The following is a 56,555-nucleotide window of genomic DNA, read 5'->3' as shown; positions in this document are numbered from 1 at the left end:
CGCGCCCTGGGCGGAGCGGTTCCTGCCGCGGTCGACGGGGTTGCCGCGGTGACGCCGGGTGGCACTGCCGGAGCGGTCCTGGTCGCCTACCTCGACGAGCAGGTGCGGGCGCTGAAGCAGCAGGACCCCCAGGTGCGGCTCGACGCACAGGACGCGATCCACCGAATGAGGGTCGCGCTGCGCCGGACGCGATCGGTGCTCGCGACCTACCGGAGCCTGCTGCACGACGCCGACGCCGTGCGCCTCCTGCGCGGGGAGCTGAAGTGGCTGGCCGGGGTCCTCGGCACGGCGCGCGACGCACAGGTGATGCACGCACGGCTCAGGGAGATGCTCGCCGGTGAACCGGCCGACCTCCTGCTGGGTCCGGTGGAGCGCACCGTCGAGGTGGAACTGGGAGGCGGCTACAGGAAGGCCCACGCCAAGGTCCTCCGGGCGCTCGACGGACAACGTTACTTCCGCCTGCTGGACGCGCTCGATTCCCTCCTGGCCGCTCCGGCACTTGCTCCGCGAGCGGCCGACCCGGCGGACCGGGTGCTCCCTGCCTTGATCAACCGCGACCTGAAGCGGCTCCGGGCGGTCGTCCACGAGGCGAGGAACCACCCCGCGGGGCTCGGTGACCATCCTGCCCTGCACGAGGCGCGCAAGGTCGCCAAACGGGTGCGCTACGCGGCCGAGGCTGCCACACCGATCGGGCGGAAGAAGGTGGTGCGGATCGCCGAGGCGGCCCAGGGGCTCCAGAAGATCCTCGGCGAGCACCAGGACAGCGTGGTGACCCGGGACCTGCTGCGGCGGCTCGGTGCCTCGGCCACCCAGCAGGGTGGGAACGGCTTCAGCTACGGCCGCCTGCACGCCCTCGAACAGGTGGCGGCCCTGGACGCCGAGGCACGTTTCCGCGCTGAATGGGAGTACTTCCCGACGCCGCTGAAGAAGAAGTAGCGACGCACACCGGCGAACGGGACCGGCGCCGGGGAGTCGCGGGCGACCCTCGCACCACGCACGAGGCGCCCGCACCGAGTATCAGCTGATGGAGACCGTGCCGTCGTCCAGGACGTGCCAGCCCGGGTTGTGCGCGATCTCCCAGACGATTTTGTTCGGGTCGCGCACGGCGGCATGGAAGATGCCGCCGAAGGCGCTCTCCTGGGGCTCCTTGAGCAGGACGCCGCCGGCACGCGCCATGGCAGCGACGACGTCGTGCACCTCCTCGCGGCTGCCGACGTTGTGGGACAGGGTGACGCCGGACGGCGCGGGCGCCGTCCCGAGTCCGAGGTCCTCGGCGAACTTGTCGGCGCGGAACAGGCCGAGCAGGAGCCCGGGTGCCACCTGGTAGAAGATCACCTCGTCGGGGACGTCCAGCGCCGGCGACCATCCCAGCCCGTCCTGGTAGAAGGACCGCGCGTCGTCGAGGTCGTGCGTGGCAAGCGTGATGAAGTGCAGTTGCTGCTCCATGGCGAGAGCCTACGCGCTGCCCGGATGCGGGTCGATCAGCCGAGGATGGCCAGCGCCTGGCGGACGCTGTCGATCGTGATGTCCGTCCCGGCGGCGACGTCCTTGACCTCGCCGTCGATCTGGTAGGGGAGGGGCTTCAGCGTCGAGAACCGGTACTGGCTGTAGCTCGGCTGGTCGCCCAGGCCCTTCGTGGAGGCACGCAGGGCGGTCAGGAGGATCTTCCACTTGGCCATGTGCGGGAAGGTGATGACCTCGAACTTCCCGTCGGCGGGGTGGTCGTCGGCTTCGCTGAGGGTCGCGTACTTCGCCATCTGGGAGATGTTCGCGAACACGAGGCTGTCGAACTTCCGGCGCTTGCCGTCGCTCTGCCGGATCTCGAAGGGCTTGAACTTGCGGAAGGTCCTCACCACGGAGAACATCTCCTTCATGGCACCCTTGCTGCCCTTCTCGAGGTCGATCGCCATGATCGGTGTCAGGCCGAATCCGATGTACGAGTGCGCGTACACGGGATCGGCAGCGGGCACGGCGTCCGTTCCGCCGATGCTGATGCGGAGCAGGTCGATCCTGCGCACGTTGCCCTCCACGATCGCCTCGCCCAGGGGCTTGCGTCCCGTGACGCGACTGTGGTCGTTCGCATTGCCGGCCGCCAGGACGGCGCTCACGACGTCGTCCCGCCCGCTGGCCATGACACCGTTGACCACCTCGTTGTATCCGCCGTCGCCACTGACGGACACCACGAGCGCGTTCCCTGCGGACGCAGCCTCCCGCGCGAGATCGATGGCGTGACCCGCATGCTCGGTGGGCGTCAGCCGCACATCGGTCTCGGGCAGCGCGGGCGCCAGCTCGTTCCGGAGCTCCTCTGCAAGCGTCGGGGCGTCCCCGGTGCTGTTGGGGTTGAAGATGATCGTGATCGCGTCGAACCTGCGGGGTGATTCCATGGCCTGTACCTTCGGTGGTTGCTGACTCTCGTATGAAGCGGCAGCTCCCAGCATAAGTAAGCACGCTTATTATAAGTAGCCCCGGCTCGCCCCAATATTTCTGCCCGATTCCGACGGAGTGCACCCGGCAGCCGCAGTGGCAGCCGGAATCGTCGCTGCGTCAAGACCCCCGAGCGCCGGTGGGCCCCATGTCCCGGCGGCGTGAACAGCACTACGGTGGGACCATCCGGGGGAGGGTGCGCACAGCGCACGATCCTCCCGGGCCAGCCGGAGGACCCGGCAACCCCTACAGGAAGATCCATCGTGAACGAATCCGCCGCACGCCCGCCCCATGACGAAACCGCTGACGAAGAGCTCTCGACATCCCTGGCGGGTCACAGCACGTTGCCGGACGCCGACGGCGACGGTCCCGCGCCGGCAGATGCGCCACCGGCGGAGGACACCGATGTGCTGGACGAGGATTCTCCCGTTCTGGAGGAGATCGACGACAGTCCTGTCCGGACCGAGAACAGCTGACGAACGGCGGACCGGCAGCGTTTCCAAGACAGTGGAGGAGGGGCGGAAACCCGCTACCTGACATAATGTAGATTATCGGCGATTCGCTGCGGCTCTGGAAGGGGCATCGCGGCGTCCATACGGGTCCCTCCGACGTGGCACCTGAGGATCGGGAAAAGCGCGTGCTGCGCGATCCCTCTGAGCAGGACCGAGAGCCGACGTCCGCCGGTGGATGTCCCGCCCACCTGCGCCCGCGCCGTGCAGCGCGGGACACCGACAGGCGCGGCGCTACAGGGCCACAGTCATACGCCTGGCGGCGCCCGGATGTACCATTCCGCCGGTCTGCTCGGTCGGTTTCAGGGTGGCTGTGTGCGATGACTACGAACCTCTAAGGGGTTATACAGATTTCGCTATAACCACGTATATTTCCCTACATGCACCTGGAACTGAACCCGTACAACCCCGGATCAGGACTGCCGCCGCGCGTCATGGGAGGCCGCCAGAGGGAGATCGACGCGTTCGACCTCATCGTCGCACGCACTCAGCGCGATCTCCCGAACCGGGGCATGGTGCTGTCCGGCCTCCGCGGTGTCGGCAAGACGGTGCTCCTCAACTACCTCCGGGCCCATGCGGACAACCATGGCTGGTTCACCATCTGGCTCGAGGGCAAGCCCGAGGCCCAGGGTTTCACGGAGGTACGGGAGAAATTCGCGCGGGAACTCACCTCGGCCGCCCGCCGGTACAACGGACCGTCGGGCAAGGACCGCCTCCGGCAGGCCTTCGGGACCATACAGTCGTTCAACGTCGCCCTCGGAGTCCCGGGCATCAAGGCGGAGCTGGACCTGGGCTCCGACCGGGCGAACTCGGGCACCATCGACATCGACCTCGAGGAGCTGGTCGAGGACGTGTCGCTCGCGCTGAAGGCCGACAGGAGCGCGTTCGCGGTCTTCATCGACGAGATGCAGGACCTCGACCACGAACTGCTCACCGCCCTCATCACCGTGCAGCACGCAGCCGGTCAGCGGGGCTGGCCGTTCTACATCATCGGCGCCGGCCTGCCCAATCTCCCCACGACGCTCAGTGAGGCCAGGACCTACGCCGAGAGGTTGTTCACCTACCGCACGATCGGTCCGCTCGACGACGACGATGCCGCCTATGCGCTGACCCGACCGGCCAGGGAGATGGGTGCTGAGTTCTCCGCGAGCGCCCTGGGGACCCTGCTCGATGCCTCCGGGCGGTATCCCTACTTCATCCAGGAGTTCGGGAAGGCGATCTGGGACGCGTCCCCCGGCACGCCGTTCACGGAGGAGGATGCCGAGGTCGCGGTCGCGATCGGTCGCAGCCAGCTCGACGCCGGCTTCTTCTCCTCCCGCTGGGGGCGGGCCACCCGCAGGGAGCGCGGCTACCTGAAGGCGATGGCGCACGACGGGGACGCGGGATCGAGCACCAGCCGGATCGCCGAGCGGCTCGGTGTGAAGATGACGGCACTGGGCCCGGCCAGGGCGCAGCTCATCAGCAAGGGCATCATCTACTCCCCCGAATACGGGCGGGTGGCCTTCACCGTGCCGGGGATGGCCGCCTTCATCCTCCGCCAGCACGACGACTAGACGCGAGCGGCCCACCCGGTCCTACCGCGGGCGGGATCCCGAACCGGGACGAGGCGGAGGTGCGGGTCACGCGCCCACGTACTCGGCGAGGTGCCGGCCGGTCAGCGTGGACCGCGACGCCACGAGATCCGCCGGGGTCCCCTCGAAGACGACCTTGCCGCCGTCGTGTCCCGCGCCCGGCCCGATGTCGATGATCCAGTCCGCATGCGCCATGACGGCCTGGTGGTGCTCGATGACGATCACCGACTTGCCGGCGTCCACGAGCCGGTCCAGCAGGCCGAGCAGGTTCTCGACGTCGGCCAGGTGCAGCCCGGCCGTGGGCTCGTCGAGGACCAGGATGCCGCCCTTCTCCCCCATGTGCGTGGCGAGCTTGAGGCGTTGACGCTCGCCGCCGGACAGGGTGGTCAGGGGCTGCCCGAGGCTGAGATACCCGAGTCCGACGTCGGACAGGCGGCCGAGGATCGCGTGGGCGGCCGGCACCCTCGCCTCGCCGGCCCCGAAGAACCCGGTGGCCTCGGTAACGGGCATCGCAAGGACCTCGCTGATGTCCTTGCCGCCGAGCCTGTACTCCAGCACCTCGGCCATGAAGCGCTTGCCGCCGCACACCTCGCAGGTCGTCGCGACGCCCGCCATCATGGCCAGGTCCGTGAAGATGACGCCGGCGCCGTTGCAGGTGGGGCACGCACCCTCCGAGTTGGCGCTGAACAGGGCGGGCTTGACCCCGTTGGCCTTCGCGAACGCCTTGCGGATGGACTCGAGCATCCCGGTGTAGGTAGCCGGGTTGCTGCGCCGGGAGCCCTTGATGGCCGTCTGGTCCACTGCGACCACGCCCTCCCGGGGCGACACGGAGCCGTGGATCAGCGAGCTCTTGCCGGATCCGGCCACGCCCGTAACCACGCACAGGACGCCGAGCGGGATGTCGACGTCGACGTCGCGCACATTGTGGGAGGTGGCTCCCCTGATCTCCAGCTCCCCCCGGGGCGGGCGCACGGAGGCCTTCAGGGCAGCCCGGTCGTCGAGGTGCCTGCCCGTCAGGGTTCCGCTGCGCCGCAGCCCCTCCACGGTTCCCTCGAAGCACACCGTGCCGCCCGCCGTCCCTGCGCCCGGGCCGAGGTCCACCGCATGGTCGGCGATCGCGATCATCTCGGGCTTGTGCTCCACCACGAGCACCGTGTTGCCCTTGTCCCGCAGGCGCAGCAGCAGGTCGTTCATGCGCTGGATGTCATGCGGGTGCAGCCCGATCGTCGGCTCGTCGAAGACGTAGGTGATGTCCGTCAGGGACGACCCGAGATGACGGATCATCTTGGTCCGCTGGGACTCGCCGCCCGACAGTGTGCCCGACGGGCGGTCGAGGCTGAGATAACCGAGCCCGATCTCCACGAAGGAGTCAAGGGTCTCCCCCAGTGCGGTCAGCAGCGGCGCGACCGACGGCTCACGCAGCCCCCGCACCCAAACCGCGAGGTCGCTGATCTGCAGGGCGCAGGCGTCGGCGATGCTGATCCCGGCGACCTTCGAGGACCGTGCAGCCTCGCTGAGGCGCGTCCCGTCGCAGTCCGGGCAGGTGGTGAAGGTGACGGCCCGGTCCACGAACGCGCGGATGTGCGGCTGCATCGCCTCGCGGTCCTTGGACAGCATGGACTTCTGGATCTTCGGGATGAGGCCCTCGTAGGTGATGTTGATGCCATCCACCTTGATCTTGGTCGGCTCCTTGTAGAGCAGGTCCTGCAGCTCCCGCTTCGTGAAGTCCCGGATGGGCTTGTCGGCGTCGAAGAAGCCCGTGGCGCTGTAGATCCGGCCGTACCAGCCCTCCATGCTGTAGCCGGGGATGGTCAGCGCTCCGGCGTTGAGGGACTTCGTGTCGTCGTAGAGCTGCGTGAGGTCCATGTCCGTCACGGACCCCATGCCCTCGCACCGCGGGCACATGCCACCGGTCACGGTGAAGCTGCGGCGCTCCTTGACGGTGGTGCCGCCGCGTTCGATCGTGACGGCACCGGCCCCGCTGACCGAGGCGACGTTGAAGGAGAAGGCCTGCGGGGGCCCGATCTGCGGCCGGCCCAGGCGCGAGAACACGATCCGCAGCATGGCGTTGACGTCGGTGGCGGTGCCCACGGTGGAGCGCGGGTTGGCGCCCATGCGTTCCTGGTCCACGATGATCGCCGTCGTGAGCCCCTCGAGGACGTCCACCTCGGGCCGGGCGAGTGGCGGCATGAACCCCTGCAGGAAGGCGCTGTACGTCTCGTTGATCATGCGCTGCGACTCGGCGGCGATGGTGTCGAAGACCAGCGAGCTCTTGCCCGACCCCGAGACGCCTGTGAAGACCGACAGTCGGCGCTTCGGGATGTCGATCGTGATGTCCTTGAGGTTGTTCTCCCGTGCGCCCTGGACCCGGATGAGGTCGTGGCTGTCCGCAACGTGCGCCGCTCCCTCTGCCCCCGCCTGTTGCGCGTCCGTCGTGGCCGTGCTCATGGTGCCTCCATCCTTCGGGGGCCGCCTCAGCGCGCCGCCGGTGTCCGTCTCGGGGAGCCGCGCCGCGGGACCGGCCGCGGGCAGCACGTCTGATTCTCCGTCGTCGTGCCGCGACCGGCAATGGGGCGGGCGCCCGTTCCTGTCCGCGATTGTGCTTTGCTGGAGGGATGACGTCAGCTGTTCCGGGCAACCACCTCCGTTCCAACCAGCCCCCCGCGGCCCTCGTGGAGCTGGTGGGTGCCGTGCTGGCGCAGGACCTGCCGGCGATCGTACGCGCGGGCGACCCCGTGCTGCGCCGGCCTGCGCAGGACTTCGAGGGGCAGCTCGACGACGCCGTCCTGGGGCACCTGATCTCCACGATGCGCCGGGTGATGCACGAGGCCCCGGGCGTGGGCCTCGCCGCACCGCAGATTGGCATTCCCCTGAGGATCGCCGTGCTGGAGGATCAGGGCGTCCAGGACCCGGAGGTCGCGGCGGCACGGGCCCGCACTCCCCTGCCCTTCACGGTGATCATCAACCCCCGCTACGAAGCCGCGGACGGGAGCGTGGCCTCGTTCTACGAGGGTTGCCTCTCCGTTCCCGGCTACCAGGCCGTCGTCGAGCGCCCCGCGAGCATCACCGCCACCTACACACGGCCCGACGGCGTCACCGTCACGGAGGGCTTCAAGGGCTGGCCGGCCCGGATCGTCCAGCACGAGACCGACCACCTGAACGGGCAGCTGTACCTGGACAGGGCGGTCCTGCGGTCCCTCAGCGCTGACCAGGAGCATCCCCGGTGGGCGCAGCCTACCGTCGACGACGCGCGGCGGGGCCTCGGTTTCTGAGCCCCGCCACGCCGTGCGCCTACCGGGCGGCGCTGTCAGCCGGGTTGGCGTCGGTGGGCAGGTACCGCGCCCACCAGCGCAGGATGTGCTCGAAGCGCTGCCGGCGGTGCCAGGGAGTGCCCGACCGTGAGAGCTCGTGCGTCTCGCCGGGGAACACGAGCAGCTCGGTCTCGACACCCTGCTTCTTCAGCGCCGTGTAGTACCGCTGTGCCTGCTCGATCGGGCACCGCAGATCCTCCTCGGAGTGGATGACGAACGCCGGGGTCCGCACCTTTCCGATCTGCGCGAACGGGTTCTGCTCCGCCACGTGCGCGGGATCCGTGCCCGTGTACTGCTCCGAGAAGAACCAGCCGATGTCCGAGGATCCCACGAACGACGGCGGATCGAGATACCCCCGCTCGACGATCGCCGCCTCGAACCGGTGGTCGTGGGCGATGGTCCATGCCGTCAGGTAGCCCCCGTAGGAGCCGCCCATGACGCCGAGGCGTCCGGTGTCCATGGCATCGAACTCCGTGAGCGCGCCGTCCAGGAAGCCGAGGACGTCGTCGAGGTCCACCGTGCCCATCGCCTCCTTGATGACCCGCCCGTGCTCCTGCCCGTAGCCGGCGGCGCCGCGGGGGTTGCACAGCAGCACCGCGTAGCCCGCGGCGGCGTACACCTGGGCCTCGTCGAAGTACCCCCACCCGTACTGGGCGAAGGGGCCGCCGTGGATGACGAGCAGCACCGGGTGCGGGCCCTCCCCCTCGGGCAGGACCACCCATCCGTGCACGGGCGTGCCGTCGGGTGCCGGGTAGGAGCGCTCCTGCAGGTCTCCCACGCGCGTCTGCTCGCGCAGCGGGGCGGAGAAGTCCGAGACCGGCCGCAGCGAGGAGCCGTCGACGACGGCGACGTCCCCGGAGGTGGATGGGTCGGTGTAGGACACGACGACGGCGCCGCCCGCCGCAGCGGCCCCGGTCACCACGGTGGGGCCGGTGACGAGCGTGTCGCTCCGCCCCGCCGCCGAGACGCGCAGCAGCTCGCCCGCGCCGCGAGAGCGGTTGACGACGAGGACGGAGTCCGGTCCGTCGGCGACGATCTCCTGAACCTCTCCGAGGTCGACGGTCTCCGGGTCGGTGAGGCGCCGCACGTCCTGCGGGTCCGCCAGCGGCAGGACGTAGAGGGCCGTGTTGCGGGCCACGAAGTCCAGCCCCGACGGGGACAGGTCCGAGGCCAGGAAGAACAGCGACGTGCCGTCGGCGCCGGGCCGGGGTGCGCTGCAGCCGAGCCGGGTGTCCCCGGTCAGGTTCGTCAGCTGCCGGGGGTCGCCGCCATCGAGGTCCACCGAGTGGATGTCGGACACGAGCGTGGAGTCCGCGTCCGCCGCGAGGGCGGCGGTGAAGAGGATGCGCCGTCCGTCGGTGGAGAAGACCGGTTCGAGGTGATCGGCGTCGGCCGTCGTCACCTGCCGGGCGGCGGGCACCGCGCCCTGCTCCTCCAGGGCGCCCGGTCCGTCGTCGTGCTGCTGCCCGCGCCGGCCGACAGCGGCGACGAACGGTTCGGCATCGAGGTCGGGCACAGCCACGGTGAACACCTGCGAGCGCTTGTCCGTCGTGTAGCCCAGGCCGTTCATGCGGTACTTGTACCCGGTGATCAGGCGTGGGTCCTCCTGGCCAGCACCCACGCCGTCCAGGGTGCCGTAGCGTCCGGTCTCCGCCACCCTCGCGGCGAAGACGATCGTCCGCGCGTCGGGTGCGATGTCGAAGTGGGCGACGCCCAGGGGCTGGTCCGTCAGCTGCACGGGCTCGCCGCCGGCGGCGCGCACCGCGAACAGCTGCGGTTTGCCGCCCGGCGCCGCCCGGAGGAACACGAGGAGCTCGCCGTCGCGCGAGTACTGCGGGGCGGTGTCACGGAATCCCCGGGTCAGCCGTCGGCGGCCGCCCTCGAACGTGAGCTCCCACAGCTGGCCCACATAGGAGTCGGCGCGGAGGTCGGGGCGGGTCGCGGCGACCACGAGGCGGGAGCCGTCGGGGTGCAGCGTCGGGGTGCCCGTGGTGGTCAGGAGTTCGATCTGGTGTGGTTTCACCCTTCCGACTAGACCCGAAACGGTGGCCTGAGTCAACGGTAGGGCGGAGAGTCTCTCTAGGATGGGACGGTGCCTCCGCTCCCCCGCGACCTCCTGGTCTGCCCTGTCTGCGCCTCCCCGCTGGAGGAGACGGACCGCACCCTGGCCTGCGCGCAGGGTCACCGGTTCGATGCGGCCCGTCAGGGCTACTTCAACCTGCTGACAGGCAGGGGCTCGCCGTTCGAGGGCGATACCGCCGAGATGGTGGACGCACGGGAGCAGTTCCTGGGCTCGGGCGCCTACGAGCCTCTGCGCCGCGCGGTCGTCGCGGCAGCGCTCGCGCACGCATCGGCACCCGGCGTGGTCCTCGATGCCGGTGCAGGCACGGGGTACTACCTGGACGGGCTCGCGGGCACGGCTCCGGGGGTCTTCCCCGTCGCCCTCGATCTGTCCAAGGCGGCCCTGCGGCGTGCCGCCCGCAGGCTCCCCGGCGGCATCAGCATCGTCTGGGACGTCTGGCGCCCGCTGCCTCTCGCCTCCGGCTCGGTGGACGTCCTCCTGAACGTCTTCGCACCCAGGAACGCCGACGAGTTCGTCCGCGTGCTCGCACCGGGCGGGTGCGTCGTCGTCGTCACGCCGCGGCCGGGCCACCTCGCCGGGCTCGAGGCGGTGGGACCGCTCCTGTCCGTGCCCGCACACAAAGCCGACGACGTCCTCGCCTCCTTCGAGGGCGCGCTGATGGAGGCCGCCCGCGAGGACCTCGACTACGTGATGTCCCTGCCACAGGACCTGGCGCGCTCGGCGCTGGTCATGGGACCCGCGGCGCGCCATGCACGGGCCGGGCAGGCGGGTCCCGTGGTAGGGCCGGCCGCGCCCCTCGAGGTCGCGGCACGCTTCACGGTCCAGGTGCTGGTCGCGACGGGGCCCTCGCCCGACCGGGAAGGGCTCATACGGGATCCCGAAGGCACGGAAGGGTAACGACTGCCCCGCGCCGGGGTCCGGAGCCTAGGTTATGTCGGAGGCGTTTGCCAGAATGGGAGGACCGGCAGCTTCCTGCGGCCGGGATACGAGGGGGATGCTCGATGGAGTGGTTGCTCGACAACGGCTGGATCCTGTGGCTGGTGCTGTTCCTGGGACTGGCTGCCGTGGAGACCCTGACCCTCGACCTGTTCTTCCTCATGCTGTCCGTCGGCGCGCTGGCCGCCCTCGTCGCGACGTTCGCCGGCGCGGGGCTCGTCCTGCAGATCGTCGTCTTCGCGGTCGTGTCCCTGCTCATGATCCTGCTCGTCCGGCCCATCGCCGTCCGCCACCTCCGCAAGGGCCCGGCGGACCAGCTGAACAACATCGACCGTCTCGTCGGCGCCCCGGCCCTCGCCCTGGAACCCGTGACGGCCCACTCGGGGACGGTGAAGATCGGCGGCGACACCTGGACCGCCCGCTCGGCCGACGGCGCCGCCCTTCCCGCCGGGACGCGCCTGTCCGTCGCGAGGATCGACGGCGCCACCGCCGTCGTCGAGCCCGCTGCCTCGCGGGACGACCGCCCCGCGCCTCCCGTCGTCGACGCGTAGGCGCCCAACTCTTCCCGCACCCCCGGGCCACACACCGGCCCTGACGGGTGCACCCACCACAACGCAAGGGGATCCATGAACGGCTCCGCCGGAGGAATCGGACTCACCATCGTCCTGATCGTCCTCGTCATCTTCGTCCTGGTCGTACTCGTGAAGTCGGTCAGGATCATTCCGCAGGCACGCGCCGGCGTCGTCGAGCGGCTCGGAAAGTACCAGAGGACGCTGAACCCGGGCCTGACAATCCTGATCCCGTTCGTCGACCGGCTGCTGCCGTTGCTCGACCTGCGCGAGCAGGTGGTCTCCTTCCCTCCGCAGCCCGTGATCACCGAGGACAACCTCGTGGTGTCCATCGACACGGTGGTGTATTTCCAGGTCACGGACCCGCGTGCGGCGACCTACGAGATCGCCAACTACATCCAGGCCGTGGAGCAGCTGACCACCACCACCCTGCGGAACGTGGTCGGCGGGCTGAACCTCGAGGAGGCCCTCACCTCGCGCGACCAGATCAACGGGCAGCTCCGCGGCGTCCTCGACGAGGCCACGGGTCGGTGGGGCATCCGGGTGGGCCGCGTGGAGCTCAAGGCCATCGACCCGCCCCATTCCATCCAGGACTCGATGGAGAAGCAGATGCGTGCCGAGCGCGACCGCCGCGCCGCGATCCTCACGGCGGAGGGCACCAAGCAGTCCGCGATCCTGACCGCCGAGGGCCAGCGTCAGGCCGCCATCCTGGCCGCAGAGGGTGACGCGAAAGCCGCGATCCTCCGCGCCGACGGCGAGGCGCAGGCCATCCACAAGGTGTTCGACGCGATCCACAAGGGCAACCCGACGCAGAAGCTGCTCGCCTACCAGTACCTGCAGACGCTGCCAAAACTGGCCGACGGTTCGGCGAACAAGCTCTGGATCATCCCGAGCGAGGTCGGTGAGGCCCTGAAGGGCATCGGCAACGTGCTGGGGACCACCACGCCGGACTCCCCCGCCGACGGACCGGAGATGGTCTCCCGCGGCTGATCCGCCGCCCGGGCACGAGGGCCGCCACCGCTCCGGCGGTGGCGGCTCTCGTGGTTCCCGGCAGGTACCGGCAGGTGCTGGCAGGTGCCGGCGGCGTCACGCGGGCTGACCTGTACACTTAGGTGTTTACCCCTTCGCCTGCGGGAACATTCCCGCACGGCATGGTGTTGTACAGACGGCTTCCCTTCCACCTCCCGGTGGCAGCGGTACCGGGTGTGTCGGTGACACGGCCCGGGGATCTTCGGGAAAGAACAGCGGCAACGGCTTCCGGCGAACGGGGGCCACGGTGAGTAGGAGACAATCATGAGCGATCGCAGCCTGCGCGGCATGCGCCTCGGAGCGCAGTCCATGGAGACGGAATCCGGCGTCGAGCCCGCTCCGCGGCAGCGGGTCGAGTACCGGTGCGAGGACGGCGAGCGGGTCTTCGTGACCTTCTCGTCCGAGGCCGAGATCCCGGCCACCTGGGTCTCGAAGACCGGCAAGGAGGCCCTCCTGGTCGACGGCGAGAAGCCTGACACCTCGAACGACAAGCCCGTGCGCACGCACTGGGACATGCTCCTCGAGCGCCGCTCCGTCGAGGAACTCGAGCAGATCCTGCAGGACCGCCTGACCATCCTGCGCGAGCGTCGTGGAGAGCGCCGCTCGGCCTAGCCGATGGACGCGACGCGATCCTGGCGTCGGGCACGCAAAAGGGGCACCCGCGGTAGCGGGTGCCTCTTCTGCGTCCGGGTGGGTGCCGGGGTCAGCCCCGTCCGGTGAGTGTGCGCCAGCGGGCACCGAGTCCCCACCGGGTGACATTGGCGATGGCCTCGAAGACGATGTTGCCGCTCATCTTCGAATCACCGAGCTCACGCTCGACGAAGGTGATCGGGACCTCCACGATCGTCAGGCGCTGCCGGGCGACCCGGAAGGTCATATCGACCTGGAAGCCATACCCCACCGATGCCACCGCGGACAGGTCCAGGGCCTCCAGGGTGGAGCGGCGGAAGGCCCGGAACCCGGCGGTGATATCCCGCACGGGCAGGCCCAGCATCAGGCGCGAGTAGGTGCTGCCCGCGCGCGAGAGCAGCTTGCGGTGCGCGGGCCAGTTCACCACACTGCCCCCGGGCACCCAGCGGCTGCCGATCACCAGGTCCGCCCGGTCCACCGCATCCAGCAGCGAGGGCAGCTGCTCGGGTCTGTGGGAGCCATCGGCGTCCATCTCCACCAGCACGTCGTAATCCCGGGCCAGGGCCCACCGGAAACCGGCGATGTACGCCGCGCCCAGGCCCTCCTTGCCCGTGCGGTGCAGCACGTGGACCTGCCCGTCGGCCGCCGCTGCCCGGTCGGCGAGATCACCGGTACCGTCGGGGCTGTTGTCGTCGACGATCAGGACGTCCGACGCCGGGACCGCCGCACGCAGGCGGGCGAGGGTCAACGGGAGCGACTCGATCTCGTTGTAGGTGGGGATGATCGTGACGACTCGCACGCAGCCGGGACCTTTCCATCAGGGAATGCGCAACGCGCAGGGACCGCTCCGCACACAGCGGAACGAGTCCAAGCATAGGCGACGCGCCCGCCGCATCCGGGTAACCCCCGCCGCCCCCGGACAAGGGCGGGCAGATCCACGCGTCTTCGTACCGGTGCCGGCACGGATGACGCCACCGTTCTCTACCGACCCGTGGACCCGCCCTTGAGTGCCAGCTCCGCCAAGATGGGCAACACGCGCCGTTTCGAAGGCCGATGCATTGCGCTCAGGAGACCAGCCGGGTGCCCTCCGTCAGGAGGTCATCCAACCCGTAACGCAAAAGCTTACGTGCTGTGGAGTGAGAGTCAACAGCGCCCTGACCTGCGGCGATGTGCTTCGTCGCAGGTCAGCAGGGTGCGGGTCCCGGCGACTGATTCCCGCATCGGGACAGCGTCAGGAGGCGGGGAAACCGTCGGCCGCGAACAGGCGCCGTCCCTCGTGCACGGTCTCAAGGCAGAGCGGCGCGTTCTCCGTGTCCAGGGCCGGCAGCAGAGGTGTGCCCGCCCTGGGATCCGTGCTCCAGGACTGCACGCGGTTGTCCGGTGTCTGCACCATGAGTTCGTCGACCTGCCACACCGCGAAGGACGCCGGGGTCCCTGGGGCGAGCTGGCCCATCATCGGACTGCGGCCCGCGAGCCGCCACCCCGCCCTGCTGTGGCCGATGAACGCGGCGCGGGCGGAGATGTTCTCCGAGCCGTTGCTGTGCTGCAGGCATGCGCGGACCGACGCCCAGGGATCGAGCGGTGTGACGGGGCTGTCCGAGCCGAGCGCCAGGAGGACCCCCGCGGACAGGAGGGACGCGAAACGGTTCATCCCGGCGCTGCGCCCCCCGAGCCGCTGCCCGTACAGGCCGCCGTCGATCCCCCACAGGGCGTCGAAGGCCGGTTGTCCGCTGACGGCGACGCCGTGGTGCACCAGGGCGGCGATGGCGGCGTCGTCGGCGAGTTCCACGTGTTCGAGGCGGTGGCGCGCCCGGCGCACGGCCTCCACGCCCAGCTCCCCCGCCGTCACCTCGAGCCCCCGCAGGACGACGTCGAGCCCGGCATCGCCGATGACGTGGAAGCCGGCCTGGACGGTCTCGGCGGTCGTGGCGAGCAGGTGGGCGGCGACGGCGTCCTCGTCGAGGTAGAGCGTCCCGCGGCTGCCGGGATCGTCGCTGTAGGGCTCCCGCAGCGCCGCGGTGCGCGAGCCGATGGAGCCGTCGACGTTCAGGTCCCCCGCCAGGCCCGCGAGCCTGCCGCCGAAGCCCTGCATGAGCTCGCGGACCTCCTCGCGGGACGAGGTGAGCTGCGCCCAGTACGGGATGACCTCCGGCAGGGGGATCTCGCGCTGCGGGCCGTCGAGCGACAGGAGCGTCTCCAGGTCCTCCCGGGGCGCGATGTGCGGGGCGGCCATCTCCGTGACCGCGACGTAGCCCCGGCTCGCGGCATGCAGCAGCGCGGCCCGCTGGTAGGTGCTGCGCTGGTCGGGGGTGAGGCTGCGGGTCGCCCGCCGTGCGGCCTCGTGCGCCGCGCGCACCACGAAGCCGTCGTCCCACCCGTCGAGGCCGGCGAGGCCCAGGCCCGCCGCGAGGGCACCGGACACCACCGCGGAGTGGATGTCGGCCCGTACCAGGTAGACGAGGGCGCCCCCGCCGGCGCGGTCGAGTTCCGCAGCCGTCGGCACGCGCCGCTCCGGCCAGGACGACTCGTCCCAGCCGAAGCCCAGGATCGTCGCGGGTCCGGCCGTGGCCGCGGCGGACACCGCGGCCAGGAGCTCCGCGAGGGAGCGGCAGGCCGTCAGGTCGATCGATCCGAGGGCGATCCCCGTCTCCGTCGTATGGGTGTGGGCATCGACGAACCCGGGCGTGACCAGGGCACCGTCCAGGTCGACGCTGCGCACGCCGGGCCCCTCGAGGTTCGTCGCAGCGTGTTCGGTCCCCACCCAGGCAACGGTCCCGCCGTCGACGAGCATGGCGGTGGCGAAGGGATCGGCGGGGCTGTAGACGGAGCCGTTGCGGTAGAGGACGGGGGTGGGGCGTGGGCTGGGCATGGGGTTGCGGCGAGGCTTTCTGTGGTCGGTGCGTTCCCGGAACGGGACTATTCACTGATGTTCGAGTATGCCACCACGCCGCGGCGGACCAGCCGGATCGCCCTGACGCACGTCTGCTGCAGGCCCCCCGGGAGGTCCGGCACCTTGGCCAGCTGGTCGAGGAGGTCGATGACCTGCTTCGACCAGCGGACGAAGTCCCCGGCAGCGAGTTCGGTCCCGCTCAGGGCGGCCTGCAGGGACCGGCCCTGCGCCCACTTGAACATCGGCCAGACGAGCGAGAGCTCCGGTTCGCTGGTGACGGGCAGCCGGTGCTGCTCCTCGACGTCGTTGAGCTGTGACCATTGCCGGATGATCGTCTCAACGGAACCCTCGAGGGACACGCTCGGCATGACCGGCCGCATGCCGCGCTCCTCGCGCTTCGCCTGGTACACGAGCACCGTGGTGAGGGCGGCGAGCTCCGCGGCGTCGAGGTCGCTGAAGGCACCCTCCTCGACGCAGAGCGCGATCAGGAGGTCCTTGTCGCCGTAGATGCGGCGCAGCTTCTGGCCCGAGGCGCTCACGGTCACGGCGTCGTCGGTGTACTCGAGGTACCCGTAGTGACCGAGGACCTCGGAGACGCGGTCGAACGTCTTGGCGATGGTGTTGGTGCGGCCACGGATCTGCCCCGCGAGGTTGTCCGTCTCCCGGCGCAGCTTCCACCAGCGCTCCGCCCATCGCGCGTGCTGCTCCCGTTCGCTGCAGCCGTGGCAGGGGTGCGCCCTGAGCCGGCGCCGCAGGTCCGTGATGGCGCGCTCCTCGGCGGCCGCCGACGCCGAATGGCTCGCCGACACACGGTCCGCACCGCGCCGGGGCGGCCGGTTCTCGGCAAGCGCGTTGCGCAGAGAGGAGGTCAGGTCACGGCGGTCCTTGGGGCTGCGCACGCTGAAGTGTTTGGGGATGCGGATACGGGAGAGAACCTCGACGGGACCGTCCAGGTCCTGCACGCCCACCCGGCGGATCTGCGTCTCCAGGGTGAGCACGGTGGGACGGGGCTCGCGGGACGTGTCCCCGTCGAGGACGACGGCGTAGCCCTGGCTCCTGCCCCCGGGGACGTCGATCACGTCACCCGGACGGAGGGCCTCGAGTGAGGTCTCGGCCGCCGAGCGCAGGTTCCGGGACCTGTCCCGCGACGCCCTCGACTCGAGGTCGGACAGCTCGCGCCGGAGGTTCGCGTACTCGCGGAAGTCGCCGAGGTGGCACGTCATGGACTTCTCGTAGCCCTTGAGCGATTCCTCGCGGCTGCGCACCTGCTTGGCGAGGCCGACGACGGACCGGTCCGCCTGGAACTGGGCGAAGGACGTCTCGAGGATCTCGCGGGAGCGCTCCTGCCCGAACTGCGCCATGAGGTTGATGCTCATGTTGTACGTCGGCCGGAAGCTCGAGTTCAGCGGATAGGTGCGGCGCGAGGCGAGGCCGGCCACCGCGCCGGGATCGGTGCCCGGCTGCCACAGGACCACGGCGTGGCCCTCGACATCGATCCCGCGCCGTCCAGCCCGCCCGGTGAGCTGGGTGTATTCCCCCGCCGTCACGTCCACGTGGGCTTCGCCGTTGAACTTGTCCAGCTTCTCGAGCACCACGGTCCGGGCCGGCATGTTCACCCCGAGGGCGAGGGTCTCCGTCGCGAACACGGCCTTGACCAGTCCCGCGGCGAACAGCCGCTCCACGATCTCCTTGAAGGTCGGCAGCATCCCGGCATGGTGCGCGGTGAAGCCGCGGATGAGGCCCTCCCGCCACGTCCAGAAGCCGAGGATCTCGAGGTCGTCGCGCGGGATGTCCTGTGTGGCCTCGTCGATGGTTTCGCTGATCTCGTCGCGCTCGTCCTCCGTGGTGAGCCACAGCCCGGCGTGCAGGCACTGCGTCACCGCAGCCTCGCACCCCGCCCGGGAGAAGATGAACGTGATGGCGGGCAGGAGATCGGAGCGGTCCAGGGCGCTGATCACCTGCGGACGCGTGGCCCGCCGAACCACCGACATCTGCTGGGGGCCGCCTCGCCCGCTGCGCGACTTCCCGCGGCGGCCTCCCGCACCCCAGTTGGCCCGCTGGTTGAGCCGGATCTCGTTGCTCGCCAGGTCCAGCAGTTCGGGATTGACGTCGTACTGGTCGCGTGCGCCGGTCTCGGCCCCGGCGGGTGCGGCCTCGTCGAAGGCGATGTCCCCGGCGAACAGGTCGATCAGGTTCTGCCCCACCATCACGTGTTGCCACAGCGGGACGGGGCGGTGCTCGGACACGACGACGTCCGTGTCGCCGCGGACGGTGTCCAGCCACGCGCCGAACTCCTCGGCGTTGGACACCGTGGCGCTCAGCGACACGAGCTTGACCTCGGTGGGCAGGTGGATGATGACCTCCTCCCATACCGCTCCCCGGAAGCGGTCGGCGAGGTAGTGCACCTCGTCCATGACCACGTAGCCGAGGTTGTCGAGGGCGTCGGAGTTCGCGTACAGCATGTTCCGCAGCACCTCGGTGGTCATCACGATCACGTCGGCGTCGGCGTTGATGCTCGTGTCCCCCGTCAGCAGTCCCACGCGGTCGCTGCCGTGCACAGCCGCCAGCTCCGAGTACTTCTGATTGCTGAGGGCCTTGATGGGCGTGGTGTAGAAGGCCTTGAGGCCGTGCTGCAGGGCCATGAAGACCGCGAACTCGCCCACCACGGTCTTGCCGGCGCCCGTGGGCGCAGCCACGAGGACACCCCTGCCCGCCTCGAGGGCCGTGCACGCCTCCCGCTGGAACGGATCGAGCTCGAAGTCCAGGGTCTGCTCGAACCGGAACAGCTGGGTCCGTGAGCGCTCCGTACGGGCCTTGGCAGCGGCATATCTCTCCGCGGGGGTGGTCATCATTCCACCCTAGACGCTCGGCACCGGCCCGGCATCCGGCGTCTGGGCGGACCATCCCGGCGCGGGGCGTGCTTCCGCCGATGCCGCCGCGGCCGGCCCGCCGGGACGGCCGGCAGGACGTCCGCTGCTAGACGGTGTCCAGGGATGAGGCGGTGTCGGCGGTGGCTTCGACGGCGGCTTTGCGGGCGGCGTTGCGGCGGGCGCGGCGTTTGTCGTTGAGCAGGCACAGACCGATGGCGACGAAGAACAGCAGCAGCAGCGGGACGGCGAGGTAGAACATGCTCAGCGCGTCCCCGCCGGGGGCGGCCATCGCGGCGAACAGGCACACGAGGAACACGGTGATCCGCCATGCCTTGAGGATCTGCTTGCCGGAGACCAGGCCCACCATGTTCAGGCCCACCAGGACCACGGGTAGCAGGAACGCGATGCCGAAGGCCAGCATGAGCCGCAGGACGAACGTGAAGTACACCGAGACGCTGATGTAGTTGGAGAAGTCCTCGGGGGTGAATTCGGTCAGGACCCGGACCGCGTTGGGCAGGATCAGCCACGCCAAGGCGATGCCTGCCAGGAACAGGGGGAACGCGACGGCGATGAACGCCAGCGCGATGCGGCGTTCCTTGGTCTTGAGCCCGGGGGTGATGAACGCCCACAGCTGGTACAGCCAGACCGGGCTGGAGATGACCAGGCCCAGGAACACGGAGACCTGGATGAGCAGGTCGAACGGGGAGGCGGCGCTGTCGAAGTTCAGCGATGCCGTCCTGCCGTCCTGGGCGTTGATCGCGATGATGGGCGCCGCCAGCGCCCGCAGGACCGGCTCGTAGATGAAGAACCCGGCGACCGTCGCGAGGAGAACCGCGATCGAGGACTTGAACAGCCGGTTGCGTGCCTCGCGCAGGTGTTCCTTCAGGGCCATGCGCCCCTCGGGGTTGGCCTTGCGCCCGCGCGGGCGGGCCTTTGCTGGTGACACGGGGACGTTCCGGGCCTACTGGCTGGTGGAGGAGGTACTGCCGTGCTGCGGACCGCCCGCGGGGTACTGCCCGTCGGCGCGTCCCTCAGCGTGTCCCTGGTTCCGGGCCTCGCCCGGGTAGGGCGCCTGCCGGCCGGGCTGACCGGGCTGACCGGGCTGACCGGGCTGACCGTACGGTTGGCCCTGGTGCTCGCCCTGGTGCTGGCCGGGCTGGTAGGTGGGGGTGTAGGTCTGCGGTGCCGGGTTGGTGACGACACGGCCCTCGACGGGGTCCGTGCCCGGGTCGTTGTTCTCGTCCTTCATCTGCTTCACCTCGGACTTGAAGATCCGCAGGGACTGGCCCACGCTGCGCGCCAGACCAGGCAGCTTCGGAGCGCCGAACAGAACGATCGCAAGAACGATGATGATGACGATGTGCCAGCCTTCGAGCCTCATGCCCAATTCCTCTCGTTGATCCCCCTCCAGTTTAGGTCACAGGTGGGGCATGTCCTGCAGGAGCTGGGGCTGGCCGCGCCCGGCGCGCTTGACGATCCGGCGGCTGCGCCGGTCGTCGATCCGACGGAGCCGTGCGAGATCGCGGGCGGCCCGGACATCCTCGGGCCTCGAGAACACGGCGGGGACGGGGATCCCGGGGACGCCGCGGGTGGGAGGCGCACCGGCGTCGTCAGACGGGACGTTAACCTCGAGGCGGTCCATCGCTTCCCCGAATTCACCGAGAGTTCGCATTCCGCGGCGGAAGACGCGGAAGCCGACCACCACCAGGAAGATCACGCTGACGGCCACCAGCGCAACCCACAGCACGATCCACATCCACCAGAGCATGGCTTCAGTCTAGGCCAGGGCCTGGTGCGCGCGGGCGGCCTCGAGCCAGCGGAGGGTCTCCTCGCGCAGTTCGTCCGGTGCCACGACGGCCGCGGACCCGCCGAGGCCGGCGACGAGGCCGGGGATCCACGCACTCGAGGCGACCTTCAGTCGGGCAGCGAGCCGGTCCTCGCCGAGTTCCTGCACGGCGTCCGCGTTGTACTGGGCTGCGATCCAACGGGCCCGGGGCTCCAGCAGGAGCGTGACGGCCTGATCGGTGGTGCCGGAACGGTAGGGCAGGGCGGCCTGCCGGTCCCGGGCGAGGGACTCCTCGTCCACGAGCGCGGTGGCGGGCTGGTCCGTGAGCGTGGCGGTCTGGATGCGGTCGAGCCGGAAGTTGCGCAGGCCGTCGGAGTCCACGCTCCATGCCTCCAGGTACCAGGTGTCCTGGTGCAGGAAGATCCGGATGGGCTCGACCAGACGGTGCGTGATCTCGTCGCGCGTCGGCACGAAGTAATCGACTGCCACCCGCACCCGGGAGTGCAGGGCTGCCTGCAGCACCTCGAGCGTCGGGTCGATGTCGTCCTCCGTCAGCTTGGTGGCCACGGCGGTGCCGATGCGGGCGGCGTCCCCCGTGGCGGCCGTCAGCTTCGTCTGGGCGCTGACGATCGCCTCGTTGTTCCTCATGCCGGGCAGCTCCCGCAGGGCCTGCAGCCCGACGATCAGGGAGCATGCCTCGTCCATGCTCAGCTTCACGGGCTCCGCGAGGTCGCGCGCGTTCGTCAGGTAGATCCGGCCGTCCTCGATGTTCACGTCCATCAGGCCGTCGGGGTAGTGCCGCGGGCCGCTCACGAACAGCAGGTCCAGGTCCTTGGTCAGCTGGCTCTCACTGATGTCGAACTTGGCCGCCGTCTCCTCCACCTCGGCCCCGGGGTGCGCGAGGAGGTACGGCACGAGGTCGAGCAGGCGCAGCAGGTGGTCCTGCGCGGAGGACTTCCGCCGCGGCGCCTGCCGCACCCCCTTGGGGAACTCGAGCCCGCGCGGCGCCGCCACCGCGGCGTCGTACGCGCCCTCCAGAAGCCGTCCGACCTCCGCTGCCAGCTCCTGCGGATCCTCGACGCGGGCGTTGACCCCCAGTCCGGCCACGGTCGCCGCCATGGGGCTCGACGCCGCGTACGGCACGCGCAGGATGTCCCACTCCTCCCCCGTCTGGAGGACCTCCGTCTCCTTGCGGACCCTGAGGACCTGGCAGGAGCCGGGCCGGACGGCGACGACGGCGACACGGTCGGGCTCCCTGCGGGACAGGGAGGAGAGCGTCTGGTTCATGTCGAAGGACGCAGGTACCTCGAAGGTGCCCTCCAGCACCACGGGCTCGCCGGTCATCCGGGAGAGCCGGAAGAAGCGCTCGGCCTGGCGGGTGGTGTCGTAGCCCACCACGTACCAGTGGCCGAAGCGGGCCCCCATGCCCCACGGGTGCACGGTCCTCAGCTCCTCGCGGCCCGTGCTGGCGGCCCGGTACGGGAAGCGCAGGGGTGCGCGGGAGGTGAGCGCCTGCCAGACGATGTCCCAATAGGGGGCGTCCGTGGTGATCCGGGGCTGGATGAGGGGCGTGAGCTCGATCCCGCCGTCGGTACTCCGCGAGCTCAGCTTCCTCAGGGCACGGGAGGCCGCGGAGTCGAGGGAGCCCTGGTCCCAGACGCCCGCGGCCAGGTTCAGCACGGCGTATTCCTCGGGCTGGAACGTGACGCCGCCCAGACGGTAGTCCTCGGCGCTGATGCGGTACCGCTGCACCGTGTTGTCGTTGTCGAACAGGGTGTCCTCGCTGAAGGACTCCAGCGGGATGCCCTGCTCGCGCAGCGCCGCCTTGTCCCGGTCGAAGAGCTTCTCGCGGGCCGCTGCGGACGTCGCCTCGCGGTACAGGTCGATCTCCTCGAACAACTCCTCCTTCGTGAATCCGCGGCGGCTCGAGAGGAGCATGATCACGAGGGTGAGGAGGCGTTCGGTACGTTTTGCGGACACGGGGAAACCCTACCTTCACTGGAAGCGGCAGGAGGGACGCAGGCCAACCGGGGTTGACCTGCGTCCCTCCTGGACGGTGCTGCTGGGCGATCCTGCTCGACGGTGCTGCTCGGACCGCCGGGTCGAACGCCCGGGCCGCGGCGGCTAGCGGACCGCGAGCAGGTCCACGACGAAGATGAGCGCCTCGTTCGGTCCGATGGCCGACCCGGCACCGCTCGGCCCGTAGGCCAGGTGCGACGGGATCTCGAGGCGGCGTCGCCCGCCGACCTTCATGCCGAGCAGGCCCTGGTCCCAACCCTGGATGACCTGGCCCACGCCGACGCGGAAATCGAGCGGGGCTCCGCGGTTCCAGGAGGCGTCGAACTCCTCGCCCGTCGAGAATGCGACCCCTACATAGTGCGTGGAGACGGTGTTGCCGGCCTTCGCCTCGTCACCGGTTCCCTCGATGATGTCCTCGATGACGAGGTCGGTGGGTACCGCGTGGTCGGGGAAGTCGATCTCGGGCTTCTGCCGGTCGAAGCTGCGCTGTCCGAAGGACATGGTTTTCCTTTCGTCGGAGGATGGGGATACGGAAGGGAGGGAACGTACGTCTGGGACGGCCCGGACTACTGGGCGGCTTCCCTGCCGGTGATCTCGACGTAGAACACGAGCGTGCCGGAAGGCTGGCCCTGGGTCGCGTTGGGGTAGGCCCACGGCTCGGGGATGACGAGCAGGACCTTGGAGCCGACCTTCTGGCCGGTGAGGCCCTTCGTCCAGCCGGTGATGACGCCGGTCAGAGGGAAGGTCGCGGGCTCGCCGCGGTCGAAGCTCGAGTCGAACTTCTCGCCGTCGTAGGTCCAGCCGGTGTAGTTCGCCGTGATGGTGTCGGCCTCGGCGAGCACCTCGCCGTCGCCCTCCTCGAGCACCTTCACGACGAGGTCGTCGGAGGGCTCGTTCTCGGGGATGGTGACTTCGGGGGCTCCGTTCTCACCGAAGGTGAAGGTGGGCAGCCGGCCCTCGTCGTCGAGCTTCTTGACGTCCTCGGGAGAGAGGACCGCGGGCTCGGGCGGGGGCTGCTCGGAGGAGATGACCTTGAGCACGAGGATCTGCTTCGGGTTCTCGGGTGCACCCTCGGGCGCACCCTCCGGGGCCTCGGGGGCGGGGGCGGCGAAGGCGACCTGCGAGCCGACCTTCGTGCCGATGAGGACCTCGTAGAGTTCGGGGAACTGGCCCTTGAAGCTCTCGTCCATGGGGAGCACCTGGGGCTCACCCTGGCTGTACGTGTCCCCGAGGACGGCGCCGTCCTCGGCGTTGAGCGCCACGAGCTGCACGCGGATCTGCTCGCCCTCGTTGATCTCGGCTCCTTCGCCCTCGGCCACCGTCTTGGCGGCTGCGGCGCTGGTGTCCAGCGGCGACTCGAACTCGACCGTCGGTGCTTCCTCGTCGGACCCGCCGCTCACCTTGACCGTGTCGAAGATCTCGGCGGCGCCCGCCGATTTCCCCGTCGAGGTACCGCCGCATGCTGTCAGCAACAGCAGCAGGGGAAGGAGGATCGCTAGTACTTTTCGCACAGAACCACTTTCAGATCGATGTTCAGGTCACGCCGCCCGCGGACCAAAGGCCCCGACCAGCCTAACGGCTCGGGCTGGGCGCTTTCTCCTCCGGACCCGCTGTTGACGGCCGATCACCCGTCGCGGTGCTGCGTGCGCGGCATCACAGTTGCTGCAGGAGTGCCTCGACGCGCTCGTCGACGGAGGTGAACGGGTCCTTGCAGAGGATGGTCTGCTGTGCGCGGTCGTTGAGCTTCAGGTGCACCCAGTCCACCGTGTAGTCGCGGTTGGCCTCCTTCGCCCGGCGGACGAATTCGCCGCGGAGCCTGGCACGCGTGGTCTGCGGCGGCACGTCCACCGCCTCCTTGACGGCGGTGTCGTCCACCACCCGGGCGGTCTCCCCGTGGGACTGGAGCAGGAAGAACAGGCCGCGGGACCGCGAGATGTCGTGATATGTGAGATCGAGCTGGGCCGCCCTGGCGGAGTCGAGGTCCTCCCCCGAGCGCTCCAGGTAGCGGTCTATCAGCTTCTTCTTGATCGCCCAGTCCACCTCCCTGTCGATGCGGCCGGTGTCACCCGTCTCCACGGCGTCGAGCACCCGCTCCCACAGGTCCAGGATGGCCGGCACGTGCTGATTGTGCGCGCCGTGCCGGTCCACGAACCCCGTCAGGCGGTCCAGGTACTCCCGCTGCATCTCCAGCGCGGTCATGTGCCGGCCGTTCGCGAGCTTCAGCAGGTGCCGGCCCGTAAGGTCGTGGGAGATCTCGCGGATGCTCCGGATGGGGTTCTCCAGCCGGAAGTCGCGCATCATCTCCCCTGCCTCGACCATGCGCAGCAGCAGGTCGACGGAGCCGACCTTGAGCAGCATCGTGGTCTCGGACATGTTCGAGTCGCCGGCGATCACGTGGAGGCGGCGGTAGTGCTCGGCGTCGGCATGCGGTTCGTCGCGCGTGTTGATGATCGGGCGGGAGCGGGTCGTGGCCGAGGAGATACCCTCCCACAGGTGGTCCGCGCGCTGCGAGAACGCGTAGAGGGAACCGGTCTGCGTCTTCAGGACCTTGCCGGCACCGACGAGCAGCTGCCGCGTCACGAGGAACGGGATGAGGATGTCCGCGAGCCGTGCGAACTCCAGCTTGCGCGGGATGAGGTAGTTCTCGTGGCTGCCGTAGGAGTTGCCCGCGGAATCGGTGTTGTTCTTGAAGAGGTATATCTTGCCGTCGTAACCCTCCTGCGCCAGCTTGCGCTGCGCCTCGGAGACGAGGTCCTCCAGGATCAGTTCGCCGGCGCGGTCGTGGGCGACGAGCTGGGCGAGGTCGTCGCACTCCGCGGTGGCGTACTCGGGGTGGGAGCCGACGTCGAGGTAGAGGCGTGACCCGTTGGTGAGGAAGACGTTGGAGGACCGGCCCCAGCTGACGACCTTGCGGAAGAGGTACCGGGCCACCTCCTCGGGAGACAGCGGACGCGAGTTGGGGCCCGAGTAGGAGATCCCGAACTCGGTCTCGACCCCGAAGATCCGCCGGTCCATCAGGTGTCCTGTCCGTCCTGCGCCAGGAGGGCCTCGAGATCGGGGCCCCCGATGCGGCGGAAGGCGCGGCGGGTCCCCCGCAGCGTGTCGGGGTCGCGTTCGAGGAAGGCGACCTCGAGGACGGTCGGATCGAGGGGCTGGACTGTGTCCGCCGGTGTGCCGGGCGACGCGGCGTCGTTCCGCAGGGCACGCGCGGCGGCGCGGACGGCGTCGGTGAGGCCGAGATCGGTGGACCAGGCACCGCGCAGGGCCTCGATGACGACGTCGGCGGCACCGCCCATGACCACGAAGCCCGACTCGTCGGCGATGGAGCCGTCGAACGTCAGCCGGTAGAGGTGGTCGGCCTCCTGGGTGCGGCCCACCTCGGCCACCACGAGTTCCACCTCGAAGGGCTTGCTCTCGGCGGTGAACACGGCGCCCAGGCTCTGTGCGTAGACGCTGGCGAGCCCCCGGGCCGTGACGTCCTCCCGGGCGTAGGAGTAGCCGCGCACGTCCGCGTAGCGCACCCCCGCCTGCCGGAGGCTCTCGAACTCGTTGTACTTGCCGACGGCTGCGAAGGCGATGCGATCGTAGATCTCGCCCAGCTTGTGCAGCGAGGGTGAGGGATTCTCGGCTACGAGGGCGATGCCGTCGTAGCAGCTCATCACCACCACCGACCTGCCCCGCCCGATGCCCTTCCGCGCAAAATCCGCGCGGTCCTTCATCAGCTGCTCGGGGGACACGTAGAACTGCTGGGTCACCGCTAGGCCTCCCTGCCGGCCGCGGAGCGGGCATCGATGACCGAGCGCGAGGCGGCCTCGAGGTCGCGCTCCGGGATGCGACGGGCACCTGCCGCGTCGACGACGTAGATCACGGGCCACAGCGAGCGCACGGCGTCAGGTCCGCCCGTCGCGGAGTCGTCGTCCGCGGCGTCGTAGAGGGCCTCCACGGCGACGCGCACCGCCGACGCCTCGTCCAGGCGCGGGTTCCACAGCTTCTTGAGCGCTCCCCGGGCGAAGACCGACCCGGAGCCGATCGAGTGGTGCTCGTGCTCCTCGTACCGTCCGCCCGTCACGTCGAAGGAGAACAGCCGTCCGGTGTGGCGGTCGGCGTCGAACCCGGCGAAGAGCGGGACGACGGCGAGTCCCTGCATGGCCATCGGGAGGTTCTGCCGGACCATCGCGGCGAGCCGGTTGGCCTTGCCGTCGAGGCTCATCATGGTCGCCTCGATCTTCTCGTAGTGCTCGAGCTCCACCTGGAACAGGCGGGCGAGGTCCACCCCGATCCCGGCGCTGCCGGCGATGCCGAGGACGGAGTAGTGGTCGGCGCGGAAGACCTTCTCGATGTGGCGGCTCGCGATGACGTTGCCCATCGTGGCGCGCCGGTCACCGGCCATGAGGACCCCGCCGGGGAAGCTCAGGGAGACGATCGTGGTGGCGTGAGGGGCCAGGTGGGCGGCGTCCGCCGCCGGGCTCACCGGACCGAGCGTCCGGTTGGACGGCAGCAGTGCGGGGTGGTGCACACCGAGATAGTCGGCGAACGAGGTCGAGGCGGCGCGGGGAACCGTTGCTGCTGCTTCGTCCGGGAGCATCCGCTACTGGCCGCCCTTCTGCACGAATCCACGCACGAACTCCTCCGCGTTGGACTCGAGGACGCCGTCGATCTCGTCGAGGAGGTCGTCCACGCCCTGGGTCTGCGTGGAGTCCTGGGCCGCGGGGGCGGCGGGGCCGGGCTCGGGGATCTCCTCCTCCACCTCGGAGGCCGATCCGCTGGTGTTCCTGCGGTCCTGCGTAGCCATTGGGCTCCCCTTCCGTGCATGCGTGATCCGTTGTGGGATCAGGTTCCTATGGTGCCACGCGGCGATCGGGGCCGCTCAACAATCGTGCGAGGAAATCCTCTGCGTCGGCTGCTACGTCGAACAATTCGGCCGTCAGCGCCGCCGTTCCCCGCAACGGCTCGCGGGTCTGGACACGCTGCAGCCTGCGCTCCCCCGCGAGTTCGAAGATCAGCGAGTCCCAGCTCGCGCCCACCACTGCCGCCGGGAACTCGGCGATGCAGCGGCCCCGGAAGTAGGCCCGCGTGTCCCGCGGCGGCTCGACGGCAGCGCGGGCCACGTCGCCGGGTGACACCAGCAGGTCGACGTCGTTGCGGCGTGCGAGGCGCTGGTAGATCCCCTTCTCCGGGCGCAGGTCCGCGTACTGCAGGTCGATCAGGGCCAGGCGGGGATCGGTCCAGGCGAGGCCGTCCCGCGCCCGGTACGCCTCCAGCACCTTCAGCTTGGCGATCCAGTCCACCTGGCGCGCGGCGTCCATCGGATCGCGGCGCAGCGTCGCCAGGAGTGACTGCCAGCGGTCGACGACGTCGCGCGTCTGCTCGTCGGCATCCGCGGGCAGGGCGGCGAGGACCGCCTCGCAGTACAGCTCCTGCAGGTCGAGACCGGTCAGGTCCCGGCCGTCGGTCAGGCGCACCGTGGCCCGCAGCGTCGGGTCATGGCTGATGGTGCGCAGCGCCTCCACCGGGTCCGCGAGGACCGGGACCGGTGCGAGGCCCTGCTCGATCAGCGAGAGCACCAGGGAGGTCGTCCCCACCTTCAGGTAGTTCGACACCTCGTTGAGGTTCGCGTCGCCGATGATGACGTGGAGCCGCCGGTACTTCTCGGCGACGGCATGCGGCTCGTCCCGCGTGTTGATGATGGGACGCCGCACCGTGGTCTCGAGGCCGATCTCGTTCTCGAAGAAGTCCGCCCGCTGGCTCACCTGGAATCCGGGCGCCTGGTTGAGCGGACCGAGGCCCACGCGCCCGGCCCCGCAGATGATCTGGCGGGAGACGAAGAAGGGGATGAGCGCTTCGGCGAGCTTCGTGAAGGGGACGCTGCGGGGTACGAGGTAGTTCTCGTGGGCCCCGTAGGACACGCTCTTGCTGTCGGTGTTGTTCTTGTACAGGATGACGGGCGAGAAGCCGGGCATGGTCCCGATGCGCTGCATGGCGGTGACTGCGACGTGGTCGCCCGCCCGGTCCCACAGGACCGCGTCGAGGGGGTTGGACACCTCCGGCGAGGAGTACTCGGGGTGGGCATGGTCGACATAGAGCCTCGCCCCGTTGTTGAGCACCAGGTTCATGAGCACGGCGGCGTCGACGGGCTCTCCGCGTTCGAGCGCGATCTGCTCGGCGGTCAGCTCGGCGGACTCGTCGGTCAGCTGGCTCGGGTGCGCGGCGGCGCGATCCATCCGGAAGCCGCGCGCGTCCGTCAGCGGGGTCTCGTCCGTGTAGTCCCACCGCGTCCCGGCGAGATTGCCGAGCCCCTCGCGCAGGGTCGCCGCGTACGCGTTGACCACCTGCGAGGACAGCAGCGTCGGATTCGCGGACGGTAGGGCGGGGGCGATGATCCCGTACTCGGTCTCGGTCCCCATGACCCGGTGGACGGAGATCCCCTCACCCACCCGGGGCAGCGTGTCCTCGGGCCCGGTCCCTCGTCCCCCGGTTCCGATCACAGATACTGGCCCGTATTCGCCGTCGTCTCGATGGACTTGCCGGGTTCCTGGCCGGCCTTGCCCTGCACGATGGTCCTGATGTAGGTGATGCGCTCGCCCTTCTTGCCGGAGATGCGCGCCCAGTCGTCGGGGTTCGTGGTGTTCGGCATGTCCTCGTGCTCCCGGAACTCGTCCACCACGGCCCGCATGAGGTGCTCGATGCGCAGGCCCTTGCTGCCGTCGAGGAGGAGGTCCTTGATGGCGTACTTCTTGGCGCGGTCCACCACGTTCTGGATCACGGCGCCGGAGTTGAAGTCCTTGAAGTACAGCATCTCGGTGTCCCCGTTGGCGTAGGTCACCTCGAGGTACTCGTTGGACTTGTCCGTCGAGTACATCTTCTCCACAGTGCGGCGGATCATCTCGGAGATGGTGGTCTGCGGATCATGCCCGTTCTCCGCGAGGTCGTCGGCATGCAGCGGCAGGTCGGCGGTGATGTACTTGGCGAAGATCTCGGCGGCGCCCTCGGCGTCGGGCCGCTGGATCTTGATCTTCACGTCCAGGCGGCCCGGCCGCAGGATCGCCGGATCGATCATGTCCTCGCGGTTCGAGGCGCCGATGACGATCACGTTCTCGAGCTTCTCCACGCCGTCGATCTCGCTCAGGAGCTGGGGCACGATGGTGGTCTCGACGTCGGAGGACACTCCTGTGCCTCGGGTGCGGAACAGCGAGTCCATCTCGTCGAAGAACACCACCACGGGGCTGCCGTCCGAGGCCTTCTCGCGGGCCCTGGCGAAGATGAGCCGGATGTGGCGCTCGGTCTCGCCCACGTACTTGTCCAGCAGTTCCGGGCCCTTGATGTTCAGGAAGTAGCTCCGGATCTGCTCCACGCCGGCCCGCTCCGCGGCGCGCGCGGCGAGGGAGTTGGCGACGGCTTTCGCGATGAGGGTCTTGCCGCACCCGGGAGGCCCGTAGAGCAGGATCCCCTTGGGCGGCTTGAGGCCGTGCTCCCGGTAGAGGTCCGGGTGCAGGAAGGGCAGCTCGACCGCGTCGCGGATCTGCTCGATCTGGGGGCCGAGCCCGCCGATGTCGCCGTAGGCGATGTCCGGGACCTCCTCGAGCACGAGGTTCTCCACCTCGCTGCGCGGCACCTTCTCGAGACCGTAGCCGGACTTCGTGTCGACGGCGAGCGCGTCTCCCACCCGGATCCGCTCGGCCCGCAACGGCCCGCTGAGCCTGATGACGCGTTCGTCGTCGGTGCGGCCCACCACGAGGGCACGATCGGCGCCCAGGAGCTCCTTGACCGTGACGATCTCTCCGGCCCGCTCGTAGCCGAGCGCCGCGACGACGGTGAGGGACTCGTTGAGCAGCACCTCCTGGCCCGGGGCGAGCTGGCGGACGTTGATCAGGGGGCTGACGGTGACGCGGAGCTTCCGCCCCGACTGCAGGATGTCCGCCGTGTCCTGCACGGTCGCCTCGGTGGTGGTCCCCGGTTCCGAGGGCCGCTTCGGGTTCACCTGCATCACGGTGGCGAAGCTGAAGGGTGCCGCGCCCTCCTTCTCGAGGGCGGCCTTGAGCCGTACGATCTCCGTGCGGGCGGACTCGAGGGCCGAGACGAGCCTGCCGTTGTTCTGCGTGGCCGCGGCCAGCTGGCGGTCGATCGACCGCAGCTTGTCCCGCACCACGTTCAGCTGGCGCTGGGCGACGGAGTGCTCGGCGGAGGGGCCGGCCGCAGGCGGGAGGGGCCCCCGCTGGTCAGCGCCGGGAGGGTAGTCGTCGGGTTCCGCCATGTCGGTTCGCCACCTCACGTTCGAACTTTCAGCTGTCTTTCGACCTTAGCGCAGAGCCGCCTCCGCAGTGCGGCCTGTTCTGTCCGGTGTGGACCGCACAGGCTTGATGTGCAGTCGACACCGCTGGGTCAACGTGCGGCCCCGCCCACACGATCCACCGGCGGCGCCACCTACTCGACGGAGCCGCCGTCGGCGATCGCGTCGCGCCGGGCCTGGGCCTCCTCCGGGGGGAGGGAGCCGCGCTGGATGGTCGACGCCGCATCGCGTGCGACCCGTCGGAGGCGCTTGTCGGACACGTCGCGCTCCCCCACGGCCTGGGGGGTCCAGGCGTTGAGGTCCTCCTCGCTGAACCCGGTCTTGGACGGCCGGCGCTTGGGCGTGAAACCCGTGGCGCCGGGGGCCAGCCGACGGGTGGTGATGAGGAACCCGGTGTGGGCGACCATGCGGTGGTCGGGCCGGACGGCGAGGCCCTCGAGGTGCCAGCCGCGCACCATGGACTCCCAGCCCTCCGGCTCGGTGAAGCGCCCGTCGGCCCGGATGGCCTCGGCGGTGCGGGAGAGCTGGGTGACGGTGGCGACGTAGCTGATCCACACACCGCCGGGGGCGAGGACCGTGGCGACGGCGTCCAGGCACTCCCACGGAGCGAGCATGTCGAGCACCACGCGGTCCACCGCGCCGGGTTCCTCCTGCTCCAGCACCTGCTCCTGGAAGTCGCCGAGCGTGATCTGCCATGCAGGGTGGGGGCCGCCGAAGATCGTCTCCACGTTGCCGCGCGCGATGTCGGCGAACTCCTCGCGCCGCTCGAACGAGTGGAGGGAACCGGCGTCGCCGACGGCCCGCAGGAGCGAGATGGACAGGGCGCCCGAGCCGACGCCGGCCTCGACCACGCGCGCCCCGGGGAAGATGTCCGCCATCGTCACGATCTGGCCCGCGTCCTTGGGGTAGACCACGGCGGCACCGCGGGGCATCGAGAGCACGAAGTCCGACAGGAGGGGCCGCAGCGCCTGGTAGAGCTGCCCTGTGGTGTTCTCGAGGATGGTCCCCTCGGTGGCGCCGATCAGGGCGTCGTGCTGCAGGAAGCCCTTGTGGGTGTGGAAGGCGCCGCCGGGTGTCAGGGTGATGGTGTTCATGCGGCCCTTCTCGTCGGTCAGCTGCACCCGCTCCCCGGCTCGGAAGGGCCCGCGCCGCGCGTGCGCGCCATGCGGGGTCGGGGAGGCGTGGGGCTGTGGAGGGGTGCTCATGGGAGTCCTTCGGCGTGGGCCGGCGGAACCGGCGTGGGTGAACGGGTGCTGGCGGTGGACGGGAGATGGAAGGAGCGGACGGGGCGGACCGGTGGGTGGGCGCCGGTCAGGGGCCGGGAGTGCCCTTGCCCGTGATGGCGTGCACGACGGTCCGCTGGTGGAGCACTCCGGTCACCGTGCCCTGACGGTTGATCACGGCGTACTCGCTGCCCTCGAGGCGTGCGAGGAACTGGACCAGTTCCTGCCCCTCCGCCCACTCGGGGACGTAGGCGCCGGCCGCGAGGCGCCGGGCGGCGGCGTCGACCGGCGTCGTTCCCGCCGCCTCGTCGGGGACGGCGAGCAGGGCGGCCTCGTCGACCACCGCTTCCGGGGTCCCGGAGGGAGCTGTGACGACGACGGCGACACCGGGGTTCTCGCGCAGCATGCGGCGCGCGACGGCGATGCTCGTGCCCGCCGGCAGGCCGAGGGCGCGCTGCTGGAGCCTGCCGGCACTGATCTCCGGAAGGCGCTGGCGCATCCGGGCGTTCTCGATGGCGGCGCTCGCGCCCATCCACAGGAAGGCGCCCATCACGACGGTGATGACGATCAGGGTCAGGTCCGCCTGCTGCCCGCGGACCAGTGGAAGGCCCACCACGACGCCGAGGAAGAGGATGACGATGATGCGTCCGGCCCAGCCCGCGGCGACGGTGCCCCTCTCCTGGCTTCCGGTCGCCTTCCACACCGCGCTCTCGACGAGGCGGCCGCCGTCCAGCGGGAGGCCGGGCAGGACGTTGAAGAGGGCCACGAGCAGATTGGCCCAGACGAGGATGGTGGTCAGCAGGTAGGAGACGGACCCGGGCGTCATGGCCCGCAGGAGGGCCCAGCCGAGGCCCGCGAGGACGAAGTTCGCGGCCGGCCCGGCGAGGGCCACGAGGAGCGAGCGCCCGGGTGAGGCGTTGAAGCTCGCGAACTGGGTGTGGCCGCCCCACAGGTTGAGCACGATCCGGGTGGTGGGCCAGCCGAAGGCGCGCGCCGTGAGGGCGTGCGCGAGTTCGTGCAGGAGCACCGAGGCGGCGAGGAGCAGCGCGTAGCCGAGGGCGACGCCGTACGCGCCCGCTCCGAGCCCTGGGAAATTGGCCGCCACGCGCGGGCCGAACACCAGCACGATGAAGGCCGTGATGACGAACCAGGACCAGGCCAGGACCACGGGGATCCCGGCGATGCGGCCCAGGGACAGGCCGGGGCTCGGCTCGGGCCTGGCCGCCTGCTGGCCGCTGCTCATGCGTCCTCACGAATCCCGCGGGCATCACCGTTTCCGGCGTCCCGGGGCAGGAGTGCCGCGAGATCGGCCGGGGTCCGCCCGGCGAGCGTCTCCCAGTCGGTGCGGCGGTCGTCGGCCGGGAGCGGCACGAAGTGCGGGACGGCGAGCGTGACCAGGCCGGCCGCCAGCGCGGAGGTCACACCGGGCAGGGAGTCCTCGACAGCCACGACGCGGTCCTTGCGCAGGCCCGGGTGGTCCGCCGCGAGCAGGTCGAAGCCCAGCTGGTAGGCCTCCGGGTCGGGCTTGCCGGCGCTCACGCGGTCCCCCGTCACCAGGTGGCTGAAGGTGCCCTCCGGCAGCCGGGCCGCCACCGCGCTCGCGAGGAGCGTCTCGGACATGGTGACCATCGCGCAGGGGACCCCCTCCTCGCGCAGCGCGGCGAGCAGCTCCCGCGCCCCGGGCCGCCAGGGGACCGCTGCCCGGACCTCGGCTGCGACCCGCTCCGTCAGGTGCCCGATGATCTCCCGGATCCCGAGCTCCACACCCGCCTGCTGGAGCTGTCCGGCGGAGTACTCGAGCGCCTGGCCCACGAGGGCCGTGGCCTGCTCGGTGGTCCAGGTGCCGCCGAAGGACTCGACCAGTTCCTTCTCGGCCCTGATCCAGTACGGCTCCGTGTCGACGATCGTCCCGTCCATGTCCCAGAGGACCGCCTGCAGGCCGCGGAGGGTCCCGCTGCCTGCCTCGTGGAGGTCGTCGGATCGGGTGCCGGACAGCGTCTGGACGGTGCCTGTGGGGTGGTTGGCCATGCCTCCAAGTCTACGGTGGGGCCCCGGCGGACCCGCACGTCAGCTCTGCGCGTAGTGCCGGAAGCACGCCTGACATGGCTGCGCGCCGGGGTTTAGGGTGAGAGCGTGGACAGCTTCGAAGAGAATCAGCCGAACGGCATACAGGACCTTTTCCAGGATGCCGGCGAGCCCGAGCGACGGACCACGATCCTGCTCGCGGCCTTCGAGGGCTGGAACGACGCCGGGGAGGCGGCGAGCGACGCCCTGAAGTACATGGGGCGGTTCTTCGGCAGCGAACGGATCTCCACCATCGACGCCGACGAGTTCTACGACTTCCAGTTCACGCGCCCGATGATCAAGCGGAACTCCTCGGGGCAGCGCCGCATCAAGTGGCCCAACACCCGCATCAGCAAGACGGTGGTGCCGGACTCGAACGTGGACCTGATCCTCGTCAACGGCGTCGAGCCCTCCTACAAGTGGCGTGCCTACACGGCAGAGCTGGTCGCGCTGGCCAAGGAGCTCAGCGTCGACTGCATCGTCCTGGTCGGGGCGCTGCTGGCGGACGTCCCCCACTCGCGTCCCATCCCCGTGACCGTCACCTCGGACGACGACCTCGTGCGCGAGAGCCTGGACGTGGAGCCGTCCACCTACGAGGGGCCGATCGGGATCGTGGGCGTGCTGGCGGAGATGGGACTGCTCGCGGACATCCCCACCCTGTCGCTGTGGGCCGCCGTACCGCACTATGTGGGCCAGTCACCGTCCCCGAAGGCGCAGCTCGCCCTGCTGAACAAGCTCGAGGAGATCCTGCAGGTCACGGTGGACACGCACATGCTGACGGAGGAGTCGGAGGCCTGGGAGCGCGGCGTGGACGAACTGGCCACGGAGGATCCGGAGGTCGCGGCCTACGTGCGGCAGCTCGAGGAAGCCAAGGACACGGTGGACCTGCCCGAGGCGAGCGGCGAATCGATAGCCCGCGAGTTCGAGCGCTACCTCAAGAAGCGGCGCCGCGAGCAGTAGCCGGGAGGTACCCGCAGTAGGTGCGGGCACCGGGTGGCCTGCGGGCAGACCGGAGGAGCGCCGCACCGACGTGCGGGAACGGGGCCGGGACGGCTAGAGCCGGACGCCGAGCAGGGCGTCGAGGACGTCGGCCAGCGCCTGCCGGCCGGCGGCGTCCCCGGCACCGCCCCTGAGGCCCGCTGCCCACGCGTCCACGGCCGCCACGGCCGACGGCGCGTCGAGGTCGTCCGCCAGGTGTTCACGGATCCGCTCACGCACGACGTCGACATCGGCCCGCGTGGCATCGTCGGCGGCCTCCCGCCACGCGGCGAGGCGGCCCACGGCCTCCTCCAGCACCCGGTCCGTCCAGGACCAGTCCGCTCGGTAGTGGTGGGCCAGGAGGGCCAGACGGATCGCCGCGGGATCGACGCCGTCCCGGCGCAGTCGGGACACCAGGACCAGGTTCCCCCGGGACTTGCTCATCTTCTCGCCCTCGAACCCGACCATGCCGGCGTGGGCGTAGTGGCGGGCGAGGGGCGTGCCGCCGGCGGCCCACGCGTGCGATGCGCTCATCTCGTGGTGCGGGAACACGAGATCCGAGCCGCCGCCCTGCACGGTGAAGGGCGAGGGCAGGAAGCGCCGGGCGATCACGGCGCACTCGATGTGCCAGCCGGGCCTTCCCTCGCCCAGCGACCCGCCGGGCCAGCGCGGCTCGCCCGCCCGCGCGCTGCGCCACAGCAGCGGATCGAGCGCGTTGCGCTTGCCCGGGCGCGCCGGGTCCCCGCCACGCTCCGCGGACAGCGCGAGCATGGTCCCGGCGTCGAGGTGGGAGACCTGCCCCAGGAACCAGCGGGCGTCGTCGTCCTCCCCGAGCGCGGCGCACGCGTCGAGGTCGAAGTAGATGTCGCCGTCGGGCTCGCCCTCCCTCCCGTGGACGGCATAGGCGAGGCCGCGCCCCACCAGGTCCTCGACGACGGGCACGATCCAGTCGATCGACTCGACGGCGCCGATGTACCGGTCGGGCGGCAGCACGTTGAGGGCTTCCATGTCCTCCCGGAACAGGGCGATCTGCCCGGCCGCGAGGTCCTGCCAGTCCACGCCTGTCGCGGTCGCGCGCTCGAGGAGGGGATCGTCGACGTCGGTCACGTTCTGGACATAGGACACCGTGGATCCGGCGTCCCGCCACGTCCGGTTCAGCAGGTCGAAGGCCACGTAGGTGGCCGCGTGCCCGAGGTGGGTGGCGTCGTAGGGGGTGATGCCGCAGACGTAGAGGCTACGCCCGGGCTCGGCCGCGAGCGGTGCCGGCTCCTGGAGGGCGGTGTCGAACAGGGTGATGTCCGACTGGGTGCCGTCGAGTTCTGGGACAGGAGTCGAGTTCCACGCAATCACACGTTCTACCTTACGGCCCGGCGTCAGGCGCTGATGACACCGAGGCCGAGCAGCACGTACAGCGCGAGACCGAGCAGGATCCGGTACCAGACGAAGAGTCCGTAACCGCGCGTCGTGACGAACTTCAGGAACCAGCCGATGATCGCGAAGCCCACGACGAAGGCCACCACGGTGGCCAGCGCCGTCTCCGGGAGGGCGTACGGGCCGGTCTCGTCGTAGCTCTTCACGAGCTGGAACACGCCGCTGCCGAAGACGGCCGGGATCGCGAGCAGGAAAGAGTAGCGGGCCGCGGCCTCGCGTGTGTAGCCCATGAGCAGGCCCGCCGTGATGGTCCCGCCCGAGCGCGACACGCCCGGGACGAGGGCCAGAGCCTGCGCCAGTCCGTACAGGATGCCGTGCCGGTACGTCAGGCTCGAGAGGTCACGCGTCTGCCGTCCCACGTGGTCGGCGACGGCCAGGATCAGCCCGAAGACGATCAGCATGGTGGCCACGATCCACATGCTGCGGAACGTGCTCTCGATCTGGTCCTGGAACAGGAGACCTAGCACCACGATCGGGACGCTGCCGAGGATGACGAGCCAGCCCATGCGCACATCCGGGTCGTTCCGCGGAACCGTGCCCCGCAGGGCGCCGAACCACGCCCTGACGATCCGGACGATGTCCCGCCAGAAGAACACGACGACGGCGGTCTCCGTACCGAGCTGCGTGATCGCTGTGAATGCCGCCCCCGGGTCCTGCGCGTTCGGCAGGAGCTCGCCCACGATGCGCAGGTGTGCGCTCGAGGAGATGGGCAGGAATTCGGTGAGGCCCTGGACGAATCCCAGGATGACTGCTTCTATCCAATGCACCCTTACGACCCTAAGCCATGCGGCGAGGGCCAGGCTTTAGGCTAGGCCTCATGCAACGGCGAAACGTGGGAGCGAGCGGCCTGACCGTCTCTGCGCTGGGACTGGGCACCATGAACTGGGGCCAGGAGGTGACCGAGGAGGCGGCCCGCGAGCAGCTCCGGCTGTTCACCGACGCCGGGGGCACCCTCGTCGAGACCGCGGCCCGCTACGGCGAGGGCCAGGCCGAGGCGATGCTCGGGTCCTTCATCGGCGACACCGTGGCACGCTCGGAGCTCGTCCTCGTGGTGCAGGGCGGTACCACCCGCTCGGGCAGCCGGCGCCTCGACAGTTCCAGGCGCGGCCTGCTCGACTCCCTGGATGCGTCCCTGTCACTGCTCGGCACGGACCACGTGGACGTGTGGCTCGCGCCCTCCCCCGATCCCGCGGTTCCACTGCAGGAGACCCTGAGCGCGCTCGGCGTGGCCTACTCGAGCGGCCGCGCTCGCTATGTGGGGGTCTCCAACTACTCCGGCTGGGAGTTCGCGCGGGCCGCGTCGACGGCGTCCTTCCCCCTCCTGGTCAACGACGTCGAGTACTCGCTCGTGAGCCGGGGCGCCGAACGCGAGGTCTTCCCGGCGGCCGAGGCCTGCGGCGCGGCGGTCCTGGCCTGGGGCCCCCTCGGCCGTGGGGTCCTCACCGGCAAGTACCGCGGCAGGATCCCCGCGGAGTCACGCGCCGCGTCCGAGGTGTGGTCGCCCTACGTCGAGCCCTACCTCTCCGGGAAACCCCAGCGGGTCACGGAGGCTCTGTGCACCGCGTCCCGGGGCCTTGACCTGCAGCCGCACGAGCTCGCGCTGCGCTGGCTCCTGCACCGGCCCGGCGTCGCCGCGGCGATCATCGGCGCGCGGACCCCGCAGCAGCTCAAGGAGATCCTGGAGACCAGCGGCGCACCCGTCGCCGGGCCCATCGCGGAGGTGCTGGACGAGGTCTCGGCCCTGTCCTGATCCGTCGTGTCCCGACCGGCCCTCCCATGATCGGTCCGTCGCATCAGGGCCGCCCGCCCGTCGGTGCCGGACAGGGGAACCGGCCGCTCCGTGGTCAGTGCTCTATCTCGGCCTCGACGCGGTCCGACGCGAACCCGGTACCGTCACCGCCATCCTCGGCGTCGTCGGCATCGTCGTCGGCATCGTCGTCGGCATCCTCGAGGTCGTCGTCGTCCGCGAGGTCGGGATCGTCGTCGTCCGATTCCTCGTAGATCTCGAAGGGCGTCAGCTCGCCGAAGGCGTCGTAGAGTGCTTCCTCGTACACCTCGAACGCGTCCACGATGCCGAGGTACGCCGCTGCGACCGCGGGGTCCGTCTCGCGCCGGCGTGACGCCGACGCAGCGAGGTGTTCCTCGAGGGCCGTCACGAGCGACTGGAGCGCGACACGCGGATCTATGCTCATGGCTAGACGTTATCGGTAAAGTGATCCGAATTGGAGGGATATGCGAGAACATTTTCTGAACGCCACGGCCGTCCGGCAACGCGATTACGGGCGGCAATACGAGTATCTCGTCCTCACCGTCAACGCCGGTGAGCCCCTGCCCGCGGCACGGAAGCTACTGACCGAACACGCCGAGTACGGGAAGTGGGAACTGGAGCGCAGCTGCATCTACATGGGTGGCAGCAGGCGGTACTGGCTGCGACGCAAGGTGCTGCGGGTCGAGCGCACCGCCTAGCAACCGACGGGCGCCTGTCTCAGGTGGACGGCGGACCGAGCAGGGCCGTGGCCACGGTGGCGCGCGCCGACTCCTCCGTCGATGGGTGGAACTGACCGGCAAGGGCGTCGCGGTGCAGCCGCGCCACCTCGGACGACGCCGAGAAGCCCGAGCCACCGCCCACGTGCAGAGCCGCACCGGTCGCGGCGACCGCCGCGTCGACTGCGTGGGTCTTCAGCGTCACAAGCCGCGCGAACCACTGCGATCCGACGTCGGTCCGGGCGTCGAGGTCCTGCGTCACGCTGCGGAGCTCGGCCTCGGCTCCGGTCCGCCGCATGGCCGCGCCGGCCAGGAGGTTCCGGAGGACAGGGTCGTCGGCGAGCGGGCGGTCCGCGACCTGGCTCCGCCGCCGGGCCAGTGCAAGGGCTGCGAGGTCGAGCGCCCGATCCGCGATCCCGAGATAGACCGAGGCGATGAGGCTCTCGAAGGCGGCGAAGATCCCGAACACGAGGAGGTCCGCGTTCGGGCCGACCGGGATGCGCCGGAAGACGGCGCCGGCGGGCACGCGCACGTCGGACAGGCGGGTCGTGTGGGACTGCGTGGCGCGCATCCCGAGCGGGTTCCAGTCCTCGACGATCTCCACGCCGGGCGTCCCCCGCGGCACGAACGCGTGGAGGATCACGTCCTCGCCGTCCTGCCCCTCGAGCTTGCCGAAGATCCCGAGCCGGGTCCACACGGGCGAGAGGCTCGTGAAGACCTTCGTACCGGTGAAGCCGAAGCCGCCGTCAGGCAGGGACTCGACGCGCGTCAGCGAGTCGAACAGCACGGCGTCGTTGCCCGGTTCGGAGACGCCGAACGCGAAGATCTCGCCCTGCGCGGCGTCGTCGAGGACGAACCGCAGCGACGCGTCCCCCCGGTCGGCGAGGAGTCCCGCGACGGCCGTCCACACCAGGTGCATGTTGACCCCGAGGGCGGTCGCGGGAGCGGCAGAGGCCAGCCGCCGCTGTGCAGCTGCCGCCCCTCCCATCCCACCCGCATCGCCCGGCGGGGTGTCCACCAGCATCCGGAGGTACCCGGCGGACTCGAGTTCGGCGAAGTCCTCCGTGAAGAAGGTGTTGGCGTCGTCGTAACCGGCAGCCCGGGCGCGGAAGCGCTCGAGTAGCTCCGCGGTCAGGAGCGGGTCCGGGGTCGACGCCGTCACGGACGGTCCTCTCAGTAGGTGGTGAGGAGGCGGGAGAGCACCTTGGCGCCGAAACGCAGCGAGTCCGTCGGGACGCGCTCGTCGACGCCGTGGAACATGCCCGTGAAGTCGAGCTCGTCGGGCAGCTGCAGGGGCGCGAAGCCGTAGCCGGTGATGCCGAGGCGGCTCAGCGACTTGTTGTCCGTGCCGCCCGAGAGCGTGTAGGGCAGGACCTTCGCCCCGGGATCCTCGGCGTGCAGGGCGTCGATCATCGAGTCCACCAGGTTGCCCGCAAAGGGGACCTCGAGGGAGGTGTCCTTGTGCTCGTAGCTCACGTCTACACCCTCGCCCGCGAGGCCGCGGATGATCTCCAGGACCTGGTCCTGCTGGCCCGGCAGCGTCCGCACGTCGATGAGCGCCTCGGCGGTGCCGGGGATGACGTTGTGCTTGTACCCGCCCTTCAGGACCGTGGGGTTGGCAGTATTCTGCAGGGTCGCCCCGACGAAGCGCGCCACCGTACCCAGCTCCTTGAGGATGATGTCGGGGTTGTCGGGGTCGAACTCGACGCCCGTCAGCTCGGTGACGCCGTCGAGGAACTGGCGGGTGGTGGGGGTGAGTTCGATGGGCCAGGCGTGGTCGCCGATCCGGGTGACGGCGCGGGCCAGGGCGGTCACGGCGTTGTCGGTGTTGATCTGCGAACCGTGGCCCGCGCGGCCGTGCGCCACGAGCCGCAACCAGGAGATGCCCTTCTCCGCCGTCTGCAGGAGGTAGGTACGCTGGCCGCCGATCGTGGCCGAGAAGCCTCCCACCTCGGAGATGGCTTCCGTGGCTCCCTCGAAGACCTCAGGCTTGTTGTCCACGAGCCAGGAGGCGCCGTAGGCACCACCGGCTTCCTCGTCGGCGAAGAAGCCGAAGATCAGGTCGCGCTGCGGCCGGACGCCGTCGCGCTGCATGGAGCGCAGGACGGACAGGATCATGGCGTCCATGTCCTTCATGTCCACCGCACCGCGGCCCCAGATCAAGCCGTCCTTCTCCTCGCCGCCGAAGGGATCGACGGTCCAGTCCTCCTTCTGCGCCGGCACGACGTCGAGGTGTCCGTGCACCACGAGGGCGGGGAGGGAGGAGTTCGTGCCCTCCATGCGGGCGACGACGGAGGTGCGGCCCGGCGCCGATTCGAAGAGCTGCGCGGACAGGCCCACCTCCTCGATGAGTCCCGCCGTGTGCTCCGCGGCCTGCCGCTCCCCCGGCCCCACGTTGTCCCCGAAGTTCGAGGTGTCGATTCGGATCAGGTCCTGGCAGATCCTGACGACTTCATCTTCGGGTGGCATGCCCACGGGGTCCTCCTCGGTAGTGGTTGCCCTCCAGCCTACCGAGAGCCGGTGGACCGGAGGGTGCACACCGGGTCCCGGCGGGCGCGTCCTGTACGCCGGACCGTGCCCGGTGAGGACCTGTCCTTCCGGCCCCTACGGTCCCTCGGTGAACTCCTCGGTGATCTCACCGATGTACTGGATGGTGAGGACCGGCGAGTCCATCTCGTCGGTGCCGGCGACCAGCGCGACGTACAGGTGTTCGTCCTCGAAGCCCGAGGCCACGTAGTCGAAGCTCTTCCATGTCGGGTGCTCGGCGGCACCGTTCCAGGCGGGGTGCAGCAGCAGGTCCTCCCATTCGGACTCCGCCGGCAGGCCCTCCAGTCCGAGCGCCGCGACGACGGTGTGCTCCACGGCCACGGGGCAGAGGAAGTACCGGGCGGAGGCGTACGGGCTGATGTCGACCAGGGTGCCTTCGGCCAGTGCCTTCTGGCGCGCCGGGCCGGGGTGCTTCTCCGGGATCTCGTGGGTGAGCTGGTGTTTGAGCAGATCGACCTGCTCGGTGCTGGGCATCCCCTCCGGGTAGAGGTAGGGGTTCACGCGGGAGGCAGGGTCGTACGGCACGAACCAGGCAGGCTCCTCCGGCTGCCTGCCCTCCGGGGCCGGCTGGTAGGCGTCCTCCAGCACGGTGGTCTCCTCGAGCAGTCCGACCACCAGGCGGTCGAGGTTCACGGCACCGAGGTTCGCGCCGTACTCGGTATCGGCGTTCCGTACGCCCTTCTTGGCGAAGCAGTAGGCGGCGAGCTCGTGCGCGAAGGTGCGCGGATCCTCCCAGCCGAGCTCGAAGTCCGATGCCACCTCGGCCGCGACGACGGCGAAGCGCTGCATGAACCCGGCGGTGTAGTAGCGCCGGTACGCCGGGGGCAGGATGTCGACGACCCGCGCTCCCGCGGAGGTGACGTACTCCTGCGGGTCGCCGCCGGCGGCCTCGATCGTGCGCAGCGCGAAGATGTCGTCGAAGATCCCGCTCAGCACGATCGGGATGGACTGCCGCAGTGCGCCACGGAGCAGCTGCGCGAGCACCAGGTCCTTGAGCCGGGCTTCCGGGGGAGTCGTAGTTGGACGCCGGGAGCTGCCCCTCCTCGTCGAGCTGCATCCGTCCGATGCACGCGCCCTGCAGTTCCGGGCCGCCGAAGTAGCCGAGCAGGGTCAGGTGGACGCCCTCGAGCTTCCGGCCCTCGTTGATCAGATCGATCTGCCGGGGCGTGAGGTCATGCGGGTCGATCTCCGGTGCCACGCCACTCCTCGCTCGACGGTGGCGCCAGACTAGCAGCCTGGAGCCGCACACGCTGGGCGATTCGAGCTCATCTGTGCACCGGGGATAGTAGATGGTTCGTCGTCGGTCGCTTCTCCGTCCCCACAGACTTCACCATGAGTACCATCACTCCCGTTGAGGCACTTCGATCACTTCTGTTTCTGCCCGCCGAAGGATATGCTATGCGCCGGGCGTCGGGCCCACAGACCGAGGGAACCTCATGAGCAAGCCACTGAACCGGACGATGTCCGCTGCCGCCGTCGTCCTGATCGGAGGGCTAGCCCTCGGTATCCCTGCGGCGTCGGCCGAGGAGCCCACCGATAGCCGCACTCCCGCCCCGACTACACCTGGCGTGGTCCCGGATCCGCCGGTGCAGACACCTGGCCCGTCTGCCCCAGCCCCAGCCCCGACCCAACCCCCAGCCCCGACCCCACCCCCAGCCCCAGCCCCGACTCCGACTCCGACTCCGACTCCGACTCCGACTCCTGAAGCTACTCCCGAGGCTCCTCCCGCTCCGAAGACCGCTGTCCCCGTCCCAGCGCCAGTGGAGACGCGGGCGCCCGATCCGGCCCCGAACCAGTTCCACGAGTGGCAGCCCATCCAGCAGGTCGGGCCGTCGATCCTGCCTCCCGGGGCCCCGCTGCCGGAACCGATCTTCGAGGAGATGCCTCCCATGGCCGAGGTCGCGCCCGTGGAGGAGGCGCCTGCCGAAGCCGCTCCGGTGGCCAAGCCGACGGTACCGGCCGAACCCGCACCAACAGCGACGTCGTCCGCGTCCGCCTCTGCGCCCGCGAGCGCGGAACCGATCGCGATCGAGCGGGCCGACTCCCCTCGGGGGTTCGAGGTTCCGCTGCTGGCGGGTCTGTCCGTCGTGATCCTCGGCTGCATCGCCGGGCTGGTGAAGATCTTCGGCTTCCCCCGGCGCCACGCAGCCTAGCGTCATAGGCACTTCGCCAGGGCGCAGGGTGCCGTGCACGAATCCCCCCGGCCGTCCCAGCGCACCCTGGACGGTCGCCGGTGTGGGGTCCTTACAGAACCACCCTCGTTCTTCGGGACGTCGACCACGGCATCTCCTTGCACTCACCGGGAGTCCGCTCCTGACTCATGGAGGGCTGCAGTCTGCTGATCTGCCTGCCTGAGGGGATGTCCCACCCGGACAGGGCGGCAACCGGCACGGTCATGCGTCCTGAGATGCTGCGTCCTTGGGCCTCAGGTCTGGTGTCCGTTGCGGACCCGCATCCTACTGCTTGAGGCAACCACCACCCCATCAGGAACTTCCGTCGATACCAGTAGATGCCGAGGCAGTCTCCCCGCTGCACATCGTAGGGGGATGCGCAGCGCAGCGGATTCGGCACTCGCATGGTCGCAACTACTCCTCGCGTGGTCGAGGCACAAAAAAACCCCCGGCGAACCGGGGGTTTTTCCTGTGCGCGGAGGGGGACTTGAACCCCCACCCTCAATAAGAGGACTAGCACCTCAAGCTAGCGCGTCTGCCATTCCGCCACCCGCGCGGGTGGTATTTCGCGGTCGAAACCGGCGAAAGCAACGAGTAAGACATTACCACGGGTACGCCGGTGTTGTTGCATCGGCGGCTGTGGCGCGGCGGCGGAAGCCGGCGATCGTGCCCTGATACATCGACGACATCCGGCCCACCGCGCCGCAGCGCGTCGACGAAGCGTTCGCGTGGGATCGCCGCCTACGCCTGCGGTGCCTGGGACCAACGCGTACCCATAAGTCATCCGTCAGGAGCATGGACAACGTTATGGATCTGAGTATCTTCGGTGCCATGAGCACCCCCATCCAGGTCCGCGGTCTCGTGAAACGTTTCGGTCGCGCGCTCGCTCTCGACAGCCTCGATCTCGAGGTCGCACCGGGAAAGGTGCACGGTTTCCTCGGCCCGAACGGTGCCGGGAAGTCGACGACCATCCGCATCCTCCTGGGGCTCGCGCGGGCGTCCGCCGGTGAGGTGACCGTGTTCGGCCGGGACCCGTGGAAGGAGGCATCCGCTCTGCATCGACGGATCGCGTACGTGCCGGGCGATGTCAGCATCTGGCCGAATCTCTCGGGCGGCGAGGCGGTCGACCTGCTGGGCCGGCTCCGCGGGAGCCCGGACGATAAGGCCGGTTATCGGGGACGCCGCGACCGTCTGGTCGAGGCGTTCCAGTTCGACCCGCGCAAGAAGGGCCGCGCGTACTCGAAGGGCAACCGGCAGAAGGTCGCGCTCATCGCAGCATTCGCGACGCCCGCCGACCTGTACATCATGGACGAACCGACGAGCGGCCTCGACCCGCTGATGGAGGTCGTCTTCAATCGGGAGGTGGCCCGCGTCGCCGCCGAGGGCGCAACGGTCCTGCTGTCGAGTCACATCCTCTCGGAGGTCGAGGAGCTCTGCGATCGGGTCAGCATCATCCGCGCCGGCCGGACCGTCGAATCCGGCACGCTCGCCGAGCTCCGCCACCTCACACGCACCCAGATCACCTTCTCTGCCGAGGGACAAGCGGATATGGCGGGCGACGCGCTGAAGGGCGCCGCCGCACCCGGCTCGTTGAAGGGCATCCCCGACGTGCACGACGTCATCGTGGACCACGGCAGACTGACCTTCACGATCGACAGCGACCGGGTGGCCGCCGTGCTTCCCGAACTCGCCCGCCGGAACGTGCAGGGACTCACCGTGGCGCCGCCGTCGCTCGAGGAGCTGTTCCTGCGTCACTACGGCGACGAGATAGTCCCCGGTAGGACATCCGAGCGGGCCGTCGCCGCCGGGCAGGTCTGATGTCCGCCCTGGGCTTGCTGCTCGGTCTGCGCCTGCGCCGCGACCGGGTGCAGCTCGCGCTGTGGATCATCGGTACTGCCGCGCTCGCGCTGTTCGCGACCGTCTCGCTCGCCGACACGTTCGGGAGCGCCGACGAACGCCGTACCCTGTTGGCGCTTGCCATTGCGACACCGGCTGTCCTCGTGTTCCGTGGCACGCCGAACGGGGCCGGACTCGACGAGGTGACGTTCTTCGCGATCTTCGCGTTCCTGGCACTGCTCGCCGGGCTGATGAGTACCTTCCTCGCGGTCCGGCACACCCGTGGCGATGAGGAGCAGGGGCGCGCGGAGATGGTCTCCGCGACATCGGCCGGGCGGATGACGCCGGTGCTCGCCACACTGGTGCATGGGATCGGGGCGAATGCCGTCCTCGGCGCCGCGGTGGCCGTGGCCTTCGTCGCGGGCGGCCTCGACGCGACCGGTTCAGGAGTCGCGGGTGCGGCGGTCGCGGCATGCGGGGTCGCGTTCCTCGCCTTCGGGCTCTTCGCCGCCCAGGTTCTGCGCACCTCACGCGGCGCGAACGGTCTCTCCGTCGCCTTCGTGGTGGGCGCGTACGTCCTGCGCGGCCTCGGCGACGCCGCCGGTACCGCATCCCCGGACCTGCTGTCCGTCACGCCCGCCTGGCCGAGCCGGCTGTCGCCGATCGGCTGGGCGCAGCGCACCGGGGCCTGGAACCAGAACGACCTCATGCCGCTCCTGCTCGATCTCGTGTTCGCTGCAGTGCTCGTCGCCGTCGTCCTCGCGCTGCAGTCGGTCCGGGACACCGGCGCGAGCCTTCTCGCTCCGCGTGCCGGCCGGGCGACGGCGCCTGCGGCACTCTCGGGGTCCTTCGGACTCGCCTGGCGACTCACGCGCGCAGGCGTACTCGCCTGGGCCGTCGGCGCGTTCGTCGCCGGCGTGCTCGCGACGACGCTGACCACCCTCGTCGGCCGGATCGGTGAACAGGCACCGGAGGTCGCGGCGACACTCGGACGCCTCTCCCAGGCCGGATCCACACTGGAGCAGGCGCTCGTGGCGACGATCTTCTCGCTTGTCGGCATGCTCGCCGCTGCCTGCGCCATCCAGGTGATGATCAGGGCGCGTCAGGAGGAGACGAGCGGCACCGCCGAACTACTCCTCGGGTCGAGTCCGGTCGGGCGGTTGCGCTGGGCGGCGACGTACGTCGGCGCAGGCGCTCTCGGCATCGCCATCGTGCTGCTGGCGGCATTCCTCGGCGCAGTGCTCGGAGCGGCGGGTGGCGGCGAGACGTCCGCCGCGATCGGCGACGCTGCCCAGGCCGCCGTCGGGCAGGTGCCGGTAGCGCTCGTGTTCCTCGGCGTCGCGCTCGTCGTCTTCGTCCTCCTGCCCGCGCTGACGGTCCCCCTCACCTGGTCGCTGCTCGGCCTCGCGACGATCCTCGGCATCTTCGGAGGACTCATCGGGCTCCCGGAGTGGATCGTCGACCTGTCTCCGTTCGCCAACTCCCCGGTGCCCGCCGGGGACAGCGTCGACTGGACCGGCGGCGTCTGGATGCTCGTGATCGCTGCCGCGGCGATCACGGGTGGAACAGTGATCGCGGGCCGCCGTGAACTGCGGACGGGAGGCTGAGTCCTGCGGAGGCCGGGCGAAGGGCAGTCGCGCAGAGGGCGGTCGGGCAGTCGGACGCCGTACCCGTCGCCGCAGACTCCCCCCGCTAGCGGCCTCCGCTGAACGGGGGTTCGTCCCCCCGCTGACGCCGTCGACGACAGCGGGGAACCGCGGACTCCAGCCGAGTTCGCGTCGGGCGCGGGCGTTCGCCACCCGCATGGAGATCCCGGAGAAGAGCGACGTCCCGTACGGGGCGGCGGCGGCGAGGACCCACGCGGGGACGGTCAGCGGGCGCGGGAGACCGCGGGCATCGGCCATGGCGTCCGCATACTCCCTGAAGGTCGCCGGGGTGTCATCCACCACGTTGTACACGCGCCCCGGGCTGCCCTGCCCGAGTGCGGCAACCGTGGCGGCCGCGGCGTCGTCGTGATGTACGAAGGGGATCTCGCCCCCGTGCCGCACGACCGGAAGGGCCCGCCTGCGCAGCATCGCTGCGATCGTCTCCGCGTCGGCGCCGTACAGCAGGCCGTACCGCAGGACGACGCCCTCGATGCCGGCAGCGGTCAGGGTCTGCCGTTCCGCGGACACCATCGCCTCGAGGTGCTCGTCGAAGGCGTTGCCGGCGGGGACGCCGAACGGGGATTCCTCCGTGAGGGGCTCGCTGCCGTGGTCGCGATATCCGTACCCGAACACGATCGACTGCGTGAGGAACCTGCGGGCACCCGTCTCGTGGGCGGCTTCGAGGAGATGGGTGGTGCCGAGATCGCGCAACCGGTTCGTCGCCCGCATGTCGCGATGCCTCAGCGGGGCCTTGCTCAGCGATGTCAGCTCGTGGATGACGGCGTCGAACCGGCGCCCGCGCACCGCCCTCAGGAACGTGTCGCGTGCCAGCACGTCGAGGATCAGTGCGGAACCGCCGGCCGCCTCGATGCGTCCGGCACCGGCGCTCGATCGGCTCGTCCCGCACACGTCATGGCCTGCCGCGAGAAGCCGTCGGAGCAGGGGGATGCCGAGGGCGCCGGAGGCCCCCGCAAGAAGCACACGCATTGTCCGCACCCTTCCTCCTGGACATCTGCAGGGTATGGCGCGGACGACGTCCCGTCTAGGGTGAACCCCGGCCGCTCGACCTCGGGCGAGCAGCGTTCCCGCCGCGAGGACCGGCGTATGCACGGGCGCCACCCCGAGGCCAGGACTCCCGTCACCGCCGGGCGTGCGTATGCTGGCCTGGAGAGCGACCCGCACCACGGGTCATGCCGCGAGTGGCCCGAACGCATGGAATGGATGGCGTGGACGAGACGACCCCCGACCAGGACCAGTACGCCCTGACGTTCGATGCCATGCAGCGCGCCAACATCTCGACCGGCGAGCTCTGGCTCCACTACTTCAGCATGGGCGGTGGCATCGACGAGTACGAGGTCAACGCCTACCTGCACGGGCTGATCGACCTGCCCGACCACGAGCGGGACTGCATCGCGCAGGCCGTCAACGAACTGTTCGACGACCTGTGCCGGCAGCAGGGCGCTCCCTACAGCTCCGGCCGCACACGGCGCTGCGGCTGATCCCTGACGCCCGTTCAGCCCAGAGCGGGCCCGGCGATGAGCGCCAGCGGTCCGACGGACACGGCGAGCGCGGTCCCGATGACCAGCGCGAAGGACGCGAGCCACACCGGTGACGGGACGCGCGTGGCACCCTGCAGCAGGAAGGCGTCCGAGGAGGCGAGGTCCCGCTGCCGTACGTGGACGCGCACCACCTTGACCCAGTCCCGGCACGACCCCACCAGCAGGGCGATACCGAGGACCAGGCAGACATAGCCGGCCGGCGCCCCTCCCCCGAACCACACAAGCGCCAGCGACGCGGCGGCGCTGCTGCCCAGGATGAGGACTCCCTGCCCGTTACGGATGAGGACGAGCGCGGCCACGAGGACCAGCGCACCCACGGAGAGCGCTGCGGCGGCCCAGCCGTGGGCGGCACTCCAGACGAGGACCGCACCCACGACGGCGGGCACCGGATACCCCCAGAAGGTCGTGAAGGCTGCGCGCCAGCCGCGGCGCCCCCTGCTCGTGGTGGTCCCGGAATGGTCGAGGCGCAGCGTGATCCCGGTGACGCGCTGCAGTGTCAGCAGCGCGGCCACCGCATGACCGAGCTCGTGCACGACGGTGACGAAGAGGCCGAAGAACCGCCACGAGCGACGCGGCACCGACAGGACGACGGCCACCACCACGATCGCGGTGAGACCGGCGACGCCGATCTCCGGCGGGAGCGCGCGGGCGAACCCGCCGGTGATCCGTTCCCAGAGCAGGGCCGGGTCGAAGGGTGTCACGCTCAGGAGCTGCCGCCCGCAACGGGACCGCCCGAGGCCGCGAGGCGGGCGGCGATCGCCTCGACCGCCACCGCGACCTCGGAGAAGGAGGTCGACAGCGGCGAGAGGCCCAGCCGGATCCCGCCCGGGTTGCGGTAGTCGGGGATGACACCTTCCTGCCACAGCTCGGGCACCATGCCGGCGAAGGCGGGGTGGTCGATGGTGATGTGGCTCCCCCGCTCGGACGCCGTGCGCGGCGAGGCGAGCACGACGCCGAACGGGGCCAGCATTTCGTCCACCGCGTCCACCGCGAAGGCGGTCAGGAGTTCGGACTTGCGCCGGACCGCCGGCATGCCGACGTCCCCGATGAGATCCAGCATCTCGCGCATGGCCAGCATGCCGATGATGGGTGGGGTGCCGGAGACGAGCCGCCGGATCCCCTCCGCCGGCTGGTAGGCGGCACCCATGGTGAAGGGGTCGGCGCTGCCCAGCCAGCCGAGGATCGGCTGGTCCAAGGTGGGCAGGTGGCGTTCGGCCACGTAGGCCCAGGCCGGAGCGCCGGGGCCGCCGTTGAGGTACTTGTAGCTGCAGCCCGCCGCGTAGTCGACGTCCCAGGCGTCAAGCTCCGCGGGCACGGACCCCACGGAGTGGCTGAGGTCCCACAGCACCAGGGCTCCCGCGTCGTGGGCGATCGCCGTGATGGCGGGGACGTCGGCGATGTACCCGGAACGGTAGGCCACGTGGCTGAGCAGGACCAACGCGGTCCGCGGTCCGACGGCGGCGGCGACGTCCGCGGGGGTGGCTCCGCCGTCGTACGCCACGTCGATCCAGCGCAGCGTGAGTCCGCGCTCGCGGGCGATGCCCTCGACGATGAAGCGGTCCGTGGGGAAGTTGTCGCGGTCGACGACGATCTCGGAGCGGTCCGGGCGTGCGGCGACCGCGGCGCGGGCGAGCTTGTAGAGCAGGACGCTCGTGGAGTCGGCGACCACGCACTGCCCGGGCGCCGCGCCGAGCGTCACGCGGCCCAGCTGGTCGCCGATGCGCTGGGGCAGCTCGAGCCAGCGCTCGTCCCAGCCCCGGATCAGGCGCCCGCCCCACTGGGTCTCCACGAACGAGCCCAGGCTGTCGAGCGTGGTGGCCAGCGGACGGCCGAGGGAGTTGCCGTCGAGGTAGGACCGCACGGCGCCGTCGTCGGAGCCGAGGAAGAGCTTGCGGTGGTGGGCGAGCGGGTCGGCGGTGTCGAGGTCCGCCGCGCGGAGGGCGAGGGTGGGGCCGGTCATGGCCCCAGTCTAGGTGGACCCGCCCGGGCGGTCAGGGTCACGGCGGCGCGGGTGGCCGCAGACGGCGGAAGGACGGCCCCGTTGGGGGGACCGTCCTCCCACCGATCGATCAGTGCGCGTGCCCGCGGGCTACCGGGAGGCCGCGGTGGAGTACGCCGACTGGATGGAGCGGCCGAAGTACGGCCCGTACATCACGTTCGCCTGCGTGTTGTACCCGAAGCTGTTGACCGAGTTCTGCGTGCCGGACGCGCCGGACCCGACGAACCAGGGGCCGCCCGACGAGCCGCCGGTCATGTCGCACGGGATGCCCTGCGACTGCGTGCCGCCGATCCGGTCCGCGGAGGCCGTCCCGTAGCAGCTGTAGAGACGCTCGCCGGTGAACGGCGCCGCCGCGGGGTAGCCGTAGGCGGTGTACGTGAGGTTGCGCGCCATGTTGAAGCCGATGCTGGACGCGCCGACGGTCGCCGCGAGGGTCCTGCCGTTGAGGGTGTTCACGACGGCGAATGCGCCGTCGTAGCTGATGTCGCCGCGCGAGACCCACTCGCTGGCCGCGTGGAGCGAGCGGGCCGTCCACTTGCCGTAGGGCGCCGCGCCGTTGCTGTACGCGGGGACGAAGACGAAATTGGTGGCCCAGCCCGTGGCGAGGTCGTGCGTGCAGTGGCCGGCGGTGGCGACCGTGCTCTGGTTTCCGCTCTGCACCGAGTTGGCGGAGCAGACGTAGTTCTGGCCGCCCTGGGTGAAGAACACCTTGCCGATGCGGGAGACGGGTGACTGCGCGGTGGCGCGCGGCTCGACGACGGGCTCCTTGGGTGCCTTCGTCACCGCCTCCTGGCCCGCTTTCGGCAGGACCGACCGGCCCTCGGCGGCCCAGCCTGAGTTGATGGTGTTCGCAGGCTTCGCGTTCTTCATGCGGTCGGCGGTCCAGTAGGCGTCGAGCGCCGCCTGGCTCTGGTCCTGTTGGTGGGACTGCGTGCCGGCGACGACGGCGTCGACGGGCGGTACTGCCGGTGCTGCCTGGGCGGGACCTGCTGTCATCAGCGCTGATGCCATCAGGGCCGACGCAGCGATCATGCCGGCTTTGAGACCTCGAGAGTTCACGTGACTCCTCTTTCCATACAGTGGGGCAGCCTGCGGGGGCTGCTTCCTGGAGTGTGCCCCGCGCCCTGAGGCCCTGCCAGTGCGAACGGCTGTTTCGGAGGAAGTGCCCCCGAAATTCATGCGGGCTCTGGACAGGGCCGCGGCGGCATGGAACTATTCGGCGCGCACCCAGCCCGTGAAGTGCGGCCGCCGGCGCTCGGCCGACCAGCCCATCACCTCGACGAGCCCGCCGCCGACGCCGGCCCCGCGGTCCTGCTGCTCACGCGTGAAGGAGGTCGCCACGGTCCCGGGGAGCAGGACCGGCGTGGTGAAGTCGATCCGCCAGTCCAGCGCCCCGGACGGCGCCGGTACGGCCTCGTCCACCATGCGGGCGGCGAGGTACATGCCGTGGGCGATGGCCCGCCTCATGCCCAGCGCCCTGGCGGACGTCGCGCTCAGGTGGATGGGATTCCAGTCCCCGGACACCGCGGCGTACTGCCGGCCCGTCCCGGCGTCGAGCCGCCAGAGACCCGTCGGCACGGGCGCCGCGAACGGCGGGCGATCCTCGTCGCCCCGGGGCTCCGCGGTCCCGCCGTCGAACCGCACGCCGCGGGCGAGGTAGACCGAGCGGCCGGTCCAGACACGCTCGCCGTCCACGCTCGTCTCCACGACGACGTCCACCTGCGTGCCGGCCGGGTGGGGACGCAGGTCCTCCGCCCGGGCCATGACGTCGAGGTGCTCGAACGCCCCGACCTGCCGGTCCTGGTGCACCTCGTTGCTGAGGTGGACCATGCCCAGCAGGGGCAGCGGGAAGTCCGCCCGCGCGAGGACGCTCATGGCCACGGGGAAGGCGAGGGTGTGGAGGTACGCCGACGGCAGGCGGTCCCGCACCGTGGAACCGATCAGGTGCTGGAACCGCGTCAGGGCGCCGAGGTCCACGGCGACGCCGTCGGCGCGGTGCCGCACGGCCGGCAGGACGGTGGGCAGGGCCTCCCTCCGGATCCTGCGCCACACGGTGAGCGCCAGCGCCTGACGGTAGAGCTGCGGCAGGTTCGGCACACCGTCGAGGGGAACGTCCTCCGTCAGCGCCCCGCTCACGCGCCCACCAGGTTCTGCCCGCACACCCGGACCACCTGCCCGTTGATGCCCGCTGCCGCGTCGGAGGCCAGGAAGGCGATGGTCTCGGCGACGTCGACGGGGAGCCCGCCTTGCTGCAGGCTGCTCAGGCGCCGCGCCACCTGACGGGTGAGCGGTGGGATCTTCGCCGTCATCTCCGTCTCGATGAAGCCCGGCGCCACGGCGTTGATGGTGCGTCCGGCGCCGTCGAAGGCCACGGCCTGTGCGCGGACCATGCCCATCACCCCTGCCTTGGAGGCGGCGTAGTTGCTCTGCCCGCGGTTGCCCGCGATGCCGCTCGTCGAGGCGAGGCTGATGATCCGCCCCGTGTCCGAGAACACGGGCGAGGCGAGGAGCTGCTCGTTCATCGCCAACTGGGATGCGATGTTCACGGCGATGACCGAGTCCCAGCGGGATGCATCCATGTTGGCTAGCAGCTTGTCCCTCGTGATGCCCGCGTTGTGCACCACGATGTCCAGCGTCCCGAAGCGCCGGCCCACGTGGTCGAGGATGCGTGCTGCTGCATCGGGGGCGGTGATGTCCACCTGCAGGGCAGTGCCGCCCACGCCGTTGGCCACCCTGGCGAGCTGCTCGCCCGCCGCGGGGACGTCGACGGCGACCACGCGGGCGCCGTCGCGGGCGAGGACCTCGGCGATCTTCGCGCCGATGCCGCGCGCGGCGCCGGTCACGACGGCGGTCCTGCCCGCGAGGGGCTGGTCGGGGACGCCCTCCCCCTCCGACATCGAGCGGTTCGCCGCGGCGAGGTCCGCGACCCCCTCGGCGGGAGCGGAGGTCACCTCGATGAACTGGCCGTCCACGTACGCGCTCCGGCCGGACAGGAAGAACCGCAGGGCACCGAGGGCGGTGGAATCGGTCGTCGGGGTGGTGCCGCGCAGCACGATCCCGTTGGCGGTCGCCCCACCGCGCAGCTCGTGCGCCACGGACCGGAGGGCGCCGTCGATCCCCTGGCGGGCCGCGGCCTCCGCCGGATCGGTGGTGTCGGCGGCGGATCGGAGGAACCCGACGACGCGCCCGCCCGGCACGAGCAGCCTCATGGCTTGCCCGAGTTCGAGCATCGGGGCCGCGAGGTCGGCGGGGGTGCCCGCGCGGTCGAGGACGACGACGGCGGCGCTCAGCTTCTCACCGGGCAGCACGTGCCGCCGGACCTCGACGTCCCAGCCCAGCAGGGCATCGGCGAGCGCGTCGGCTCCGGCGCCCGTTCCTGTCACGAGGACGGGTTGCGGGGCGAGGACCTCCCCCGGGGAGTAGCGCCGCAGTACCGAGGGCCGCGGCAGGCCGAGGGCCTTGGCGATCCTGCCGGGCAACGGCGTGTTGACGAAGTCCAGGTAGGCGTCGGCCATCAGTTCCTGCCCTCGAGGATCGCGACGACGCCCTGGCCGCCCGCGGCGCAGACGGAGATGAGCCCGCGGCCGCCCCGCTCGGAGAGCGTCTTGGCGAGGGACGCGACGATGCGCCCGCCGGTCGCGGCGAAGGGGTGCCCGGCCGCGAGGGAGGAGCCGTTGACGTTGAGCTTGGAGCGGTCGATGCTGCCGAGGGCGCCGTCGAGCCCGAGGACGCGCTTGCAGTAGTCGGCGTCCTCCCAGGCCGCGAGCGAGCTGAGGACCGTCCCGGCGAAGGCCTCGTGGATCTCGAAGAAGTCGAAGTCCTCGAAGGTGAGGCCGTTGCGCTCGAGCAGGCGGGGCAGTGCGTGCACCGGGGCCATGAGCAGTCCCTCGTCCCCGTGGACGAAGTCCACGGCCGCCGCCTCGGCGTCGACGACGTTCGCGAGCATGGGCAGGTTGTTGGCCGTCGCGTACTCCTCGCTGCCGAGCAGGACGACGGCCGCGCCGTCGGTGAGCGGGGTCGAGTTGCCCGCCGTCATGGTCGCCGGCGTCCCCAGGGACGTGCCGAAGACGGGCTTGAGGCTCGCCAGCTTCTCGAGCGAGGTGTCCGCGCGGAGGTTGGCGTCCCGGGTCACCCCGCGGTACGGGGTCATGAGGTCGGAGAAGAAGCCGCGGTCGTAGGCGGCCGCGAGGTTCCGGTGGCTGCGGAAGGCGAGCTCGTCCTGCGCCTCGCGGGTGATCTCCCAGGCCGCCGTCGTGAGGGCCTGGTGCTCGCCCATGGACAGGCCCGTGCGGGGCTCGCCCGTGGTGGGGGCGTTGGGTGCGAGGTCCTTCGGGCGGAGCTTGGCGAGGGTGGTGAGCTTCTGCTGCGTCGTCCTGGCGCGCGAGAGGTCGAGCAGCACGCGCCGCAGTCCCTCGCTCACGGCGATGGGGGCGTCGGAGGCGGAGTCGACGCCGCCGGCGATGCCCGACTCGATCTGACCGAGCCTGATCTTGTTGGAGAGCCCCACCACCGTCTCGAGCCCCGTGGCACAGGCCTGCTGCAGGTCGTAGGCGGGGGTCTCGGGCGAGAGTGCGGAGCGGAGCACGGCTTCCCGGGTCAGGTTGAAGTCGCGCGAGTGCTTGAGCACGGCGCCTGCGGCGACCTCGCCGATGCGCTCGCCCTGGAGGCCGAAGCGGGCGACCAGTCCGTCGAGGGCCGCGATGAGCATGTCCTTGTTGGACGAGTAGGCGTACGCCCCTCCCGAGCGGGCGAAGGGGATGCGGTTGCCGCCGATGACGACTGCCGTGCGGGGTGTGGAGGCAGCGTTGCGCGCCCCGTGCTGATCTGCCATGGAGTGCTCCTGGTGCGAGAGGGTGGATTACCGATACCTAGCGTACCTGATACGCTAGGTATCATGAAGCTGCCCACTGCCCTCAAGAGTGCCTCCACGGTGCCCGACGGGCAGACGGTCCCCGACGGACGCTCCAGCCGTTGGGAGAAGCACCGTGCCGAGCGGCGACGGCAGCTCATCAAGACCGCGCGGCGCGCCGTCAGCTCCCTCGGCCCGAAGGCGTCGATGGAGGACATCGCCGCCGCCGCCGACACCTCCAAGTCGGTCTACTACCGCTACTTCGGCGACAAGACCGGCCTGCAGCGGGCCATGGCGGAGGTGGTCATCGGGCAGATGCAGCAGAAGGTGATCGACGCCGCGAAGGCCGCATCCACGCCCCGCGAGGGCCTCCATTCGATGGTGCTCGCCTACCTGCAGATGGCCCAGACCTCGCCCAACGTCTACGCCTTCGTGACGCGGGTGGGGATCGCCGAATCCGCGGCGGCCGACGACGGCGACCAGGACACCCTCGCCCATTTCCTCGCCGCCATCACCGAGATGGTCGCGCGGCCCATGCGCGCCTACCTGCTCTCCCCGGACCGGGCGGCCGGCCCCGACGACGCCGCGCCCCGGTACTGGCCCGCGGCGGCGATCGGCATGGTCCGCGCCGCTGGCGAGCACTGGCTCTGCACGCCTGACGGACCCGACAAACCGAGCGAGGAGCAGATGGCCCGCCACATCACGGACTGGCTCTTCGACGGCATCAGCCGCTACGAGGACCTCGTAGTGCCGGCCGCCCGGCACTCCCCTGCCGCCCCCTCCCGGACCTCCCCCGCAATCCGCCGACCAGCGAAGGACACGCCATGACCGACACCATCTCCAGGCCGCAGCAG

General features: G+C 70.4%; 53 protein-coding genes, 1 tRNA gene and 1 pseudogene (2 of these 55 only partly in view). 19 read left to right on the top strand and 36 right to left on the bottom strand.

Annotation, left to right across the window (positions count from 1 at the left end; translation table 11 throughout):
- Positions 1-936, top strand: partial view of a CYTH and CHAD domain-containing protein gene (locus ACX80N_RS05370; RefSeq protein ID WP_459338585.1) — the 3' portion only. It extends 585 nt beyond the left edge of the window; the window shows 936 of its 1,521 coding nt (coding positions 586-1,521); its start codon lies off the left edge, out of view; the stop codon is at positions 934-936.
- Between the two features lie 81 nt (positions 937-1,017).
- Here the strand turns inward: ACX80N_RS05370 and ACX80N_RS05365 are convergent, their stop codons facing one another.
- Together ACX80N_RS05365 and ACX80N_RS05360 are read right to left on the bottom strand one after the other, a co-directional pair.
- Positions 1,018-1,446 carry a VOC family protein gene (locus ACX80N_RS05365; protein ID WP_105030607.1) on the bottom strand — a complete coding sequence of 143 codons (429 nt, stop codon included), beginning with the start codon at positions 1,444-1,446 and terminating at the stop codon, positions 1,018-1,020.
- Positions 1,447-1,481: 35 nt separating this feature from the next.
- The gene (locus ACX80N_RS05360; protein ID WP_105030608.1) at positions 1,482-2,384 is read right to left on the bottom strand and encodes a diacylglycerol/lipid kinase family protein; all 903 of its coding nucleotides are present in this window, start codon (positions 2,382-2,384) and stop codon (positions 1,482-1,484) included.
- A 303-nt stretch (positions 2,385-2,687) separates the two neighbouring features.
- On the opposite strand from ACX80N_RS05360, the gene ACX80N_RS05355 reads away from it, so the two are divergent.
- On the top strand, positions 2,688-2,900 hold the full coding sequence (locus ACX80N_RS05355) for a hypothetical protein (RefSeq protein WP_105030609.1): 213 nt from the start codon (positions 2,688-2,690) through the stop codon (positions 2,898-2,900).
- Positions 2,901-3,313: 413 nt separating this feature from the next.
- Positions 3,314-4,486, top strand: coding sequence for an ATP-binding protein (locus ACX80N_RS05350; protein ID WP_105030610.1), 1,173 nt, complete (start codon positions 3,314-3,316; stop codon positions 4,484-4,486).
- A gap of 66 nt (positions 4,487-4,552) precedes the next feature.
- On the opposite strand, the gene ACX80N_RS05345 is transcribed toward ACX80N_RS05350, so the two are convergent.
- Positions 4,553-6,952, bottom strand: a complete 2,400-nt coding sequence (locus ACX80N_RS05345; protein WP_459338584.1) for an ATP-binding cassette domain-containing protein — start codon at positions 6,950-6,952, stop codon at positions 4,553-4,555.
- A 167-nt stretch (positions 6,953-7,119) separates the two neighbouring features.
- On the opposite strand from ACX80N_RS05345, the gene ACX80N_RS05340 reads away from it, so the two are divergent.
- On the top strand, positions 7,120-7,776 hold the full coding sequence (locus ACX80N_RS05340; protein ID WP_459338583.1) for a peptide deformylase: 657 nt from the start codon (positions 7,120-7,122) through the stop codon (positions 7,774-7,776).
- Between the two features lie 19 nt (positions 7,777-7,795).
- On the opposite strand, the gene ACX80N_RS05335 is transcribed toward ACX80N_RS05340, so the two are convergent.
- The gene (locus ACX80N_RS05335; protein ID WP_459338582.1) at positions 7,796-9,838 is read right to left on the bottom strand and encodes a S9 family peptidase; all 2,043 of its coding nucleotides are present in this window, start codon (positions 9,836-9,838) and stop codon (positions 7,796-7,798) included.
- A gap of 69 nt (positions 9,839-9,907) precedes the next feature.
- Between ACX80N_RS05335 and ACX80N_RS05330 the strand changes: the two genes are divergently transcribed.
- The 4 genes from ACX80N_RS05330 to ACX80N_RS05315 all read left to right on the top strand — a co-directional run bounded on the left by ACX80N_RS05330 (position 9,908) and on the right by ACX80N_RS05315 (position 13,044).
- Positions 9,908-10,795, top strand: a complete 888-nt coding sequence (locus ACX80N_RS05330) for a putative RNA methyltransferase (protein WP_459338581.1) — start codon at positions 9,908-9,910, stop codon at positions 10,793-10,795.
- 104 nt (positions 10,796-10,899) lie between these two features.
- Complete coding sequence (locus ACX80N_RS05325; RefSeq protein ID WP_459338580.1) at positions 10,900-11,385, top strand: NfeD family protein; 486 nt, start codon at positions 10,900-10,902, stop codon at positions 11,383-11,385.
- A gap of 75 nt (positions 11,386-11,460) precedes the next feature.
- A complete protein-coding gene (locus ACX80N_RS05320) occupies positions 11,461-12,393 on the top strand; it encodes an SPFH domain-containing protein (RefSeq protein WP_105030616.1) in 933 nt (310 codons plus the stop codon).
- A 303-nt stretch (positions 12,394-12,696) separates the two neighbouring features.
- On the top strand, positions 12,697-13,044 hold the full coding sequence (locus ACX80N_RS05315; protein ID WP_104051092.1) for an RNA polymerase-binding protein RbpA: 348 nt from the start codon (positions 12,697-12,699) through the stop codon (positions 13,042-13,044).
- Positions 13,045-13,135: 91 nt separating this feature from the next.
- Here the strand turns inward: ACX80N_RS05315 and ACX80N_RS05310 are convergent, their stop codons facing one another.
- The 18 genes from ACX80N_RS05310 to ACX80N_RS05225 form a co-directional block, all read right to left on the bottom strand.
- Positions 13,136-13,861: a polyprenol monophosphomannose synthase gene (locus ACX80N_RS05310; RefSeq protein ID WP_105030617.1), complete on the bottom strand. Its 726-nt coding sequence runs from the start codon at positions 13,859-13,861 to the stop codon at positions 13,136-13,138.
- 432 nt (positions 13,862-14,293) lie between these two features.
- Positions 14,294-15,931, bottom strand: coding sequence for an amidohydrolase (locus ACX80N_RS05305; RefSeq protein ID WP_459338579.1), 1,638 nt, complete (start codon positions 15,929-15,931; stop codon positions 14,294-14,296).
- Positions 15,932-15,978: 47 nt separating this feature from the next.
- The gene (locus ACX80N_RS05300) at positions 15,979-18,801 is read right to left on the bottom strand and encodes a DEAD/DEAH box helicase (protein ID WP_105030619.1); all 2,823 of its coding nucleotides are present in this window, start codon (positions 18,799-18,801) and stop codon (positions 15,979-15,981) included.
- A gap of 127 nt (positions 18,802-18,928) precedes the next feature.
- A complete protein-coding gene (gene tatC, locus ACX80N_RS05295; RefSeq protein ID WP_459338755.1) occupies positions 18,929-19,714 on the bottom strand; it encodes a twin-arginine translocase subunit TatC in 786 nt (261 codons plus the stop codon).
- Between the two features lie 69 nt (positions 19,715-19,783).
- Complete coding sequence (tatA, locus tag ACX80N_RS05290) at positions 19,784-20,203, bottom strand: Sec-independent protein translocase subunit TatA (protein WP_459338578.1); 420 nt, start codon at positions 20,201-20,203, stop codon at positions 19,784-19,786.
- A gap of 36 nt (positions 20,204-20,239) precedes the next feature.
- The gene (locus tag ACX80N_RS05285) at positions 20,240-20,590 is read right to left on the bottom strand and encodes a hypothetical protein (RefSeq protein WP_105030622.1); all 351 of its coding nucleotides are present in this window, start codon (positions 20,588-20,590) and stop codon (positions 20,240-20,242) included.
- Between the two features lie 9 nt (positions 20,591-20,599).
- Positions 20,600-22,588: a helix-turn-helix transcriptional regulator gene (locus tag ACX80N_RS05280; protein ID WP_459338577.1), complete on the bottom strand. Its 1,989-nt coding sequence runs from the start codon at positions 22,586-22,588 to the stop codon at positions 20,600-20,602.
- A 144-nt stretch (positions 22,589-22,732) separates the two neighbouring features.
- Positions 22,733-23,128 carry an FKBP-type peptidyl-prolyl cis-trans isomerase gene (locus ACX80N_RS05275; RefSeq protein WP_105030624.1) on the bottom strand — a complete coding sequence of 132 codons (396 nt, stop codon included), beginning with the start codon at positions 23,126-23,128 and terminating at the stop codon, positions 22,733-22,735.
- Positions 23,129-23,193: 65 nt separating this feature from the next.
- Positions 23,194-24,138, bottom strand: a complete 945-nt coding sequence (locus tag ACX80N_RS05270; protein ID WP_459338576.1) for an FKBP-type peptidyl-prolyl cis-trans isomerase — start codon at positions 24,136-24,138, stop codon at positions 23,194-23,196.
- A 142-nt stretch (positions 24,139-24,280) separates the two neighbouring features.
- Complete coding sequence (gene pafA, locus ACX80N_RS05265) at positions 24,281-25,642, bottom strand: Pup--protein ligase (protein ID WP_459338575.1); 1,362 nt, start codon at positions 25,640-25,642, stop codon at positions 24,281-24,283.
- A complete protein-coding gene (prcA, locus tag ACX80N_RS05260; RefSeq protein WP_459338574.1) occupies positions 25,642-26,382 on the bottom strand; it encodes a proteasome subunit alpha in 741 nt (246 codons plus the stop codon). Before prcA ends, pafA begins: the two co-directional genes overlap by 1 nt.
- A gap of 2 nt (positions 26,383-26,384) precedes the next feature.
- Positions 26,385-27,212: a proteasome subunit beta gene (gene prcB / locus ACX80N_RS05255; RefSeq protein ID WP_459338573.1), complete on the bottom strand. Its 828-nt coding sequence runs from the start codon at positions 27,210-27,212 to the stop codon at positions 26,385-26,387.
- A 3-nt stretch (positions 27,213-27,215) separates the two neighbouring features.
- Entirely contained in the window at positions 27,216-27,419 is a 204-nt protein-coding gene (locus ACX80N_RS05250) for a ubiquitin-like protein Pup (protein ID WP_105030629.1), read from the bottom strand.
- A 46-nt stretch (positions 27,420-27,465) separates the two neighbouring features.
- Positions 27,466-29,031: a depupylase/deamidase Dop gene (gene dop / locus ACX80N_RS05245; protein WP_459338754.1), complete on the bottom strand. Its 1,566-nt coding sequence runs from the start codon at positions 29,029-29,031 to the stop codon at positions 27,466-27,468.
- 77 nt (positions 29,032-29,108) lie between these two features.
- Positions 29,109-30,878: a proteasome ATPase gene (arc, locus tag ACX80N_RS05240; RefSeq protein WP_459338753.1), complete on the bottom strand. Its 1,770-nt coding sequence runs from the start codon at positions 30,876-30,878 to the stop codon at positions 29,109-29,111.
- 170 nt (positions 30,879-31,048) lie between these two features.
- Positions 31,049-32,119, bottom strand: coding sequence for a tRNA (adenine-N1)-methyltransferase (locus ACX80N_RS05235; RefSeq protein ID WP_105030631.1), 1,071 nt, complete (start codon positions 32,117-32,119; stop codon positions 31,049-31,051).
- A gap of 106 nt (positions 32,120-32,225) precedes the next feature.
- On the bottom strand, positions 32,226-33,380 hold the full coding sequence (locus tag ACX80N_RS05230; protein WP_459338572.1) for a site-2 protease family protein: 1,155 nt from the start codon (positions 33,378-33,380) through the stop codon (positions 32,226-32,228).
- On the bottom strand, positions 33,377-34,165 hold the full coding sequence (locus tag ACX80N_RS05225; protein WP_459338571.1) for an HAD family hydrolase: 789 nt from the start codon (positions 34,163-34,165) through the stop codon (positions 33,377-33,379). The genes ACX80N_RS05230 and ACX80N_RS05225 overlap by 4 nt, the downstream gene beginning before the upstream one ends.
- A gap of 105 nt (positions 34,166-34,270) precedes the next feature.
- On the opposite strand from ACX80N_RS05225, the gene ACX80N_RS05220 reads away from it, so the two are divergent.
- Positions 34,271-35,161, top strand: coding sequence for a PAC2 family protein (locus ACX80N_RS05220; protein ID WP_105030634.1), 891 nt, complete (start codon positions 34,271-34,273; stop codon positions 35,159-35,161).
- Positions 35,162-35,254: 93 nt separating this feature from the next.
- Here the strand turns inward: ACX80N_RS05220 and mshC are convergent, their stop codons facing one another.
- Both mshC and ACX80N_RS05210 read right to left on the bottom strand, forming a co-directional pair.
- A complete protein-coding gene (mshC, locus tag ACX80N_RS05215) occupies positions 35,255-36,529 on the bottom strand; it encodes a cysteine--1-D-myo-inosityl 2-amino-2-deoxy-alpha-D-glucopyranoside ligase (protein WP_459338570.1) in 1,275 nt (424 codons plus the stop codon).
- A 23-nt stretch (positions 36,530-36,552) separates the two neighbouring features.
- Positions 36,553-37,377, bottom strand: coding sequence for an undecaprenyl-diphosphate phosphatase (locus tag ACX80N_RS05210; RefSeq protein ID WP_459338569.1), 825 nt, complete (start codon positions 37,375-37,377; stop codon positions 36,553-36,555).
- A 50-nt stretch (positions 37,378-37,427) separates the two neighbouring features.
- Here ACX80N_RS05210 and ACX80N_RS05205 point away from each other — a divergent pair, with 50 nt between their 5' ends.
- Positions 37,428-38,360: an aldo/keto reductase gene (locus ACX80N_RS05205; RefSeq protein ID WP_105030637.1), complete on the top strand. Its 933-nt coding sequence runs from the start codon at positions 37,428-37,430 to the stop codon at positions 38,358-38,360.
- 94 nt (positions 38,361-38,454) lie between these two features.
- On the opposite strand, the gene ACX80N_RS05200 is transcribed toward ACX80N_RS05205, so the two are convergent.
- A complete protein-coding gene (locus ACX80N_RS05200) occupies positions 38,455-38,802 on the bottom strand; it encodes a hypothetical protein (RefSeq protein WP_459338568.1) in 348 nt (115 codons plus the stop codon).
- A gap of 40 nt (positions 38,803-38,842) precedes the next feature.
- Here ACX80N_RS05200 and ACX80N_RS05195 point away from each other — a divergent pair, with 40 nt between their 5' ends.
- The gene (locus tag ACX80N_RS05195) at positions 38,843-39,076 is read left to right on the top strand and encodes a DUF5703 family protein (RefSeq protein WP_105030639.1); all 234 of its coding nucleotides are present in this window, start codon (positions 38,843-38,845) and stop codon (positions 39,074-39,076) included.
- A gap of 19 nt (positions 39,077-39,095) precedes the next feature.
- Here the strand turns inward: ACX80N_RS05195 and ACX80N_RS05190 are convergent, their stop codons facing one another.
- The 3 genes from ACX80N_RS05190 to ACX80N_RS05180 form a co-directional block, all read right to left on the bottom strand.
- Positions 39,096-40,256, bottom strand: a complete 1,161-nt coding sequence (locus ACX80N_RS05190) for an acyl-CoA dehydrogenase family protein (protein WP_459338567.1) — start codon at positions 40,254-40,256, stop codon at positions 39,096-39,098.
- An 11-nt stretch (positions 40,257-40,267) separates the two neighbouring features.
- Complete coding sequence (locus ACX80N_RS05185; RefSeq protein ID WP_459338752.1) at positions 40,268-41,563, bottom strand: M20/M25/M40 family metallo-hydrolase; 1,296 nt, start codon at positions 41,561-41,563, stop codon at positions 40,268-40,270.
- Between the two features lie 135 nt (positions 41,564-41,698).
- A complete protein-coding gene (locus ACX80N_RS05180; protein ID WP_459338566.1) occupies positions 41,699-42,625 on the bottom strand; it encodes a hypothetical protein in 927 nt (308 codons plus the stop codon).
- Positions 42,626-42,632: 7 nt separating this feature from the next.
- On the opposite strand from ACX80N_RS05180, the gene ACX80N_RS05175 reads away from it, so the two are divergent.
- Together ACX80N_RS05175 and ACX80N_RS05170 are read left to right on the top strand one after the other, a co-directional pair.
- Positions 42,633-42,872, top strand: coding sequence for a hypothetical protein (locus ACX80N_RS05175; protein WP_459338565.1), 240 nt, complete (start codon positions 42,633-42,635; stop codon positions 42,870-42,872).
- Between the two features lie 529 nt (positions 42,873-43,401).
- Entirely contained in the window at positions 43,402-43,794 is a 393-nt protein-coding gene (locus ACX80N_RS05170; RefSeq protein ID WP_459338564.1) for a hypothetical protein, read from the top strand.
- 490 nt (positions 43,795-44,284) lie between these two features.
- On the opposite strand, the gene ACX80N_RS05165 is transcribed toward ACX80N_RS05170, so the two are convergent.
- A tRNA-Leu gene (locus tag ACX80N_RS05165) sits at positions 44,285-44,368 on the bottom strand.
- A 275-nt stretch (positions 44,369-44,643) separates the two neighbouring features.
- Between ACX80N_RS05165 and ACX80N_RS05160 the strand changes: the two genes are divergently transcribed.
- From ACX80N_RS05160 to ACX80N_RS05150, 3 genes are all read left to right on the top strand, one after another.
- Entirely contained in the window at positions 44,644-45,630 is a 987-nt protein-coding gene (locus ACX80N_RS05160; RefSeq protein WP_459338751.1) for an ABC transporter ATP-binding protein, read from the top strand.
- Positions 45,630-47,255: an ABC transporter permease gene (locus tag ACX80N_RS05155; protein ID WP_459338563.1), complete on the top strand. Its 1,626-nt coding sequence runs from the start codon at positions 45,630-45,632 to the stop codon at positions 47,253-47,255. Before ACX80N_RS05160 ends, ACX80N_RS05155 begins: the two co-directional genes overlap by 1 nt.
- A 196-nt stretch (positions 47,256-47,451) precedes the next feature.
- Positions 47,452-47,664 (top strand): hypothetical protein, encoded by a 213-nt coding sequence (locus ACX80N_RS05150; RefSeq protein ID WP_459338765.1) that lies wholly within the window; start codon positions 47,452-47,454, stop codon positions 47,662-47,664.
- Here ACX80N_RS05150 and ACX80N_RS05145 read toward each other — a convergent pair.
- Positions 47,655-48,281 (bottom strand): annotated as a pseudogene (locus tag ACX80N_RS05145) (NAD-dependent epimerase/dehydratase family protein); the annotation flags it as partial. The gene ACX80N_RS05150 and the pseudogene ACX80N_RS05145 sit on opposite strands and share 10 nt — an antisense overlap.
- A gap of 239 nt (positions 48,282-48,520) precedes the next feature.
- Here ACX80N_RS05145 and ACX80N_RS05140 point away from each other — a divergent pair.
- The gene (locus tag ACX80N_RS05140; RefSeq protein WP_105030645.1) at positions 48,521-48,793 is read left to right on the top strand and encodes a hypothetical protein; all 273 of its coding nucleotides are present in this window, start codon (positions 48,521-48,523) and stop codon (positions 48,791-48,793) included.
- Between the two features lie 14 nt (positions 48,794-48,807).
- Here ACX80N_RS05140 and ACX80N_RS05135 read toward each other — a convergent pair whose 3' ends face one another.
- From ACX80N_RS05135 to ACX80N_RS05110, 6 genes are all read right to left on the bottom strand, one after another.
- Positions 48,808-49,554 (bottom strand): M50 family metallopeptidase, encoded by a 747-nt coding sequence (locus ACX80N_RS05135; protein ID WP_240614972.1) that lies wholly within the window; start codon positions 49,552-49,554, stop codon positions 48,808-48,810.
- A gap of 2 nt (positions 49,555-49,556) precedes the next feature.
- The gene (locus ACX80N_RS05130; protein ID WP_459338562.1) at positions 49,557-50,813 is read right to left on the bottom strand and encodes a kynureninase; all 1,257 of its coding nucleotides are present in this window, start codon (positions 50,811-50,813) and stop codon (positions 49,557-49,559) included.
- 129 nt (positions 50,814-50,942) lie between these two features.
- Entirely contained in the window at positions 50,943-51,911 is a 969-nt protein-coding gene (locus ACX80N_RS05125) for a trypsin-like serine peptidase (RefSeq protein WP_459338561.1), read from the bottom strand.
- 153 nt (positions 51,912-52,064) lie between these two features.
- Entirely contained in the window at positions 52,065-52,988 is a 924-nt protein-coding gene (locus tag ACX80N_RS05120; protein WP_459338560.1) for a MaoC family dehydratase, read from the bottom strand.
- Complete coding sequence (locus ACX80N_RS05115) at positions 52,985-54,367, bottom strand: 3-oxoacyl-ACP reductase (protein WP_459338559.1); 1,383 nt, start codon at positions 54,365-54,367, stop codon at positions 52,985-52,987. Before ACX80N_RS05115 ends, ACX80N_RS05120 begins: the two co-directional genes overlap by 4 nt.
- Positions 54,367-55,683, bottom strand: a complete 1,317-nt coding sequence (locus ACX80N_RS05110) for an acetyl-CoA C-acetyltransferase (RefSeq protein WP_459338558.1) — start codon at positions 55,681-55,683, stop codon at positions 54,367-54,369. Before ACX80N_RS05110 ends, ACX80N_RS05115 begins: the two co-directional genes overlap by 1 nt.
- A gap of 63 nt (positions 55,684-55,746) precedes the next feature.
- Between ACX80N_RS05110 and ACX80N_RS05105 the strand changes: the two genes are divergently transcribed.
- A complete protein-coding gene (locus ACX80N_RS05105; RefSeq protein ID WP_459338557.1) occupies positions 55,747-56,529 on the top strand; it encodes a TetR/AcrR family transcriptional regulator in 783 nt (260 codons plus the stop codon).
- A protein-coding gene (locus ACX80N_RS05100) for an acyl-CoA dehydrogenase family protein (protein ID WP_459338556.1) crosses the window boundary here: on the top strand, positions 56,526-56,555 show its beginning. The gene runs 2,100 nt beyond the window's last position; only the first 30 of its 2,130 coding nucleotides appear in the window; it begins with the start codon at positions 56,526-56,528; the stop codon falls past the right edge of the window. The genes ACX80N_RS05105 and ACX80N_RS05100 overlap by 4 nt, the downstream gene beginning before the upstream one ends.

The sequence above is a fragment of the Arthrobacter sp. MDT2-16 genome (assembly GCF_054510925.1).
Note: the sequence above shows the minus strand (reverse complement) of the source record. Positions and strands in the feature narration are given on the sequence as shown.

Bases quoted from the DNA above. Each gene is read 5' to 3' on its own strand.
- ACX80N_RS05200 (WP_459338568.1), bottom strand. From the start codon at position 38,802: ATGAGCATAGATCCGCGTGTCGCGCTCCAGTCGCTCGTGACGGCCCTC.
- tatA (WP_459338578.1), bottom strand. From the start codon at position 20,203: ATGAGGCTCGAAGGCTGGCACATCGTCATCATCATCGTTCTTGCGATC.
- ACX80N_RS05235 (WP_105030631.1), bottom strand. From the start codon at position 32,119: ATGAGCACCCCTCCACAGCCCCACGCCTCCCCGACCCCGCATGGCGCG.
- ACX80N_RS05130 (WP_459338562.1), bottom strand. From the start codon at position 50,813: ATGACCGGCCCCACCCTCGCCCTCCGCGCGGCGGACCTCGACACCGCC.
- prcB (WP_459338573.1), bottom strand. From the start codon at position 27,212: ATGCTCCCGGACGAAGCAGCAGCAACGGTTCCCCGCGCCGCCTCGACC.
- ACX80N_RS05320 (WP_105030616.1), top strand. From the start codon at position 11,461: ATGAACGGCTCCGCCGGAGGAATCGGACTCACCATCGTCCTGATCGTC.
- ACX80N_RS05155 (WP_459338563.1), top strand. From the start codon at position 45,630: ATGTCCGCCCTGGGCTTGCTGCTCGGTCTGCGCCTGCGCCGCGACCGG.
- ACX80N_RS05300 (WP_105030619.1), bottom strand. From the start codon at position 18,801: ATGACCACCCCCGCGGAGAGATATGCCGCTGCCAAGGCCCGTACGGAG.
- ACX80N_RS05340 (WP_459338583.1), top strand. From the start codon at position 7,120: ATGACGTCAGCTGTTCCGGGCAACCACCTCCGTTCCAACCAGCCCCCC.
- arc (WP_459338753.1), bottom strand. From the start codon at position 30,878: ATGGCGGAACCCGACGACTACCCTCCCGGCGCTGACCAGCGGGGGCCC.
- ACX80N_RS05105 (WP_459338557.1), top strand. From the start codon at position 55,747: ATGAAGCTGCCCACTGCCCTCAAGAGTGCCTCCACGGTGCCCGACGGG.
- ACX80N_RS05285 (WP_105030622.1), bottom strand. From the start codon at position 20,590: ATGCTCTGGTGGATGTGGATCGTGCTGTGGGTTGCGCTGGTGGCCGTC.
- tatC (WP_459338755.1), bottom strand. From the start codon at position 19,714: ATGGCCCTGAAGGAACACCTGCGCGAGGCACGCAACCGGCTGTTCAAG.
- ACX80N_RS05205 (WP_105030637.1), top strand. From the start codon at position 37,428: ATGCAACGGCGAAACGTGGGAGCGAGCGGCCTGACCGTCTCTGCGCTG.
- ACX80N_RS05315 (WP_104051092.1), top strand. From the start codon at position 12,697: ATGAGCGATCGCAGCCTGCGCGGCATGCGCCTCGGAGCGCAGTCCATG.
- ACX80N_RS05230 (WP_459338572.1), bottom strand. From the start codon at position 33,380: ATGAGCAGCGGCCAGCAGGCGGCCAGGCCCGAGCCGAGCCCCGGCCTG.
- ACX80N_RS05275 (WP_105030624.1), bottom strand. From the start codon at position 23,128: ATGTCCTTCGGACAGCGCAGCTTCGACCGGCAGAAGCCCGAGATCGAC.
- ACX80N_RS05150 (WP_459338765.1), top strand. From the start codon at position 47,452: ATGGAGATCCCGGAGAAGAGCGACGTCCCGTACGGGGCGGCGGCGGCG.
- ACX80N_RS05250 (WP_105030629.1), bottom strand. From the start codon at position 27,419: ATGGCTACGCAGGACCGCAGGAACACCAGCGGATCGGCCTCCGAGGTG.
- ACX80N_RS05360 (WP_105030608.1), bottom strand. From the start codon at position 2,384: ATGGAATCACCCCGCAGGTTCGACGCGATCACGATCATCTTCAACCCC.
- ACX80N_RS05225 (WP_459338571.1), bottom strand. From the start codon at position 34,165: ATGGCCAACCACCCCACAGGCACCGTCCAGACGCTGTCCGGCACCCGA.
- ACX80N_RS05185 (WP_459338752.1), bottom strand. From the start codon at position 41,563: ATGCCACCCGAAGATGAAGTCGTCAGGATCTGCCAGGACCTGATCCGA.
- ACX80N_RS05195 (WP_105030639.1), top strand. From the start codon at position 38,843: ATGCGAGAACATTTTCTGAACGCCACGGCCGTCCGGCAACGCGATTAC.
- pafA (WP_459338575.1), bottom strand. From the start codon at position 25,642: ATGGACCGGCGGATCTTCGGGGTCGAGACCGAGTTCGGGATCTCCTAC.
- ACX80N_RS05350 (WP_105030610.1), top strand. From the start codon at position 3,314: ATGCACCTGGAACTGAACCCGTACAACCCCGGATCAGGACTGCCGCCG.
- ACX80N_RS05345 (WP_459338584.1), bottom strand. From the start codon at position 6,952: ATGAGCACGGCCACGACGGACGCGCAACAGGCGGGGGCAGAGGGAGCG.
- ACX80N_RS05110 (WP_459338558.1), bottom strand. From the start codon at position 55,683: ATGGCAGATCAGCACGGGGCGCGCAACGCTGCCTCCACACCCCGCACG.
- ACX80N_RS05365 (WP_105030607.1), bottom strand. From the start codon at position 1,446: ATGGAGCAGCAACTGCACTTCATCACGCTTGCCACGCACGACCTCGAC.
- ACX80N_RS05305 (WP_459338579.1), bottom strand. From the start codon at position 15,931: ATGCCCAGCCCACGCCCCACCCCCGTCCTCTACCGCAACGGCTCCGTC.
- ACX80N_RS05325 (WP_459338580.1), top strand. From the start codon at position 10,900: ATGGAGTGGTTGCTCGACAACGGCTGGATCCTGTGGCTGGTGCTGTTC.
- ACX80N_RS05160 (WP_459338751.1), top strand. From the start codon at position 44,644: ATGAGCACCCCCATCCAGGTCCGCGGTCTCGTGAAACGTTTCGGTCGC.
- ACX80N_RS05115 (WP_459338559.1), bottom strand. From the start codon at position 54,367: ATGGCCGACGCCTACCTGGACTTCGTCAACACGCCGTTGCCCGGCAGG.
- dop (WP_459338754.1), bottom strand. From the start codon at position 29,031: ATGGGGACCGAGACCGAGTACGGGATCATCGCCCCCGCCCTACCGTCC.